The sequence below is a fragment of the Luteimonas sp. FCS-9 genome (genome assembly GCF_001014645.1).
Lineage (GTDB): Bacteria > Pseudomonadota > Gammaproteobacteria > Xanthomonadales > Xanthomonadaceae > Luteimonas.
In genome coordinates this window covers 1-43087 of record NZ_LASZ01000022.1, presented here as the reverse complement: position 1 = coordinate 43087, position 43087 = coordinate 1, and the positions used below count along the sequence as shown (strand labels likewise).

General features: G+C 71.6%; 38 protein-coding genes and 5 tRNA genes. 17 read left to right on the top strand and 26 right to left on the bottom strand.

Annotated features, from left to right (window positions below; all coding sequences use genetic code 11):
* The 3 genes from WQ56_RS15280 to rlmE all read right to left on the bottom strand — a co-directional run.
* A partial coding sequence (locus WQ56_RS15280; RefSeq protein ID WP_047137999.1) for a dihydropteroate synthase occupies positions 1-386 on the bottom strand: 386 nt, incomplete at its 3' end.
* Positions 387-517: 131 nt separating this feature from the next.
* Positions 518-2446, bottom strand: coding sequence for an ATP-dependent zinc metalloprotease FtsH (gene ftsH, locus WQ56_RS15275; protein WP_047137998.1), 1929 nt, complete (start codon positions 2444-2446; stop codon positions 518-520).
* Between the two features lie 54 nt (positions 2447-2500).
* Positions 2501-3133, bottom strand: coding sequence for a 23S rRNA (uridine(2552)-2'-O)-methyltransferase RlmE (gene rlmE, locus WQ56_RS15270; protein ID WP_047137997.1), 633 nt, complete (start codon positions 3131-3133; stop codon positions 2501-2503).
* An 84-nt stretch (positions 3134-3217) separates the two neighbouring features.
* Between rlmE and yhbY the strand changes: the two genes are divergently transcribed.
* Both yhbY and WQ56_RS15260 read left to right on the top strand, forming a co-directional pair.
* On the top strand, positions 3218-3523 hold the full coding sequence (yhbY, locus tag WQ56_RS15265; protein ID WP_047137996.1) for a ribosome assembly RNA-binding protein YhbY: 306 nt from the start codon (positions 3218-3220) through the stop codon (positions 3521-3523).
* A 13-nt stretch (positions 3524-3536) separates the two neighbouring features.
* The gene (locus WQ56_RS15260) at positions 3537-3944 is read left to right on the top strand and encodes an Mth938-like domain-containing protein (protein WP_047137995.1); all 408 of its coding nucleotides are present in this window, start codon (positions 3537-3539) and stop codon (positions 3942-3944) included.
* Between the two features lie 213 nt (positions 3945-4157).
* Here WQ56_RS15260 and WQ56_RS15255 read toward each other — a convergent pair whose 3' ends face one another.
* The 4 genes from WQ56_RS15255 to surE are packed head-to-tail and all read right to left on the bottom strand — an operon-like array spanning position 4158 to position 6944.
* The gene (locus tag WQ56_RS15255) at positions 4158-4889 is read right to left on the bottom strand and encodes a peptidoglycan DD-metalloendopeptidase family protein (protein ID WP_156170571.1); all 732 of its coding nucleotides are present in this window, start codon (positions 4887-4889) and stop codon (positions 4158-4160) included.
* Positions 4886-5470 carry a VTT domain-containing protein gene (locus WQ56_RS15250; protein WP_047137993.1) on the bottom strand — a complete coding sequence of 195 codons (585 nt, stop codon included), beginning with the start codon at positions 5468-5470 and terminating at the stop codon, positions 4886-4888. The genes WQ56_RS15255 and WQ56_RS15250 overlap by 4 nt, the downstream gene beginning before the upstream one ends.
* Positions 5470-6165: a protein-L-isoaspartate(D-aspartate) O-methyltransferase gene (locus WQ56_RS15245; RefSeq protein ID WP_047137992.1), complete on the bottom strand. Its 696-nt coding sequence runs from the start codon at positions 6163-6165 to the stop codon at positions 5470-5472. The genes WQ56_RS15250 and WQ56_RS15245 overlap by 1 nt, the downstream gene beginning before the upstream one ends.
* Positions 6162-6944, bottom strand: a complete 783-nt coding sequence (gene surE / locus WQ56_RS15240; RefSeq protein WP_047138004.1) for a 5'/3'-nucleotidase SurE — start codon at positions 6942-6944, stop codon at positions 6162-6164. Before surE ends, WQ56_RS15245 begins: the two co-directional genes overlap by 4 nt.
* A gap of 123 nt (positions 6945-7067) precedes the next feature.
* On the opposite strand from surE, the gene WQ56_RS15235 reads away from it, so the two are divergent.
* Complete coding sequence (locus WQ56_RS15235) at positions 7068-7616, top strand: Smr/MutS family protein (protein ID WP_047137991.1); 549 nt, start codon at positions 7068-7070, stop codon at positions 7614-7616.
* 166 nt (positions 7617-7782) lie between these two features.
* Here WQ56_RS15235 and lon read toward each other — a convergent pair whose 3' ends face one another.
* The 7 genes from lon to WQ56_RS15200 form a co-directional block, all read right to left on the bottom strand.
* Positions 7783-10236, bottom strand: coding sequence for an endopeptidase La (lon, locus tag WQ56_RS15230; RefSeq protein WP_047137990.1), 2454 nt, complete (start codon positions 10234-10236; stop codon positions 7783-7785).
* 231 nt (positions 10237-10467) lie between these two features.
* Positions 10468-11757 (bottom strand): ATP-dependent Clp protease ATP-binding subunit ClpX, encoded by a 1290-nt coding sequence (gene clpX, locus WQ56_RS15225; protein ID WP_047137989.1) that lies wholly within the window; start codon positions 11755-11757, stop codon positions 10468-10470.
* Between the two features lie 112 nt (positions 11758-11869).
* Entirely contained in the window at positions 11870-12496 is a 627-nt protein-coding gene (gene clpP, locus WQ56_RS15220) for an ATP-dependent Clp endopeptidase proteolytic subunit ClpP (RefSeq protein WP_047137988.1), read from the bottom strand.
* Between the two features lie 58 nt (positions 12497-12554).
* A complete protein-coding gene (tig, locus tag WQ56_RS15215) occupies positions 12555-13862 on the bottom strand; it encodes a trigger factor (RefSeq protein WP_047137987.1) in 1308 nt (435 codons plus the stop codon).
* A 558-nt stretch (positions 13863-14420) separates the two neighbouring features.
* Positions 14421-14505 (bottom strand) — tRNA-Leu (locus WQ56_RS15210).
* Between the two features lie 189 nt (positions 14506-14694).
* Positions 14695-14770 (bottom strand) — tRNA-Lys (locus WQ56_RS15205).
* A 76-nt stretch (positions 14771-14846) separates the two neighbouring features.
* Positions 14847-14923, bottom strand: a tRNA-His gene (locus WQ56_RS15200).
* Between the two features lie 327 nt (positions 14924-15250).
* On the opposite strand from WQ56_RS15200, the gene WQ56_RS15195 reads away from it, so the two are divergent.
* The 3 genes from WQ56_RS15195 (at position 15251) to WQ56_RS15185 (ending at position 17012) form a co-directional block, all read left to right on the top strand.
* The gene (locus WQ56_RS15195) at positions 15251-15793 is read left to right on the top strand and encodes an isochorismatase family cysteine hydrolase (RefSeq protein ID WP_047137986.1); all 543 of its coding nucleotides are present in this window, start codon (positions 15251-15253) and stop codon (positions 15791-15793) included.
* A gap of 161 nt (positions 15794-15954) precedes the next feature.
* On the top strand, positions 15955-16242 hold the full coding sequence (locus WQ56_RS15190) for a hypothetical protein (RefSeq protein WP_047137985.1): 288 nt from the start codon (positions 15955-15957) through the stop codon (positions 16240-16242).
* Positions 16243-16514: 272 nt separating this feature from the next.
* The gene (locus tag WQ56_RS15185) at positions 16515-17012 is read left to right on the top strand and encodes a ferritin-like domain-containing protein (RefSeq protein ID WP_047137984.1); all 498 of its coding nucleotides are present in this window, start codon (positions 16515-16517) and stop codon (positions 17010-17012) included.
* A gap of 114 nt (positions 17013-17126) precedes the next feature.
* Here WQ56_RS15185 and WQ56_RS15180 read toward each other — a convergent pair.
* Positions 17127-17203: transfer RNA gene (locus WQ56_RS15180), tRNA-Arg, on the bottom strand.
* Between the two features lie 32 nt (positions 17204-17235).
* A tRNA-Pro gene (locus WQ56_RS15175) sits at positions 17236-17312 on the bottom strand.
* A 124-nt stretch (positions 17313-17436) separates the two neighbouring features.
* Here WQ56_RS15175 and WQ56_RS15170 point away from each other — a divergent pair.
* Positions 17437-18222, top strand: coding sequence for a Bax inhibitor-1/YccA family protein (locus WQ56_RS15170; protein WP_304413496.1), 786 nt, complete (start codon positions 17437-17439; stop codon positions 18220-18222).
* Positions 18223-18309: 87 nt separating this feature from the next.
* Here the strand turns inward: WQ56_RS15170 and WQ56_RS15165 are convergent, their stop codons facing one another.
* The 3 genes from WQ56_RS15165 to grxC all read right to left on the bottom strand — a co-directional run bounded on the left by WQ56_RS15165 (position 18310) and on the right by grxC (position 20104).
* Positions 18310-19317 (bottom strand): isocitrate dehydrogenase, encoded by a 1008-nt coding sequence (locus WQ56_RS15165; RefSeq protein WP_047137983.1) that lies wholly within the window; start codon positions 19315-19317, stop codon positions 18310-18312.
* A 140-nt stretch (positions 19318-19457) separates the two neighbouring features.
* Complete coding sequence (locus tag WQ56_RS15160) at positions 19458-19859, bottom strand: carboxymuconolactone decarboxylase family protein (RefSeq protein ID WP_047137982.1); 402 nt, start codon at positions 19857-19859, stop codon at positions 19458-19460.
* Positions 19856-20104, bottom strand: a complete 249-nt coding sequence (gene grxC / locus WQ56_RS15155; RefSeq protein ID WP_231583433.1) for a glutaredoxin 3 — start codon at positions 20102-20104, stop codon at positions 19856-19858. The genes WQ56_RS15160 and grxC overlap by 4 nt, the downstream gene beginning before the upstream one ends.
* Positions 20105-20312: 208 nt before the next feature.
* Between grxC and WQ56_RS15150 the strand changes: the two genes are divergently transcribed.
* From WQ56_RS15150 to WQ56_RS15120, 7 genes are all read left to right on the top strand, one after another.
* Positions 20313-21986, top strand: coding sequence for a M48 family metalloprotease (locus tag WQ56_RS15150; RefSeq protein ID WP_047137980.1), 1674 nt, complete (start codon positions 20313-20315; stop codon positions 21984-21986).
* Between the two features lie 218 nt (positions 21987-22204).
* A complete protein-coding gene (gene phoB / locus WQ56_RS15145) occupies positions 22205-22894 on the top strand; it encodes a phosphate regulon transcriptional regulator PhoB (RefSeq protein WP_047138002.1) in 690 nt (229 codons plus the stop codon).
* A gap of 126 nt (positions 22895-23020) precedes the next feature.
* A complete protein-coding gene (gene phoR, locus WQ56_RS15140; protein ID WP_047137979.1) occupies positions 23021-24349 on the top strand; it encodes a phosphate regulon sensor histidine kinase PhoR in 1329 nt (442 codons plus the stop codon).
* Positions 24346-26493, top strand: a complete 2148-nt coding sequence (ppk1, locus tag WQ56_RS15135; RefSeq protein ID WP_082132456.1) for a polyphosphate kinase 1 — start codon at positions 24346-24348, stop codon at positions 26491-26493. Before phoR ends, ppk1 begins: the two co-directional genes overlap by 4 nt.
* A gap of 145 nt (positions 26494-26638) precedes the next feature.
* Positions 26639-28183, top strand: coding sequence for an exopolyphosphatase (gene ppx, locus WQ56_RS15130; RefSeq protein WP_047137978.1), 1545 nt, complete (start codon positions 26639-26641; stop codon positions 28181-28183).
* Between the two features lie 109 nt (positions 28184-28292).
* Positions 28293-29468: a glycosyltransferase family 1 protein gene (locus WQ56_RS15125; RefSeq protein ID WP_047137977.1), complete on the top strand. Its 1176-nt coding sequence runs from the start codon at positions 28293-28295 to the stop codon at positions 29466-29468.
* Positions 29449-29982 (top strand): phosphatase PAP2 family protein, encoded by a 534-nt coding sequence (locus WQ56_RS15120; protein ID WP_047137976.1) that lies wholly within the window; start codon positions 29449-29451, stop codon positions 29980-29982. The genes WQ56_RS15125 and WQ56_RS15120 overlap by 20 nt, the downstream gene beginning before the upstream one ends.
* Positions 29983-30043: 61 nt before the next feature.
* Here the strand turns inward: WQ56_RS15120 and WQ56_RS15115 are convergent, their stop codons facing one another.
* The 5 genes from WQ56_RS15115 to creB form a co-directional block, all read right to left on the bottom strand.
* A complete protein-coding gene (locus WQ56_RS15115) occupies positions 30044-30943 on the bottom strand; it encodes a carbon-nitrogen hydrolase family protein (protein WP_047137975.1) in 900 nt (299 codons plus the stop codon).
* The gene (locus WQ56_RS15110) at positions 30940-31557 is read right to left on the bottom strand and encodes a GNAT family N-acetyltransferase (RefSeq protein ID WP_047137974.1); all 618 of its coding nucleotides are present in this window, start codon (positions 31555-31557) and stop codon (positions 30940-30942) included. The genes WQ56_RS15115 and WQ56_RS15110 overlap by 4 nt, the downstream gene beginning before the upstream one ends.
* Before the next feature lie 76 nt (positions 31558-31633).
* Positions 31634-33025 (bottom strand): cell envelope integrity protein CreD, encoded by a 1392-nt coding sequence (gene creD, locus WQ56_RS15105; protein ID WP_052773042.1) that lies wholly within the window; start codon positions 33023-33025, stop codon positions 31634-31636.
* Between the two features lie 77 nt (positions 33026-33102).
* Positions 33103-34554 carry a two-component system sensor histidine kinase CreC gene (creC, locus tag WQ56_RS15100; RefSeq protein ID WP_047137972.1) on the bottom strand — a complete coding sequence of 484 codons (1452 nt, stop codon included), beginning with the start codon at positions 34552-34554 and terminating at the stop codon, positions 33103-33105.
* Between the two features lie 10 nt (positions 34555-34564).
* Positions 34565-35242, bottom strand: a complete 678-nt coding sequence (gene creB / locus WQ56_RS15095; protein WP_047137971.1) for a two-component system response regulator CreB — start codon at positions 35240-35242, stop codon at positions 34565-34567.
* 180 nt (positions 35243-35422) lie between these two features.
* On the opposite strand from creB, the gene rlmJ reads away from it, so the two are divergent.
* The 3 genes from rlmJ to mfd all read left to right on the top strand — a co-directional run bounded on the left by rlmJ (position 35423) and on the right by mfd (position 40704).
* The gene (gene rlmJ / locus WQ56_RS15090) at positions 35423-36280 is read left to right on the top strand and encodes a 23S rRNA (adenine(2030)-N(6))-methyltransferase RlmJ (protein ID WP_047137970.1); all 858 of its coding nucleotides are present in this window, start codon (positions 35423-35425) and stop codon (positions 36278-36280) included.
* A 109-nt stretch (positions 36281-36389) separates the two neighbouring features.
* Entirely contained in the window at positions 36390-36983 is a 594-nt protein-coding gene (locus WQ56_RS15085) for a GNAT family N-acetyltransferase (protein ID WP_082132455.1), read from the top strand.
* A gap of 202 nt (positions 36984-37185) precedes the next feature.
* Entirely contained in the window at positions 37186-40704 is a 3519-nt protein-coding gene (gene mfd / locus WQ56_RS15080; RefSeq protein WP_047137969.1) for a transcription-repair coupling factor, read from the top strand.
* Between the two features lie 594 nt (positions 40705-41298).
* Here mfd and WQ56_RS15075 read toward each other — a convergent pair.
* Both WQ56_RS15075 and dapE read right to left on the bottom strand, forming a co-directional pair.
* The gene (locus WQ56_RS15075; protein ID WP_047137968.1) at positions 41299-41787 is read right to left on the bottom strand and encodes an 8-oxo-dGTP diphosphatase; all 489 of its coding nucleotides are present in this window, start codon (positions 41785-41787) and stop codon (positions 41299-41301) included.
* A gap of 72 nt (positions 41788-41859) precedes the next feature.
* Positions 41860-43002, bottom strand: coding sequence for a succinyl-diaminopimelate desuccinylase (gene dapE, locus WQ56_RS15070; RefSeq protein WP_047137967.1), 1143 nt, complete (start codon positions 43000-43002; stop codon positions 41860-41862).
* Positions 43003-43087 lie beyond the last annotated feature (85 nt).

Below are 43087 nucleotides of genomic sequence, written 5' to 3'. Positions count from 1 at the left end.
CCTTCGCGGCGCAGGCCGTAGACGTCGTTGATCATGCCTGCGCCGGCCTCGACCGCAGCGCGCATGACCTCGGGCTTGGAGGTGTCGATGCTGACCGGCAGCCCGGTGCGCGCGACCAGCGCCTCGACGACCGGCAGCACCCGCCGCAGTTCCTCGTCGACCGGCACCGCGTCGGCGCCGGGCCGGGTCGACTCGCCGCCGACATCGAGCACGTCGGCGCCCTCCTCCGCCAGCCGCAGGCCATGCGCGACCGCCGCCTCGGTCGTCGCATGCGCCCCGCCATCGGAGAACGAATCGGGCGTGACGTTGACGATGCCCATGACCCGCGGGCGGTCGAGCCGCAGGACGCGGCCGTTGCAGTCGAGCTGGGGAGCGGTGTCGAACATGGGGATTCGGGAATCGGGATCGGGGATTCGATTATCGGACGTCCAGCATCGTGGCGATCACCCCAAACGCAGAACGGCACCCGGTCGCCCGGATGCCGCCCTGTCGATGCCCGATGCCCGATGCCCGGACCTCAGGCCTGCTCCGCTGCGCCACCGATCGGCTGCAGCGGGCGCTTGCCGCCCATGTCGCCGTCGTCGCCACCGCCGCCGGGCGGGTTGGCCTTGCCCCAGCCCATCGGTGGCGGCGGGTCGCGGCCTTCCATGATCGCGTCGATCTGCGGCACGTCGATGGTCTCGTACTCGAGCAGCAGCTTGGACATCGCGTGCAGCTTGTCGATGTTGCCGGTCAGGATCTCGCGGGTACGGGCGTAGGCCCGGTCCAGGATCTCGCGGACCACCTCGTCGATCTTGCGCGCGGTGTCGTCGGAGACGCTCTTGTGCTGGGTGACCGAGCGGCCCAGGAACACCTCGTCGTCCTCCTCGCCGTAGGCGATCGGCCCCATGACGTCCGACAGGCCCCACTTGGTGACCATGTTGCGGGCGATCTTGGTCGCGCGCTCGATGTCGTTCGACGCGCCGGTGGTGACCTTGTCCTCGCCGAAGATCAGCTCCTCGGCCACGCGCCCGCCGTACAGCGAGCACAGCTGGGACTCGATCGCCACGCGGTTCATCGAGTACTTGTCGCCCTCGGGCAGGTACATGGTCACGCCCAACGCGCGACCGCGCGGGATGATCGTGACCTTGTAGACCGGGTCGTGCTCGGGCACCAGGCGGCCGACGATCGCATGGCCGGCCTCGTGATAGGCGGTGAGCTTCTTCTCGTCCTCGCTCATCGCCATCGAGCGGCGCTCGGCGCCCATCAGGATCTTGTCGCGCGCGCGATCGAAGTGGTCCATGCGGACCTCCTTGGCGTTCTCGCGCGCGGCGAACAGCGCCGCCTCGTTGACCAGATTGGCCAGGTCCGCGCCGGAGAAGCCCGGCGTGCCGCGGGCCACGACCAGCGGCTGCACGTCCTCGTCGAGCGGGACCTTGCGCATGTGAACCTTGAGGATCTGCTCGCGGCCCTTGACGTCGGGCAGGCCCACGACGACTTGGCGGTCGAAGCGGCCCGGGCGCAGCAGCGCCGGATCGAGCACGTCCGGGCGGTTGGTCGCGGCGACCACGATCACGCCCTCGCCGCCCTCGAAGCCGTCCATCTCGACCAGCAGCTGGTTGAGGGTCTGCTCGCGCTCGTCGTGACCGCCGCCCAGGCCGGCGCCGCGATGGCGGCCGACGGCGTCGATCTCGTCGATGAAGATGATGCACGGCGCCTGCTTCTTGGCCTGCTCGAACATGTCGCGCACGCGCGAGGCGCCGACGCCGACGAACATCTCGACGAAGTCCGAGCCGGAGATCGAGAAGAACGGCACCTTGGCCTCGCCGGCGATCGCCTTGGCGAGCAGGGTCTTGCCGGTGCCGGGCGGGCCGACCATCAGCACGCCGCGCGGGATCTTGCCGCCGAGCTTCTGGAACTTCGACGGGTCGCGCAGGAACTCGACCAGTTCGGAGACCTCTTCCTTGGCCTCGTCGCAGCCGGCGACGTCGGCGAAGGTGACCTTGGTCTGTTCCTCGCTCAGCAGCTTGGCGCGCGACTTGCCGAAGGACATCGCGCCCTTGCCGCCGCCCTGCTGCATCTGCCGCATCATGAAGAACCAGAAGCCGATGATCAGCGCGACCGGCAGCAGCTGGATCAGGATGTAGCCCAGCGAGATGCCGCTCGACGGCGGCGCCTGGTCGATCGCGACGTTGTGGTTCATCAGGTCGTCGATCATGCGGTCGTCGCGACGCGGCGCGATCACCGTGCCGGTCTGGCCGCCCTTGGTCTGGAACGTGATCGTGCGCTCGTCCTCGGCGATCTTCACCGAGCCGATCTGGTCGCGGCGGACCTGCTCCATGAACTGCGAGTACTGGACGTCCTGCCCGCCGGCGGCGCCGGTGCGGGGGCTGAAACTCTGGAAGACCACCATCAGCACGATGGCGACCACCACCCAGAGCAACAGATTCTTGACCAGATCGTTCATGTTTCGGGGTTCTCGTGGAGAGTGCGGTGGAGCATTCGATGCCTCGGGCCCATGCTACTTCATCGTCGCTAGCTTGCCTTGGGCCAGGGCGTAGACCTCGGGCGAGCGCTGCCGGGAGGCCGCGGGCTTGCGGATCGACAGTTTCGCGTACCGCCGCCGCAGATCCTTCACGTAGGCGTCGAAATCGGTGCCCTGGAACAGCTTGATCAGGAATGTGCCGCCGGTCCGCAGGTGATCGTCGGCGAACGCCATCGCCAGTTCGGCCAGATGCATCGCCCGCGGCTGGTCGACGGCGTCGATACCGCTCTTGTTGGGGGCCATGTCGGACAACACAAGGTCCACCTGCTGGCCGTCGAGCGCGGCCTCGAGCGCGGCCAGCACCGCGTCCTCGCGGAAATCGCCGTGCAGGAACTCGACCCCGGCCAGCGAGGGCATCTCCAGGATGTCGAGCGCGATCACCCGCCCGCTGTCGCCCAGGGCCTGGCGGACCCACTGCGACCAGCCACCCGGCGCCGCGCCCAGGTCGACGACGACCATGCCCGGCTTGAGCAGCCGGTCGCGCTCGACCAGTTCCTCGAGCTTGTAGGCCGCGCGCGAGCGCAGCCCTTCGGCCTGCGCCTTCTTCACGTAGGGATCGGAGAAATGTTCCTTCAGCCAGCGCTGGCTGCTTTTGCTGCGGGAGGCCATTGCCGGCTCGGGTCGGGCTGAACGGGTGGATGCGGGGGCCATGATATCCTGCGGGCCGTTTTCATTTCCGCGACCGGTTCATCCATGAGTAACGTCCTGACCGCTGCCCAGACCCGTTTTCTGCGCGGCCAGGCCCACGGCATCAAGGCCATGCTGCAGGTCGGCGGCAAGGGCGTCACCGATGCGCTGGTCGCCGAGCTCGACGCGGCACTCGAGCACCACGAGCTGATCAAGGTGAAGGTCGGCGCCGCCGACCGCGAGAGCCGCGACGCGATGATCGCCGAACTGGTCGAACGCACCGCCAGCGCGCTGGTCCAGCGCATCGGCCACGTGGCCGTGCTGTACCGGCAGAGCCGCGACCGCCGCCAGATCGTGCTGCCACGAGCCTGACCCGTCCACGCCGATGCAGCTGAGCCTCGAGACGCCCGACTTCGACTACGTCCTGCGCGGCGCTGACGGCGGTGTCGCGCTGGTCAACGACCGCCGGCTGACCCGCAGCTTCATCGTCGCGCCCCGGGCCCTGGTCGAGGACTGGCCGGCGACCTCGGTCCGCACCCTCGACGCCGACGCCCTCGCCCCGGTACTGGCGCTCGAGCCGGAAGTGATCCTGCTGGGCACCGGCGCGTCCCAGGCCTTCCCGCCCGCCGCGACGATGGCCGCCTGCCTGTCGCGCGGCATCGGCCTGGAGGCCATGACCAACGCCGCCGCGGCCCGCACCTTCAACGTGCTGGCCGGCGAAGGCCGGCGGGTGGTGGCCGCCTTCGTGCTCGGTGACGGCGGGGATTCGGGATCCGGGATTCGGGATTCGTAAAAGCGCGGGACTTCCAGCTTTCCCAATCCCCAATCCCCAGTCCCGCCGCTTCGATCCGCCGACTCAACGCGCCGGCAGATACGACAAAGGATCGACCGGCTTGCCGTTGTAGTGGGCGAGCCGACGCGGATAGCCGCCCACCGGGCGGCGCGGCGGCGAGCGCCCGGCGCGCTGCGCGGGGCGGGGATCCGCCCGCTCAGGGGCGTAGACGCGTCAGCGCGCCGGCAGATACGACAGCGGATCGACTGGTTTTCCGTTGTAGCGGATCTCGAAGTGCAACATGTCGCGGGCGGCGCCGCTGCGGCCCAGCTCGGCGATCTGCTGGCCGGCGCGGACGCGCTCACCCTCGTTGACCCGGCGCGTGCGGTTGTGACCGTAGGCCGAAAGCCACTGCTCGTCGTGCTTGACGATGATCAGTTCGCCGTAGCCGACCAGGCCCGAGCCCGAATAGACCACCACGCCGTCGGCGGCCGCGCGGACCGGCTGGCCGCCGGTGCCGGCGATGTCGATGCCCTGCTTGGTCGGCTCGTTGGCGACATAGCGCGCGATCAGCTGGCCGTCGGTGGGCCACTGCCACTGGAACGGGCTGCGTGCCGGCGGCGGCGCAGGCGGCTGCGGGGCCGACTGCGTGGGCCGGACCGGCTGGCGCCCGCCACCCGTCGAGGGCGCGGTGGCGGTCGCGCCGCGGCCGCCGGGGTACAGGCGCAGCCGCTGGCCGGGATAGATGGTGTACGGGGCCGCGATGTTGTTCCAGGTCGCCAGGTCGAGCACGCTGATGCCGTTGCCGGACGCGATCCGGTACAGCGTGTCGCCACGCTGCACGACCACGCTCTGCCCCGGCTTCGGGGTCGAGGCACGCGGCGCGCTGCCGCCCTCCCGGACCACGCGGCTGCTGCCGCAGCCGGCAAGCAGCAGGGCCGTCAACACCAGTACCACGATCCTCATCGGCGAAACTCCATCCAGACCAGTCCGACCGCGACCAGGCCGACCATCAGCCAGCCCAGCCATTCGATGTAGCGCCGCAGGATCGGCTCCACGCGCGGCCCGCCCCAGGCCATGAGTCCGGCGACGAGGAAGAACCGCGCGCCGCGCCCCACCAGCGAGCCGGCGAGGAACGGTAACAGCCCGACCCCGAGCGAACCCGACGCGATCGTGAACACCTTGTACGGAATCGGCGTGAAGGCGGCGAGGAAGACGAACACGAAACCGTGGCGCACGAACAGCGCCTGGATCTGCTCGAACGCAGGCTGCCAGCCCATGCGCACGATCCACGGCCATGCGAGGTCGAGCGCGTAGTGGCCCACCAGATAGCCCAAAAGGCCGCCGAGGACCGAGCCGAGCGTGCACAGCAGCGCGTAGCGCCACCAGGCCTGCGGCCGGGCCAGCGCCATCGGCGCGAGCATGACGTCGGGCGGGATCGGGAAGGCGACCGATTCGGCCGCGCTCATCGCGGCGAGGTAGCGCGGCGCGTGGCGATGCCGGGCCCAGGTCAGCGTGCGCTCGTAGAGCGCTTCGAACAGTCGCATCAGTCCACGTATCCCGACAGCAGCGGCACGAACGCGACCGCGGCGAGGTCCTGCTGCACGACGCGGCCGTCGGCCTGCTTGTGCAGCACCAGCAGCCGCTGCGCGCCCGGCGCGCCGACCGGTGCGACCAGCGTGCCGCTGTCGGCGAGCTGCGCGGTCAGCGCGTCGACCAGCGCCGGCCCGGCGGCGGTGACCACGATGCCGTCGAACGGGCCGTTCTCCGGCCAGCCGATGCGGCCGTCGTCGTGCTTGCTGCGCACGTTCAGGCCGAGCGACCGGAAGCGCTTGCGCGCCACGCGCAGCAGTTCGCCGATGCGCTCGACGGTGTGCACCTCGATGCCGAGTGCGGCGAGGATCGTCGCCTGGTAGCCCGAGCCGGTGCCGACCTCGAGCACCTTGCGCGGCATGCCGTTGGCGAGCAGCGCCTCGGTCATGCGCGCGACCACCCAGGGCTGGGAGATCGTCTGGCCGTGGCCGATCGGCAGCGCGGTGTCCTCGTAGGCGCGGGTGGCCAGTGCCTCGTCGACGAACAGGTGCCGCGGCACGGTACGGATCGCGTTGAGCACGCGCTCGTCGCCGATGCCGCCGCCCGGATGCGCGCCGTCGCGCAGGCGTTCGATCAGCCGGTCGCGCACGCGCTGCGAGGTCATGCCCATGCCCAGCGCCTCGGGCTGCAGTCGCAGGCGCGCCGTCATGCCTGCGTCGCCCGGAGCCCGGCCTCCAGTCCGCCGACCCAGCTGGCGACGTGCTCGAGCGCCTGGTAGCGCGTGAGGTCGACGTGGATCGGGCTGATCGAGATGTGCCGTGTGCGCACGGCGTGGAAATCGGTGCCGGGGCCGGCGTCCTGTTCCGGACCGGCCGCGCCGATCCACCAGAACGTGCGCCCGCGCGGGTCGACGATCGGCGTGCAGGCCTCGGCGCGGTGGCGGTTGCCCAGCCGCGTGACCTCGAAGCCCTCGAGCGCGTCCCAGGCCACGTCGGGCACGTTGACGTTGAGGATCGTGTCGGCCGGCAGCGGGTCGGCCTTGAGCCGGGCGACGATCTCGACCGCCGCGCGCGCCGCGGTCTCGTAGTGGCGGCCGTCGTGATTGGCGGTGACCAGCGACATCGCGACCGCCGGCAGCCCGCAGAAGCGCCCTTCCATCGCCGCGGCGACCGTGCCCGAGTAGATCACGTCGTCGCCGAGGTTGGCGGTGTTGTTGATGCCCGAGACCACGATGTCGGGCTCGCGGTCGAGCAGCCCGGTGATCGCGACGTGCACGCAGTCGGTCGGCGTGCCGTGCACGCGCCAGGTGGTGTCGTCGAGCTGCACCACGCGCAGCGGCAGGTCGAGCGTGAGCGAGTTGCTCGCCCCGGAACGGTCGCGGTCCGGCGCGACGACCAGCACCTCGTGTCCCGCATCGCGCAGCCCCTGGGCGAGGATCCGGATGCCGGGCGCGTCGACGCCGTCGTCATTGCTGACCAGTACGCGCATGAATCGTTCCAAAAGCCCCGTGCGGTTGGCGAGGCCGACATGATAGCGGATGCGTCCGACACGCCCCAGCTTGCGCGACGCGCGCATCTGCGCACCGGGCCGCGGGCGCGCTACGCTGGGCGCATGAGCCGCCGCGATCAGGACCCGCCCGACGACGACGACGCCGCACTGTTCCGCGCCGCGATCGGCCCGGTGCGCGAACTGCCGAGCGCCCCGCCGCCGCCGCAGGCGCCCCGGCCGCGCCCGGTCACGCGGATGGCCGAGCGCGACGATGCGGAGGCGCGCAGCGAATTCCGCCAGTTGCTCGACGGCCCGCTGTTGCAGGCCGGCGACGCGATGCAGTACCGCCGCGACGACGTGCCCGCGCGCGTGCTGCGCCGGCTCGGCCGCGGCGAGTACGCGGCGCAGGAGGAGCTGGACCTGCACCACGCCGACGTCGCCCAGGCGACCGCGCTGCTGCGGCTGTTCCTGCGCGACGCGGTCGACGCGGGCGTGGGCTGCGTGCGCATCGTGCACGGCAAGGGCATGAACTCCTCGCCCGACGCGCCGGTGCTCAAGAACGTGGTCGACCGCCTGCTGCGCCAGCGCGGCGACGTGCTCGCGTTCCACAGCGCGCCCGGCGCCCAGGGCGGTACCGGCGCGGTGCTGGTGCTGCTGCGCCCGCGGCGCTGACGGCGCGCCCGCCGGCACCGCGCTCCGGCGATGCTTGCGCTGTTGCGTCCACTGCCCTCCTCCGCCATCGCACCCCGGCCCCCGTAGGAGCGCGCTCGCGCGCGATGGGCGCTACAGGGAAGGCCGCATCGCGCGCGAGCGCGCGCGCTCCTACAGGGCGCAGGCGTCAGTGCTTGACGCGCGTGCGTCGCCCTTCGCCACCGTTCTTGGGCACGACCTTCGAGCGCGCCTTCTTTGGCTCGGGCTTGGCCGACGGCGGCGGTGGCAGCGGCCGCTCCAGCGCCAGGTCGGGCACCTCGTCGATGTACTTCACCGGCACGATCTTCATGCCCTGGGTGACGTTCTTCGGGATGTCGGCCAGGTCCTTGCGGTTCTCCTCGGGGATGATCACCGTCTTGATGCCACCGCGCAGCGCGGCGAGCAGCTTCTCCTTCAGCCCGCCGATCGCGGTCACGCGGCCGCGCAGCGTGATCTCGCCGGTCATCGCCACGTCCGCGCGCACCGGAATGCGCGTGAGCAGCGAGACCAGCGTGGTCGCCATCGCGATGCCGGCGCTGGGACCGTCCTTGGGCGTCGCGCCATCAGGCACGTGCACGTGGATGTCGTGCTTCTGCAGCGTATCGAGCTCCAGGCCGAGCCGCTCGGCGCGTGCGCGCACGACCGACATCGCCGCCGACGCCGATTCCTTCATCACGTCGCCCAGCTGGCCGGTCAGCGTCAGCTGGCCCTTGCCCGGCACCTGGGTGGCCTCGATCTGCAGCAGGTCGCCGCCGACCTCGGTCCAGGCCAGGCCGGTGACCAGGCCGACCTCGTTGTCCTGCTCGGCGCGACCGAAGTCGAAGCGCTGCACGCCCAGGTACTTGTCGAGGTTCTTCTCGGTGACCTTGACCGCCTTGACCGCCTTCGCGCCCTTGCCCTGCACCGGGCCGGCCAGCGCGATCTCCTTGACCACCTTGCGGCAGACCTTGGCGATCTCGCGCTCGAGGTTGCGCACGCCCGACTCGCGCGTGTAGTAACGCACGATGTCGCGGATCGCGCCCTCGGACACCGTCAGCTCGGCCGCCTTCAGACCGCTGGCCTTGAGCTGCTTGGGCAGCAGGTAGCGGGTGGCGATGTTGAGCTTCTCGTCCTCGGTATAGCCCGGGATGCGGATGACCTCCATGCGGTCGAGCAAAGGGCCGGGGATGTTGAGCGAGTTCGACGTCGCGACGAACATCACCTCCGACAGGTCGAGGTCGACCTCCAGGTAGTGGTCGTTGAAGGTGTGGTTCTGCTCGGGATCGAGCACCTCCAGCAGCGCCGACGCCGGGTCGCCGCGGAAGTCCATCGACATCTTGTCGATCTCGTCGAGCAGGAACAGCGGGTTCTTCGTGCCGACCTTGTTGAGGCTCTGCACGATGCGGCCCGGCATCGAGCCGACATAGGTGCGCCGATGGCCGCGGATCTCGGCCTCGTCGCGCACGCCGCCCAGCGCCATCCGCGTGAACTTGCGGTTGGTCGCCTTGGCGATCGACTGGCCGAGCGAGGTCTTGCCCACGCCGGGCGGCCCGACGAGGCACAGGATCGCGCCCTTCATCTGCTTGACGCGCGTCTGCACGGCCAGGTACTCGAGGATGCGCTCCTTGACCTTCTCCAGCCCGTAGTGGTCGGCATCGAGCGTGTCCTGGGCGGCCTTGAGATCCTTGCGGACCTTGCTGCGCTTCTTCCACGGCACGCCCAGCAGCCAGTCGAGGTAGTTGCGCACGACCGAGGCCTCGGCCGACATCGGCGGCATCTGCTTGAGCTTGTTGAACTCGGCGCGGGCCTTGGTCTCGACCGGCTTGGGCATGCCGGCCGAGGCGATCTTGCGGGCGAGTTCCTCGATGTCGTTGGGCGCGTCGTCGATCTCGCCCAGCTCCTTCTGGATCGCCTTCATCTGCTCGTTGAGATAGTACTCGCGCTGCGACTTCTCCATCTGCGACTTCACGCGACCGCGGATGCGCTTCTCCATCTGCTGCACGTCGATCTCGCCGTCGACGAAGCCGACCAGCAGTTCCAGGCGGTCGGCGGTGTCGGCCGATTCGAGCAGGCGCTGCTTGTCGGCCAGACGCACGCCCAGGTGCGCGGCGATCGTGTCGGCCAGGCGGCCGGGCTCGTCGATGCCGGCCAGCGTCTGCAGCAGCTCGGGCGGCAGCTTGCGGTTGGTCTTGACGTACTGTTCGAACAGGCCCATCAGCGAGCGCGCGATCGCCTCGACCTCGCGCGGCTCGCGCGACTCGACCGCATCCATCGGCACGCCGGCGCCCAGCAGCGCGCCCCCGTGCTCGCGAACGTCGCGCAGCGACACGCGCTCGGTGCCCTCGACCAGCACCTTGATGGTGCCGTCGGGCAGCTTGAGCAGTTGCAGCACCTGGGCCAGCGTGCCGACCTGGTAGAGGTCGTCGGCGCCCGGGTCGTCGGTCTCGGCGGACTTCTGCGCGACCAGCAGGATGCGCTTGTCGGCCTCCATCGCCACGTCGAGGGCGCGGATCGACTTGTCGCGCCCGACGAACAGCGGGATCACCATGTGCGGGAACACGACCACGTCCCGCAGCGGCAGGACCGGCAGGTCGTAGGTGTCGGGGGTAGCGGGTGAGCTCATCGGGGTTCCTTGGGGACATCGCGGACGGCCGGCGGTGCCGGCCGGGCGGCCCACGCGACCGCCTGCGGCCTGTCGTTTATGGGGCGCGCGCGCGCCGGATGCAAGCGGCTCGGGCCGCTCCGCATACGAAAACGCCGCGACCCGGGAGGATCGCGGCGCTGCGGGGGCGGCCCGGGCCGGGCGCGGCGGCTGAACGGCGCGGCGGCGGAACATTTCGTTCCGCCACCCCGCTCACTCGCCCGAGGACGCGACCTTCTGCTCGGTGGCCGGCGTCTCGTAGATCAGGTACGGCTCGGACTTGTGCTCGATGACCGATTCGTCGACCACGACCTTGCTGACGTTCTCCAGCGACGGCAGTTCGTACATCGTGTCGAGCAGCACCGACTCGACGATCGTGCGCAGGCCGCGCGCACCGGTCTTGCGCTTGATCGCCTTCTTGGCGATCGCCGACAGCGCGTCGGGCCGGAACTCCAGCTCCACGCCCTCCATCTCGAACAGCTTGCGGAACTGCTTGCTGATCGCGTTCTTGGGCTCGGTGAGGATCTGGATCAACGCCGGCTCGTCGAGTTCCTCGAGCGTGGCGACCACCGGCAGGCGGCCGACGAACTCGGGGATCAGGCCGAACTTGATCAGGTCCTCGGGCTCGACGTCGGCCAGCACCTTGCCGGTGTCGGCCTTGCGTTCGGAACTCTTGAGCTTGGCCCCGAAGCCGATGCCGCCGGCCTCGGTCGAGCGCTGCTGGATCACCTTGTCCAGGCCGGCGAACGCGCCGCCGACGATGAACAGGATGTTCTTGGTGTCGACCTGCAGGAATTCCTGCTGCGGATGCTTGCGCCCGCCCTGCGGCGGCACGCTGGCGACGGTGCCCTCGATCAGCTTGAGCAGCGCCTGCTGCACGCCCTCGCCCGAGACGTCGCGGGTGATCGACGGGTTCTCGCTCTTGCGCGAGATCTTGTCGATCTCGTCGATGTAGACGATGCCCTGCTGCGCCTTCTCGGCGTCGTAGTCGCACTTCTGCAGCAGCTTCTGGATGATGTTCTCGACGTCCTCGCCGACGTAGCCGGCCTCGGTGAGCGTCGTCGCATCGGCGATCGTGAACGGCACGTTGAGCAGGCGCGCGAGCGTCTCGGCCAGCAGCGTCTTGCCCGAGCCGGTCGGGCCGATCAGCAGGATGTTCGACTTGGCCAGTTCGACCTCGTCGTTCTTGCTGCGGCTCTCGATGCGCTTGTAGTGGTTGTAGACCGCCACGGCGAGCGTCTTCTTCGCGCGCTTCTGGCCGATCACGTACTGGTCGAGTACCTCGAGGATCTCGCGCGGCTTAGGCAGCGAACTGCGCGCCGACTGCGCCTTCTCCTCGAGCTCCTCGCGGATGATGTCGTTGCAGAGCTCGACGCACTCATCGCAGATGAACACGCTGGGGCCCGCAATCAGCTTGCGCACCTCGTGCTGGCTCTTTCCGCAGAAGGAGCAGTAGAGGATCTTGTTGCTGTCGCCGGAACGACCCTGACGGTCTTCGCTCATGCCTTCGCCAAATCAGTATTGCGGTTACGTTTCGAGAATAGCACAGCGTCCGGCACCGCCCTCAGGGACGGTGCCGGCGCTTGCATGCCTGATGAATCAATGACTTGGAGCGTCAGGCGGGGGTGATCGTCTCGTCGGGACGACGCTCGAGCACCTGGTCCACCAGACCGTACTCGCGCGCGGCCTGCGCGCTCTTGAAGTTGTCGCGCTCGGTGTCGCGCGCGATCGTCTCGAACGGCTGGCCGGTGTGCTGGGCCATGATCTCGTTCAGGCGCTGCTTCATCGACAGGATCTCCTTGGCATGGATGTCGATGTCCGTCGCCTGGCCCTGGAAGCCGCCGAGCGGCTGGTGGATCATCACCCGCGAATTCGGCAGCGCGTAGCGCTTGCCCGCCGCGCCCGAGGCCAGCAGCAGCGCGCCCATGCTGGCCGCCTGGCCGACGCAGATCGTGCTCACGTCCGGCTTGATGAACTGCATGGTGTCGTAGATCGCCATGCCCGCGGTGACCACGCCGCCTGGCGAGTTGATGTACAGGTTGATGTCCTTCTCGGGGTTCTCGGCCTCGAGGAACAGCAGCTGGGCCACGATCACGTTGGCCATGTGGTCGTCGATGCCGCCGACCAGGAAGATCACGCGCTCCTTCAACAGGCGCGAGTAGATGTCGTACGCGCGCTCGCCGCGGCTGGTCTGCTCGACCACCATCGGCACCAGGTTGAGGGCTTTGGTTTCGATGCTCATCAATCGTTCCCTGTCGGATGGAACGCCCGGCCCTGCGGGCCGGGCGGACGGACGTCGCTCACCCCTGCGGGGCGATGGCGTCCTGGAAGGACAGCGGCTGCTCGGTGTGCTGGGCGCGCTCGGCGATCCAGTCGATCACCTGCTCCTCCATCACGCGGTTCTGCAGCCCCGACATCAGCTGGGGGTCGTTGCGGTACATCTCAATGACCTGCTGCGGCTCCTCGTAGGTCGAGGCGATCAGACGCATGGTTTCGTTCACGCGCTTGGGATCGAGCTTGAGCTGGTGGCGCCGGGCGACCTCGCCGACCAGCAGGCCGACCAGCACGCGCTTGCGCGCCGGCGCCATGAAGCCCTCGTGGGCATCGGCGCCGACGTCCGGGTTGCCGCCCTGGCGGCGGGCCTGCTCGACGGTCTGGCGCAGCAGCGACTTCGCCTCGGCCTCGACGAGCCGCGGCGGCAGCTCGACGTTCGAGAACGCGGCGACCAGCTGCTCGCCGACCTCGCGGCGCAGGCGGTTCATCAGCGCGCCCTTGAGCTCGCGCTCGAGGTTGCTGCGGATCTCGCTGCGGAACTGGTCCATCTCGCCGCTCTTGACGCCGAAGCTGCGGATGAACGCCGCATCGACCTCCGGCAGCTGCTGCTCGGAGACCTGCTCGACCTTGACGTGCACGGTGGCCTGCTTGCCGGCCAGCTGCGGCACGCGCCAGTCGCCGGGGAAGCTCACCTCGAGCGACTTCTCCTCGCCCTTCGACAGGCCGACCAGCGCCTCCTCGATCTGCGGGAACATCGCGCCCGAGCCGAGCACCGTGACGCCGCGCTCGGCGCCTTCGGCCGGCAGGCGCTCGTCGCCGATCTGCGACCAGGTCTCGACGTCAACCGCGTCGCCGGTCTGCGCGCCGCGCGTGACCGCGCTCCAGCTGCGGCGCTGCAGGCGCAGGTTCTCGATCATGCGGTCGATGTCGTCCTCGGCCACCTCGGCGGTGTGCCGCACGACCTCGAGCTTCTCGAGCTCGATGTCGCCGAAGTCGGGCACGATCTCGAACGTGGCGGTGAACGCCAGCTCGCCCTCGCCCGCGCCTTCGGACGGCGCGATCTGCGGCTGGCCGGCCAGCCGCAGCGCGTTGTCGCGCACGGCCTGGTCGAAGCCCTCGCGCAGCAGGCCGTCCAGGACCTCGGCACGGACCTGCTCGCCGAACCGCTGCTCGACGACCTTCGCCGGCACCTTGCCGGGACGGAAGCCCTTGAGCCGCGTGGTCCGCGCGATCTCGCGCAGACGGCCACCGACCTGGGTCTCCAGGCGTTCGGATGGCACGCGGAACGTCATCCGGCGTTCCAGGGTGCCCAGCGATTCGACCGAAACTTGCATATCCACTCCTGCGCTGCGGACGACGCCGCACGACATCTGACTTGTTGGGAATTGGTTCCGACGGCGACCGGCCGCCCGCGACCCGCGCGGCTGGCGACGGAACGGCGTAGTTTGGCCGATTCGGGGGCCGGCCGCCACCTGGCGCCGCCAATGGCCCCGTAGGCGCGCGCTCGCGCGCGATGAGGCTTTCCGGGAGAGCCCCGTCGCGCGCAGGGGCGGACACATCGCGAACCGCCCGCGGCGGCGCGCCCTGCTCCCACCCTCTTTGAAAAGCCCGCAGCATCATGATCCCCACGCGCGAGCGCGCGTTCATCACCGGGAAGCCTCGAACAGCCCGCGGCCTGGGGAAGCCTCGAACAGCCCGCGGCGTCACGATCCGGGCGCGCGACGGCGCGCCAGATGCTGCCAACAGTCCGCTCTTTGAAAAGCCCGCAGCATCATGATCCCCACGCGCGAGCGCGCGTTCATCACCGGGAAGCCTCGAACAGCCCGCGGCATCACGACCCGGGCGCGCGACGGCGCGCCAGCCAGGACCGGCGCTTTGAATCCCACTTGGCGTGGTGCGAAAGGCGGGACTCGAACCCGCACGCCTTGCGGCACTGGTACCTAAAACCAGGGCGTCTACCAATTCCGCCACTTTCGCATCGTGCCCGCCCCGCGGACGGCGGCATCGTAGACGATCGCGACGCCTGCGCCCATCCCGCCGCAGCGCGCGCGAACGCCATGCGCGCTGCGCATGGCCGGACCTGCGCAGCAGGCGAACCGCAGGTTCGAATCCCGCGACCAAATGCCAAACGAAGAACGCCCGGCGATGCCGGGCGTTCTTCGTAACTGGTGGGCCGTCAAGGATTCGAACCTTGGACCTATTGATTAAGAGTCAACTGCTCTACCAACTGAGCTAACGGCCCGATGAAGCGGGCGCGCATTGTAATACCGCCTTGCGCGCCGATGCAAGACCCGGGGGGGCATCGCATCCTGAAACGGTGGGGTGGCTGAGGGGATTCGAACCCCCGACCACTGGAATCACAATCCAGTACTCTAACCAACTGAGCTACAGCCACCACAGATCCGCATCGCCGTCGCGACCCGGGTGGGTCGATCCGGCGGCCGCGCATTCTATCCCGAAACGCATCGCGAACGACATGCTTTCGAAACGGCCCGCGCGGCGGGCGCGCATTGTAGCGCGGCGCCGGGCGAAATGGCAGCGCGTCCGCATCGACGCCGCCCGCCCTGCCGTGCCGCGGATGCGCGTTGGCACCACCGTGACGGTCGCCCCTCACGCCCTCCCGACGCGAGCGCGGCAATAACTCCTGCCGGGCCAGGCGTTGGCCGCGACCCTGCCGGGGACGCGAGCCGCCGCCCGGCGCATCCGGGAGACACGCCAGACGATGACCGCAACGCCCGCCCTGCTCATCCTCGACATGATCAGCACCTTCGACTTCCCTCGCGGCGAACCGCTGCGCCGCGCCGCGATCGACATCGCGCCCCGGCTCGCCCGGCTGAAACGACGCGTGCGCGAACGGGGTGGCGCGTGCATCTACGCCAACGACAACACCGGGGCCTGGCGGTCCGAATTCTCGTCGCTGGTGACGCTGGCCCGCGCCTCCAGGGCCGCGCCGATCCTCGACCACCTCGAGCCCCAGCCCGACGACTGCCTGGTACTCAAGCCACGCCATTCCGCCTTCCACCAGACCGCGCTGCATTTCATCCTGGAAAGCCGGAACATCCGGCGCCTGCTGCTGGCCGGCGTCTCGGCCGAGGCCTGCGTGCTGGCGACCGCGCTCGATGCGCGGATGCTCGAGATCGACGTGGTGGTCGTCTCGGACTGCGTGGCCTCGAGCAGCGCCCGTCGGCGCAGCGACGGGCTCGCGGTGCTGCGGCACTGCGACTTCGCCGTCGCGCGCGCGAGCACGGCGCTGGACGCGTTCTGACACCGGAACCGTCGCGTGCCGACGATGCTGCGTGCAATATCGTCACACCTATTCATCGGTGCGAAGGCGACGCTCACGCCATCGTGGCAAACCCGCCGGCCATCGTGCGGATCGCCTTCCGGTCACCGGCCCCCTCCATGCCACGACGCAGACTTCAAACGTTGTTCGACGCCTGGGAGGAGGAACTCGCACTGCTGTTCGAGGCCAGGCCGGCGATCGAGGAGTTCTGGCACTACTGGCGCGAGCGCGAGGAGGCGATCGAAGGCCTCGTCACCCCCGACCAGGCGGCGTTCGTCGATGCCGCCTTCGACCGGCTGATGGCGCTGGCCGAGGCGCACGGCTACTGCAGGCTGCCCGCTGCCGCGACGCAGCGCGCGGCACGGCCCGCGGCCGATGTCACGATGCCCGCATACGACGCGCCGCCGGGCGAACGCGACGTCGACGCCTGACGCACGCGAGGGCATCGTCCACGCCGAAGCGGGCGCCCTGGCGCTGATCGTGCGTCCATACGCGACACGCGAGCGAGGGCGATGGCGATGGCGAGGCATCCCGCTGCCAGGACACGTCCGGATCGTCGCCGCACGTCGGCATGCGGTACCGGCGATGCGGCGCGCCGCCCACACGCTTGCAGGCATGGCGCCCGATCGTCGTCGCGATCTCACGCACCCGAGACGAGCCGGCGCCTAAACAGGTCCATCCCATTCCACGAGGAGACACCCCGATGGCGGTCAAGACGCTCGAAGAGCTGTTCGTCCACGAACTCTCGGATACCCATTCGGCCGAGCGCCAGATGGCCAAGGCACTGCCACGCCTGGCGCGTGCGGCCGACAACCCGCAACTGGCGGCGGCGTTCGAGGCGCACCTGGAAGAGACCACCGTCCAGATCGAACGGCTCGACCGCGTGGTCGAGTTGCTGGACACGCGCCTGAAGCGCATCAAGTGCGCGGCGATGGAAGGCCTGGTCGAGGAGAGCAAGGAAGTGATCGACGCGATCGACAAGGGCCCGCTGCGCGACGCGGCGCTGATTGGCGGCGCACAGAAGGTGGAACACTACGAGATCGCGGCGTACGGCACGCTGTGCGCGATCGCCAAGCAGCTCGGCTACACCGACGCGGTCAAGCTGCTGCAGGAGACGCTGGCCGAGGAAAAGGCCACCGACGAGAAGCTGACGCTGCTGGCCGAACAGGGCGGCAACCAGGCCGCCGCCGGGACCGGCTGATCAGCCATCCCCAGGCAAGGGCCGGGCATGCACTCGGCCCTTCCGAAAGAAGGCGGAATTGTGAGGAGAATTGTCTGGAGGCGGCGTCATCGACTGCCCAACCCCTTGATTGCATGGCGCGCCCGACAGGAATCGAACCTGTAACCCCCGACTTAGAAGGTCGGTGCTCTATCCGGTTGAGCTACGGGCGCCCGCGGGACACGCTGCGACCGGTCACCTTCGATGGTCGGGGTAGAGGGATTCGAACCCCCGACATCCTGCTCCCAAAGCAGGCGCGCTACCAGACTGCGCTATACCCCGCCGGAACCGAGCGGTCGAATCCATCCGGCCGGGGGCCGTCGGACGCGGGCATTGTCGGAACCGGCAGGCACGCTGTCAACGCGCCCGGCCCGGACCGCCGTGTATGCTGGCCGGCGATCCGGACATGAACGAACAGGGGCTCCAGGCCATGCGCAGCGGCAATCCCACTTTGCAGGAATCCACCTTCCTCGACCTCGCGAGCGGCAGCGTCGTCACCCGCGATGGCGAGGCGATGACGCTCAACGGCACGGTCAACAAGACCGGGCTGCTGCTCCTGCTGGCGGTACTGACCGCCGCGTTCGCCTGGTCGCAGGCCATCGGACCGGACGGCCTGCCTACGTCGAGCTTCGGCCTCTACGCCTGGGGCGGCGCGATCGGCGGCCTGATCCTGGCGATCGTGACCGTGGTCAAGAAGGCATGGGCGCCGGTGACCGCGCCGGCGTACGCACTGGTCGAAGGCTGCTTCCTGGGCGCGATCTCGGCCATGTTCGAGGCGCGTTTCCCCGGCATCGTGATGCAGGCGGTGATGCTGACCTTCGGCACGCTGTTCGCGCTGCTGGCGGTGTACCGCAGCGGCCTGATCAAGGCCACCGAGAACTTCAAGCTCGGCGTGGTCGCCGCGACCGGCGGGATCGCGCTGGTCTACCTGGCGACGATCGTGCTGGGCCTGTTCAACATCCAGGTGCCGCTGATCCACGAATCGGGCCTGTTCGGGATCGGCTTCAGCCTGTTCGTGGTCGTGATCGCCGCGCTGAACCTGGTGCTGGATTTCGACTTCATCGAGACCGGCGTCGAGCACGGCGCGCCGAAGTACATGGAGTGGTACGGCGCGTTCGGCCTGATGGTCACGCTGGTGTGGCTGTACGTCGAGTTCCTGCGGCTGCTCGCGAAGCTGCAGTCGCGCGACTGACCGCCGACGAGCGGGACATCGCGTCCCCGACGCCGGAAACGACAAGGGCGCCGAACGGCGCCCTTGTCGCATGGACCCGCGAGCGGGTCAGAGCCGCGAGGCGATTGCCTGCGCGAAGCCCATCGTGGTGCCGGTGCCGCCCAGGTCCGGCGTGACGCCGTCCTTCGCGTCGAGCGTGGCGACGATCGCGCCGCGCAGCCGCTGGGCCTGATCGGGCAGCGCCAGGTGGTCGAGCATCTGCGCGGCGGCCAGCAGCAGCGCGCAGGGATTGGCGACGCCCTTGCCGGCGATGTCGGGGGCCGAGCCGTGCACGGCCTCGAAGATCGCCGCGTCCTTGCCGATGTTCGCGCCCGGCGCCAGGCCCAGGCCGCCGACGAGGCCGGCGCACAGGTCCGAAATGATGTCGCCGAACAGGTTCGTGGTCACGATGATGTCGAACTGCTCGGGGCGCATCACCAGCTGCATGCAGGTGTTGTCGACGATCATCTCGTTGGCCTCAATGTCCGGGTACTCGGCCGCGACCTCGCGGGCGACCTTCAGGAACAGGCCCGAGGTGCTCTTGAGGATGTTGGCCTTGTGGACGATCGTGACCTTCTTGCGGCCGGTCTTGCGGGCCAGATCGAACGCGTAGCGGACGATGCGGTCCGAGCCCTTGCGGGTGATGCGGGTGATCGAGACCGCGCTCTCGCCGTCGGCCGACACTTCCTGGCCTTCGCTGATGTACGAGCCTTCGGTGTTCTCGCGGATCGTGATCAGGTCGACGCCGCTGGAGAAGCGCGAGCGCGTGTTCGGGAACGAGGTCGCCGGACGCACGTTGGCGTAGAGGTCGAACTGGCGACGCAGTTCGACGTTGATCGAGCTGAAGCCGCCGCCCACCGGGGTGGTCAGCGGGCTCTTGAGCGCGACCGCATTGCGGCGGATCGACTCGAGCGTTGCGGCCGGCAGCAGTTCGCCGTGCTTGTCGAGCGCCATCAGGCCGGCGTCGGCGTCCTCGTACTTCAGACCCAGCTGCATCGCATCGAGCACGTGCAGCGTGGCGTCCATGATCTCCGGGCCGATACCGTCGCCGCGGATAACCGTAATCGTGTGCGTCATGTCGGGGGAAGGTCCCTGCGCAGGGACGCCGCGTTGCGCGCGGCGCCGGGTGAAATGAAGGAAGAAAACCGCCGCATTATGCCCGATGCGCCCGCCCGGCCCCAAACCACGGGACAGGACGCGTGCAACGCGCGGCGCGATCAGCCGTGGTCGTGGCCGGCGGGCGCGACAGCCTCGCCCTGCTCCAGGCGATCGAGGAAATCGACGGCGCGGCGCAGGTGCGGGATGACGATGCTGCCGCCCACGACCAGGCCCACCGAGAACGTCTCGAACAGTTCCGCGCGGCTCGCGCCGGCCTCCTTGCACTGGGCGACGTGGTAGCTGATGCAGTCGTCGCAGCGCAGCACCAGCGAGGCCACCAGTCCCAGCAGTTCCTTGGTCTTCACGTCGAGCGCGCCGGCCTGGTAAGTCTGCGTGTCGAGCGCGAAGAAACGCCGCACCACCTGGTTGGGCTCGGCGAGGATGCGCTCGTTCATGCGTTTGCGGAACGCGGTGAACTCGGCGAGCCGGTCGCCCTCGCCGTCGGTCGCAGCGCCGCTCACCGGGCCGCGCCCTCGACCAGCGGCAGGAAGCCGCCCTGGCGGTGCAGCGCCATCATGTCGTCGTAGCCGCCGACGTGGGTCTGGCCGACGAAGATCTGCGGCACGCTGGTACGGCGCGCGCGCTCGACCATGCGCTGGCGCTCGCCGGCGTCGAGGTCCACGCGCACCTCGCGCCACGCCAGTCCCTGGCTCTTGAGGAAGGTCTTGGCGGCGGCGCAGTAGCCGCAGATCGCGCTCGTGTACATGACGATCTCGGGCGTCGCCGAATCGGGGGATTGGGTAGTCAAGTCGGTCTCCGGGGAAACTTGTGCGGCCATTGTCGGTCAAAGCCGGGTCACGGGGCGATGATGCCGCCGCCGCGCCACGCGTCCGGCTTAACATGGGGTTCACGCCCGCGCTGGAGCGTGCCGGCATGCTGGTCGCGCCGGCCCCGCCTTCCCGATTCCCGAGCCGATGCCCTTGATCCGAACCGCCCGCCGCCCCGCCCGTTCCCGGCTGCTGCCCACCGCCGTTGCGCTGGCGCTGGCCGGCGCCACGGTCGGCGCGCCGGCCCAGGACACGCGGCTGCCGGACATCGGTTCGTCGGCAGGCACCGTGCTCAGCCCGGCCAAGCAGTCCGAGTACGGGCAGATGCTGCTGGCGCAACTGCGGCACTACAACTACGTGCTCGAGGACCCGCTGGTCGAGAACTGGCTGCGCGCCACCGGCACGCGGCTGGCGGCGTCGAGCGACCGCCCGCAGCAGCCCTTCACGTTCTTCATGATGCGCGACCGCAGCATCAACGCCTTCGCCACGCTCGGCGGCTACATCGGCATGAACGCCGGCCTGGTGCTGGCGGCCGAGAGCGAGGACGAGGTCGCCGCGGTGCTGGCGCACGAGATTGCGCACGTGACCCAGTCGCACGTGCTGCGCGGCGTCGAGCGTGCCCAGCGCGACCAGATGCCGATGCTGCTTGCGATGCTCGGCGCGATCGCGCTGGCCTCGCAGAGCGGCAGCAACTCGTCCGACGATGCCGCGATGGCGGTGCTCGCCGGTGCACAGGGCCTCGCCCTGCAGCGGCAGATCGACTACACCCGCTCCAACGAGTCCGAGGCCGACCGGCTGGGCATCCGCACGCTGGCGCGCAGCGGCTACGACCCCGACGCGATGGCCTCGATGTTCGAGCGCATGCAGGCGGTGTCGCGCACCAACCAGGGCGGCGAGCGCGAGCGGCTGCCGGACTATCTCAAGACCCACCCGGTCACCACGACCCGCATCAGCGAGGCGCGCGACCGCGCCGGGCGCATGGCCCGCGACACGGTGCAGGTCACCACGACGACCCCGCAGGGGTCGCGCGTGGAGCGCGTGCCGGTGGACGGAGCGCCCGAGGCGCCGCTGCGCGCGCTCGACAACCCGCTGCTGCCGGCGGCGCTGCGGCTGCCGCCCGGCGCCACCGGTGGCACCGACCCGGTGCAGTTCGGCTGGGCGCGCGAGCGCCTGCGCGTGCTCAGCGCCAACACCTGGTCGGCGGCCATCCGCGAGTACGAGGCGATGCGCCGGACCGGGCCGCTGACCGATGCCCAGCGCTACGGGCTGGCGTTCGCGCGGCTGCGCGCGAACGAGGCCGATGCCGCCGCGCGCGAGCTGTCGACGCTGCTGGCCGCCTACCCGGGCGACGTCTGGCTGTCGCTGGGCGTGGCCGAGGCCGACGCCCGCGCAGGCCGGGCCGATGCCGCCGACCGGCGCTTCGAGGCGCTGGTCGAGCGCATGCCGCGCAACCCGGCCGTGGTGCTGAGCTACGCGTCGGTGCTGATCGAGCGCGACACCGCCGACGCGGGCCGACGGGCGCAGGCGCTGCTGCGGCCGCTGCTCAACGCCTCCAGCGGCGACCCGGCGTTCCAGCGCGCGTTCGCGCGCGCCAGCGAGATGGCCGGCGATCCGGTCCGGGCCGGCGAGGCCTGGGCCGAGGCGGCATTCCTGGGCGGCCGGGCGGAACAGGCGCTGATCCAGCTCAACACGCTCAAGAAGCGCGAGGACCTGGACTATTACGCCCGCGCGCGCATCGACGCACGCATCGCCTCGATCACGCCGATGGTGCTGGAACTGCACCGGCAGGGCGTGCGCGACGAGGACCTGCGCCGGCGCTGAGGCAGCGTAGCCTCCCGGCAGGCGCGACCCGACACGATCCGGTCGTCCCGCCGTCACGTCACGCACCGCACCCGGCGAAAGAAGGCCCGGCGCGCCAGCGATCCGCCGTCCGGACTCCCCCCTTTCCGGGCGCCCGAGACACGAAGGCCGGCGATGTCACCAGAGCGTCATAAAACTGTCGTGTAATGGCGCCCTCCCCCGGTCCGATGGAAGGCCCCATGCAGAAGCGCATCCTCATCGTCGACGACGAACCGGCGATCCGCGACATGGTCGCGTTCGCGCTGCGCAAAGGCGAGTTCGAACCGATGCACGCCGGCGACGCCCGCGAGGCCCAGTCGGCAATCGTCGACCGCGTCCCCGACCTGATCCTGCTCGACTGGATGCTGCCCGGCACCAGCGGCCTGGAACTGGCCCGGCGCTGGCGCAAGGACGCGCTGACCCGCGACATCCCGATCATCATGCTCACCGCCCGTGGCGAGGAGAACGACCGGGTCGGCGGACTGGAGGCCGGCGTCGACGATTACGTCGTCAAGCCGTTCTCGGCGCGCGAGCTGCTGGCGCGGATCCGTGCGGTGATGCGCCGGGCCCGCGACGACGACGAGGACGGCAGCGTCACCGTCGGCGCGCTGCGCATCGATGGCGCGGCCCACCGGGTGTTCGCCGGCAGCGAACCGGTCCAGATCGGCCCGACCGAGTACCGGCTGCTGCACTTTTTCATGACCCACCCCGAGCGCGTGTACAGCCGCTCGCAGCTGCTCGACCACGTCTGGGGCGGCAGCGTCTACGTCGAGGAGCGCACGGTCGACGTGCACATCCGCCGGCTGCGCAAGACCCTCGAGCCGAGCGGCCTGGACGGCATGGTGCAGACGGTCCGCGGTTCGGGATACCGCTTCTCGGCGGCGGTGTGAGGCCGCCCGCGCCGCTTCCCCGAGCGTCGTCCCGCGGCGATGCCGCGTCGCCGCGCGCGACCCGTGCACACCGCGCGGCCGTCGCCTGCGCAGACCTGTCATCCCACTTTGCCTAGACTTGCCCACATGCCTCCCCGTATCCACGCCGCCTGGACCCGCACGCTGCTGCAGCCCGGGGCCGTGCTGGCGGCCGCGACGATCGTCGGTGCGCTGGCCGGGCACGTCTGGACGGCGCTGGCGATCGCCGCGCTCGGCGTCGTCGCCTGGCACTACTGGAAGCTCTACGACCTGCTGCGCCGGCTGACCTCGCGCAGCCGGGTGCCGCCGCCGCAGGGCGACGGCGTCTGGCAGGAGACCGACCGGTTGCTGCATCGCGGCCAGCAGGACATGCGCACGCGCAAGCGGCGGCTGATCGCGATGCTGCGCGCCTACCGCGCGGTCGCCGCGGCCTTGCCCGACGCGGTCGTCGTGGTCGAGCGCAACAGCCAGCGCGTGCAGTGGTTCAACCGTGCGGCGACGACGCTGCTCGGGCTGCAGATGCCGCGCGACGTCGGCCGCCCGGTCGGCAGTGCCCTGCAGCCGCTGCCGCTGGCGCACTGGCTGGCGCAGGGCCGCAAGGCCGAGCCGCTGCTGGACGTGCCCTCGCCGTTCTCGTCGGGCACCCGGCTGGAACTGCGGCTGATCCCCTACTCCGACGACCTGTGGCTGCTGCTGGTGCGCGACGTCACCCGGCTGGTGCGCCTGGAGCAGATGCGCCGCGACTTCGTCGCCAACGTCTCGCACGAACTGCGCACGCCGCTGACGGTGGTCCACGGCTACCTCGACATGCTCGATCCGGAGGAGCAGCCCGAATGGGCGCCGATGCTGCAGGAGATGCAGCGCCAGTCGCAGCGCATGACCCAGTTGGTCGAGGACCTGCTCACGCTCTCCCGGCTGGAGGCCCAGGAGAGCGTCGGCGACGAGATCGTATCGATGGCCTCGATGCTGGCCTCGCTGCGGCGCGAGCTGGAGATGCTCAGCCAGGGGCGGCACACGATCGAGGTCGAGGACGCGTCGGACACCGACCTGGTGGGCTCGACGCGCGAACTGCACAGCGCGTTCTCCAACCTGGTCAGCAACGCCGTGCGCTACACGCCGCCGGGCGGGCGCATCGCGATCCGCTACGCGCCCACGCGCGAGGGCGGCGTGTCGCTGGCCGTGGACGATTCGGGCTACGGCATCCCGGCCGCGCACCTGCCGCGGATCACCGAACGCTTCTATCGGGTCTCGACCAGCCGCTCGCGCGAGTCGGGCGGCACCGGCCTGGGCCTGGCGATCGTCAAGCACGTGCTGCACCTGCACCAGGCGCGGCTCGAGATCGACAGCGAGGTCGGCCGCGGCAGCCGCTTCGCCTGCCACTTCACCGCCGAGCGCGTCCGCGCGCGTGACACGCATGCCATCGGAGCTTTCGGATGACCCGCCCCCCCGCCCCCGGCAAGCGGCCGCGCGCCCGCCGGCAGACGACGGCCACCGGCCGCGACGACGCGCCCGCGGCGCAGCTCCCGGGCGATCCGCTGCTCGATCCGTCGCTGTACCTCAACCGCGAGCTGTCGCAGCTCGACTTCAACTTCCGCGTGCTGGCGCAGGCGCTGGACGAGTCGGTGCCGCTGCTCGAGCGCGTGAAGTACCTGTGCATCTCGTGCACCAACCTCGACGAGTTCTTCGAGATCCGCGCCGCGACGGTGCGCCATGCGCAGGACTTCGGCATGCCGCTGCCGCCCGACGGCCTGGCGCCGGCGACGGTGCTCAAGCGCATCCACGAGCGCGCGGCCAGGCTCGTCGAGGCGCAATACGCGTGCTGGAACCAGGTGCTGCGGCCCGCGCTGGGCGAGTCGGGCGTGCGCATCCTCGGACGCGACACCTGGACGGCGCGGCAGAAGCGCTGGCTGCGCGCGTACTTCCGCGAGGAGGTGATGCCGGTGCTCTCGCCGCTGGGCCTGGACCCGGCGCATCCGTTCCCGAAGATCCTCAACAAGTCGCTCAACATCGTCGTCGTGCTCAAGGGCAAGGATGCGTTCGGCCGCATCGGCCACCTGGCGATCGTGCGCGCGCCGCGCTCGCTGCCGCGGATCATCCAGTTGCCCGAGCGGGTGTCGGGCGGCGAGTACGACTTCGTGTTCCTGTCGGCGGTGCTGTCGGAGTTCGTCCACGAACTGTTCCCGGGCATGGACGTGCGCGGCGCCTACCAGTTCCGGGTCACCCGCAACTCGGAGCTGATCGTCGACGAGGAGGAGGTCGAGAACCTGGCGCTGGCGCTGCGCGACGAGCTCGCCGGCCGCGGCTACCTGCGTGCGGTCCGGCTGGAGATCGCGGCCAACTGTCCCAAGCCGATCGTGCGCACGCTGCTGCAGAACTTCGACCTGCCCGAGAACGCGGTCTACCGCATCGACGGGCCGGTCAACCTCAACCGCGTCAGCCAGATCTTCGACCTGGTGCAGCGTCCGGACCTGAAGTTCCCGGCGTTCCAGCAGCGCCAGCTGCCGGGCAACGACGCGATGTTCGAGACCGTCGCCGATGGCGACGTGCTGCTGCACCACCCCTTCGACTCCTTCGCGCCGGTGCTCGAGCTGATCAAGCAGGCGGCCGAGGACCCGAACGTGCTGGCGATCAAGCAGACGCTCTACCGCACCGGCAAGGACTCGGCGATCGTCGAACACCTGGTGACCGCGGCGCGCAACGGCAAGGACGTCACGGTCGTCGTCGAGCTGCGCGCGCGCTTCGACGAGGAGGCCAACCTCGGCCTGGCCGACCGGCTGCAGGAGGCCGGCGTGCAGGTGGTCTACGGCGTCGTCGGCTACAAGACGCACGCCAAGATGCTGCTGATCGTGCGCCGCGAGGGCCGCAAGCTGCGCCGCTACGTGCACCTGGGCACCGGCAACTACCACGCCGGCACCGCGCGCGCCTACACCGACTTCGGCCTGATCACCGCCGATCCGCGGATCGGCAACGACGTGCACCTGATCTTCCAGCAGCTCTCGGGGCTGGCGCCGGCGATCGAGCTCGACCGCCTGCTGCAGTCGCCGTTCACGCTGCACGCCGGGATCGTCGCGCGGATCGAGCGCGAGACCCGGCACGCGGCGCAGGGGCGTCCGGCGCGCATCGTCGCCAAGATGAACGCCCTCAACGAGCCGCAGGTCATGCGCGCGCTGTACGCGGCGTCGCAGGCCGGCGTGAGGATCGAGCTGATCGTGCGCGGCGCCTGCGCGCTGCGGCCGGGCGTGCCCGGCGTGTCGGAGAACATCCGCGTGCGTTCGATCGTCGGCCGGTTCCTCGAGCACCACCGCGTGTACTGGTTCGCCAACGACGGCGACCCGGAACTGTTCTGCGCCAGCGCCGACTGGCTCGAGCGCAACCTGCTGCGGCGCGTGGAGACGTGCTTCCCGATCCTCGATCCGCACGTCGCCACACGCGTGCGCGTCGAATCGCTGGACAACTATCTCGCCGACAACGTCAACGCCTGGGAGCTGCGCGAGGACGGCAGCTACGTGCGGCTGGCGCCGGAGGGCGATGCGATGCCGCACTCGGCGCAGACCTGGCTGCTCGCGCGCCTGTGCGGCTGACCCGGCGGCGGCCCGGGCGACCGGGCCGAGCGACCCGGCGCGGCATCGCGCACGCCGTCACGGTTCCGGGCGCCGCGCCATGCTTTACCATGCGCACTCCCCACCGCCACGTGGCGCCGCGCGCGTCGCGCCACGCAGGACCGTGATGACCGGACAGGACACGCTCGCACTCGCCGATGCGCTGACGCCGCCGATCGAGGACGGCGACATGCTCGCCGCGATCGACCTGGGATCCAACAGCTTCCACATGATCGTCTCCCGCTACACGCTGGGCCAGCTGCGCGTGGTCGACCGCCTGCGCGAGACCGTGCGCCTGGCCGAGGGCCTGGACGCGCGCGGCGGGCTGGATGCGGCCGTGCGCCAGCGCGCGCTGCAATGCCTGTCGCGCTTCGGCGAGCGCATCCGCGACATCCCGCCGCAGCACGTGCGCGCACTGGCCACCCACACCGTGCGCCGGCTCGCCGCGCCGCAGGCATTCCTGGTGCCGGCCGAGACCGCGCTGGGCCATGCGATCGAGGTCATCGCCGGCCGCGAGGAAGCGCGCCTGATCTATCTGGGCGTCGCGCATGCGCAGCCGCCCAAGCCCGGCCACCGCCGGCTGGTCATCGACATCGGCGGCGGCTCCACCGAATGCATCATCGGCAGCGGCTTCGACGCGCTCGAGCGCGAGAGCCTGCAGGTGGGCTGCATCGCGAGCACGCGGCGCTTCTTCTCCGGCGGCAAGCTGACCCGGCGCCGATGGCGCGAGGCGCTGACCGAGGTGTCGGCCGAGTTCCAGCAGTTCGCGAGCACCTACCGCGCGCTCGGCTGGCAGGAGGTCGTCGGCGCCTCGGGCACCAACAAGGCGATCGGCGAGATCTGCGCGGCGATGAAGCTGACCAAGGGCGCGGTGACCGCCGAGGCGCTGCCGGTCGTGCGCGACCGGCTGCTGGAGGCCGGTCACGTCGACGCGATCGACCTGCCCGGGCTGTCGGAGGACCGCAAGCCGATCATCGCCGGCGGCGTGCTCGTGCTCGAGGCCGCGTTCGAGGTGCTGGGCATCGAGCGCATGCACGTCAGCAAGGCGGCGATGCGAGAGGGCGTGCTGCACGACATGCTCGGCCGCCGCGGCGAGGCCGACCCGCGCGAGACCTCGATCGAGGCGCTGGTGCGGCGCTACGGCATCGACGGCGCGCACGCGGCGCGGGTCGAGGCGACCGCGCTGCGGCTGTTCGACCAGGTCGCGCGCCCGTGGCAGCTCGACGGCGACGATCTGCGCATGCTGGCCTGGGCCGCGCGCGTGCACGAGATCGGGCTGGTCATCGCGCACAGCCAGTACCACGTGCACGGCGCCTACGTGCTGGCGCATTCGGACATCGCCGGTTTCTCCCGGCAGGAGCAGCAGTTCCTCGCCGCGCTCGTGCGCTGCCACCGCCGCAAGGTGCCCAAGTCGGCGTTCGACGCCCTGCCCGACCGGCTGCTGCGCCAGGCCCGCTACACCGCGACGTTGCTGCGGCTGGCGGTGCTGCTGCACCGCAGCCACGAGCCCGACGAGATCCCGCAGCTGCAGGCCAGCGTCTACGGCGACGCGCTGCGGCTGCAGGTGTCCAGGCACTGGCTCGACGCGCGGCCGCTGCTGCGCGTGGACCTGGAATGCGAGCCCGAGGACATCGGCGCGCCCGGCGTGAAGCTGGTGCTCGCCGCCGAGTGAGGGCCGGGGCGGCGCGCGCCGCCGCCTGTCACCGTTCCGTCGCCGCGCGGTCATGCGGCCGGCATCTCGGACGTCGATCATCGCTGCAGCCACGGCAGCGGACCGAACGATGCGCTACGCGATCGTCACCGACACCTACACGCCCGACATCAACGGCGTGGCCCTGACGCTGCAGTCCTACGCCGCCGGCCTGCGCGCCCGCGGACACACGGTCGAGGTGGTCCGGCCGGTGCTGCCCGGCGAGGCGGCAGCCGGCGACGACGGGCTGCGGGTCCGCGGCCTGCGCCTGCCACGCTACCCGTCGCTGCGCGTCGGCCTGCCGGCCCAGGCGCGCCTGCACGCGGCCTGGCGGGCCGAGCGCCCGGACGCGGTCTACGTGGCGACCGAGACCCCGCTGGGCGGCTCGGCGATCCGCGCTGCGCGCGCGCTCGGCATCCCGGTCGTGACCGCGCTGCACACCCGCTTCGACCTGTACATGGCCGACTACGGCCTGCGCGCGCTCGGGCCGCTGGCGCTGGCATGGATGCGCCGCTTCCACGGCGGCGCCGACGCGACGGTCGTGGCGACGCGCGCGCTGGCCGCCTGGCTGCAGGCGCAGCGCATCGGCCACGCGGTGGTGCTGCCGCGCGCGGTCGACTGCGTCCAGTTCGATCCCGCGCGGCGCGATGCCGCCCTGCGCACGGCCTGGGACGTCCCCGCGGACGGCCTGGCGGTGATCCACGTGGGCCGGCTCGCGGCCGAGAAGAACCTGCCGCTGGCGCTCCGCGCGTTCCGCGCGCTGCAGCGGCGGCGGCCGGATGCGCGGCTGGTGTTCGTCGGCGACGGCCCGTTGCGCCCGGCGCTGCAGCGCGCGCATCCGGACATCGTGTTCGCCGGGGCGCGGCGGGGCGACGATCTCGGCCGGCACTTCGCCAGCGCCGACCTGTTCCTGTTCCCCAGCCGCAGCGAGACCTTCGGCAACGTCGTGCTCGAGGCCATGGCCAGCGGCGTGCCGCAGGTCGCCTTCGACCTGGGCGCGGCGTCCGAGCACCTACTCGACGGCCACCACGGCGCGCGCATCGCGGACGACGCCGACGGCGGGGCGGCGTTCGTCGCCGCCGCGGTGCGGCTGGCCTGCGACGACGCCGGCCGCAGCGCGATGGCGCAGGCCGGCCGCGAGGCGATGCTGCGGCTGACGCCGGACCAAGTCGCCGCCGAACTCGATGCGCTGCTCGCGGCGCCGGCTGCGCGTTCCGCTTCCCTCGCCGTCCCGCAGGAGTCCCGCCATGCACGCAACGCCGCGTAGCCGCCTGCATCTCCACGACATGGGCTGGTGCCTGCGCGCCAACCGCGCCTGCACCCGCACCTGGATCCGCCGCGGGTTCGCGACCGTCAGCCGGCTCGGCGACGGCGCGTTCTGGTACGCGCTGATGGCGGCGCTGGTGGTGCTCGACGGGTTCGACGGCGCGCTCGCGGCCGCGCACATGGCTGCCACCGGCGGCGTGGCGCTGCTGCTGTACCGGCACCTGAAGCGCTGGACCCGCCGGCCCCGCCCGTTCGCGGCCGATGGGCGCATCCGCGCCTGGGTCGCGCCGCTCGACGAGTTCAGCTTCCCGTCCGGCCACACGCTGCATGCGGTCGCGTTCTCGGTCGTGGCGATCGCCCACTACCCGGCGCTGGCCTGGTTGCTGGCACCCTTCGCCGCGGCGGTCGCCGCGTCGCGGGTGGTGCTCGGCCTGCACTACCCCAGCGACGTGCTCGCCGCGACCGCGATCGGCGGCGTGCTGGGCACGCTCTCGCTGTGGGCGGCCGGGCTGTAGATCGGCCGGACCATTCAGGTCGGCGAATGCCGCCGGGGCATCCCCGGCACGGCCGGAACGGTCAGCCGCTCGCGCCGCCTTCGAACGGCGCCAGCACCGCGCGCGCCAGCGCCGGGCGCAGCTGGCCGGGCCAGTCGCGGTCGTTGTCGACCTGCGCACCGGCGCGCGAGGCCTCGAGCGCGTCGACGTCGACGTCCGCGATCGCCCAGACCGCGTCCTCGCCGGTCTGCGCCAGCAGGCCGTCGGCCGGGAAGCCGGCATCCATCGGCGCGACGATCGCCGCCTGCCCGGTGTTGACGTCGAGGATCGGGGTCCACGGCGCCTCGCCCGCGGTCACCGACTGGGCGACGAAGCAGCGGTTCTCCAGCGCGCGCGCCTGGCAACCGATGCGCACGCGATGGGCGCCGGCTTCGGTGTCGGTGCAACTGGGCACCAGCAGCAGCCGCGCGCCGGCGGCCCACTGCGCGCGGACCGGCAACGGGAACTCGATGTCGTAGCAGATCGCGATGCCCGCGCGCACGCCGCCCAGGTCGAACACCTGCAACGCGTCGCCCGGCGCGATGACGCCGGTCTTCTTCTCGAAGCCGGTCAGCTGCAGCTTGTCCTGGAACGCGTGACCGCCGCCGGGCGCGAATAGGTCGCTGCGGTTGCGGTAGCGGCCGCCGCCCACGTCGAGCAGGAAGCTGCCGGCGACGACGTACAGTCCGGTCTCGCGGGCCAGCATCGAGAACAGCGCCAGCCAGTCGGCGCGATAGCGCTGGATCGCCGCGAGCGAGGCCCGCACGTCCCCGCGCACCGCGGTGTCGAAGGTCGCCGCCAGTTCCAGCGCCAGGTACTCGGGCAGCACCGCGACCTGGGCGCCGGCCGCGGCGGCCTCGCCGAGCAGGCGGCGCTGGTGATCGGCGAACGCGGCGAAGTCCGGCGGCATGCCGATCCGGTAGCGGGCGGCGGCGATCCTCATGCGGCGGCGTCCAGCGGGCGGGTCCAGAAGGTCAACGGATGGACGACGTCGCCGACGCCACGCTCGTTCCAGCGCAGCAGCATCGTCATGCCCGGCTGGCGCACGTAGCCGCGTCGGCGCCAGAACCCGGCGTTGTCGCGATGCCCGGCCGGGCGCCGCGGATCGTCGTCGGCGCGGTCGACGGCCGCGAACGCGGTCAGGTCGAAGCCGCCGAGCGCGCGCGCATGCGCCTCTCGGCTGTCGAAGAACGCGTGGCCCACGCCCAGCCCGCGGTAGCGCGGCAGCAGGACCGACTCACCGAAGTAGAACACCCGCTCGACCGCGAGGTCCTGGTCGGCGAACGGCGCCCGGAACGCCGCATCGTCGTCGGCCAGCGGCAGGCCGGTCGCCGCACCGACGACCGCGTCGCCGTCGAACGCGAGCACGAACACGCTGCGCGGCGAGCGCGCATAGGCGGCCAGGTAGTCGCGCTCGTAGGCCGCGTCGCCGGCGTAGAGGTAGGGCCAGTCGGCGAAGACCGCCATGCGCAGGCGGGCGACGTCGTCGAGATACGGCGGCATCGCATCGCCCGACAGCACGCGGATCATGGGAGCGGAAGGCGTCATGGCGCGCATTCTGGCATGCGGCCGTGGCCCGGACGCGACGCAACCGCGGGGCCTGCCCGCGGTTGCGTCTTCCCGCCTGCGCAGGTCAGGGCTGTCGCGGCAGCGGCGGCGGCGCGACCGGGCCGGGCGCGGTCGCCGCGGCGGCCAGCGCGTACCAGTCCACGCGCCGGGTGGCGAGCATGATCGCGGCCAGGATCGCGAACAGCAGGCCGGCGCCGAGCACCAGCGCGTTGTCCTCGGAGACCAGCAGGCCGTAGAGCGCGGCATAGAGGACGGCGAGCAGGGCCGCGAACCCGGCGCCCCAGGCGCGGCTGCGCAGCACCGCGGCCAGGTAGATCCCGATCAGGCCGATGCAGCCGATGCTGGCGACCAGGTACGACCAGCCGAACGCGATGCGCTCCGACAGGCCCACCAGCAGCAGGAAGAAGATCGCCAGCGCCAGCCCCACCAGCGCGTACTGGATCGGATGGATGCGCAGCTGGCGCAGCATCTCGAACATGAAGAAGCCGGCGAAGGTCAGCAGCACGAACAGCAGGCCGTACTTGCTGGCGCGGTCGGCGCGCACGTACGCGTCCACCGGGTCGACCAGCGCGATGCCCAGCGCGTCGATGCCCGCATCGCCCTGCCCGAGCAGCGTGGCGGCGGTGAACCGGTCGGGACGCGCGCCGTCGCGGAACTGCAGCTGCGCGTCGCTGGCCAGCGACGAGACCGCCCATTCGGCGCGGAAGCCGGCATCGCCGACCTCGCGGGCGGTCGGCAGGAAGCGGCCGTTGAACTGCGGATGCCGCCACGTCGAATCGATCGCGACGCGGGTCTCGCCGGCCAGCGGCACGACCGCCAGCGCCTCGCTGCCCGACAGCGCGACATCGAGCGTGGTGCGCAGGCGCAGCCGGCCACCGGCCTCGACCGGCGGCAGCGGCGCGTGCAGGCCCGAGCCCAGGTCGCCGCCGGCGCCCTGCTGCAGCGGCACCGTCGCCTCGTCGAGCCGCAGGCGCGGGGTGCCGCGCAGGCCGCGCACGTCGGCGATGCCGTAGCTGAGGAACGGCCGGCCGATCCGGCGCGGCGCGATGGCGTCGCCGTCGTCGGGGACACGCACGTCGAAGCCGGCCCGCAGCTGGCCCTCGAGCACGTACATGCGCACCTCGTGCAGGCCGAGCCGGCGCGTGTAGGGCGCCATCGCACCGGTCAGGTCGGCGGTGGCGGGGAAGAACAGCCAGCGGCCCTCGCGCTCGCGCTGGACGGTGCCGATCCGCCGGCCCTGCGCATCCTTCTCCTCGACCTCGACGGTCTCCACGAACGGCACCACGACCACCGGCACCGTCAGCGTCTGCCCCCCGGCCTCGCTGCGCGCGATCCGCTCGACGGCCTCGGCGCGGTAGCGCTGGCGGTCGTGGATCACGCCGCGGATCATCAGCAGCGGCAACAGGATTGCCAGGCTCAACCCGGCCACGATCAGGATCTTCAACGCCAGTCGCATCGCACCACTCCGGTTCGGGAACATGGCGGCAGCGTGCCGCCGCGCGATGGGGCGACGATGGGGCCTGCGTGAAGCGGCTATGAAGTCCGCGGCGCACCGGCCTCGACCGGCAGTTCGACCACGGCGAGCGCGCCACCGCCGTCGCGGTTGGCGAGCGTCGCCCGCCCGCCATGCAGCGCGGCGACCTCGGCGACGAAGGCCAGGCCGATGCCGCTGCTGCGGCTGCCGCCGCCCGGCCGCGGCAGCGAGTAGAAGCGCTCGAACACCCGCGCCTGCGCGTAGTCGGGGATGCCGGGGCCGCGGTCGGCGACGGTCACCTGCACCCGGCCCTCCCCCGCCGGGCGCGCGGCGACCTCGACCTCGCCGTCGGGCGGCGAGAAGTCGCAGGCGTTGTCGACGAGGTTGGCGACCAGTTGCCGCAGCAGGTAGGCATCGCCCGGCACGACCGCATCGCGGCAGGCCGGATCGATCGCCAGACGCACCGGCACCCGGCCAGGATCGGCCGCGAACGGCGCCAGCGCCGCGTCGAGCATGCCGGCGAGCGCGACGCGTTCGGGGCGGTCGATGCGCTGGCGATGCTCCACCGCGGCCAGCGCCAGCAGCTTGTCGATCGTCTGGGTCATGCGCTCGCCCTGCCCGCGCACGCTGGCCGCGAAGCGCGCGCGGTCGGCCTCGGGCAGCGGGCCTTCGAGCAGTTCGGCCGCGCCGCGGATCGCCGACAGCGGCGCCTTCAGCTCGTGGGTCAGGCTGTGCACGTAGCGCTCGACGTACTGCCGGCCCTCGAGCCGCTCGCGCATCGTCTCCAGCGCCCGCCCCAGGTCGGCGAACTCGCCGGCCAGCGGCGGCAGCGACGCGCGCCCGCCGGCGGTGACCGCGTCGGCATAGCGGCGCAGCGCACCGAGCTGGCGGGACAGCCACCAGGCCGCGAGCAGGCCGATCGCCAGCGACGCGCCCAGCAGCACGCCGCCCCAGCGCAGGATCTTGGTCTCGCTGCGCGCGATGAACGGCGCGATCGTGCGGTTGGGCTTGGCCACCGTCAGCACGCCGACGATGCGGTTGCCGTCGCGGATCGGCGCGGCCACGTGCATCACCGAGCTCGCGTCGTCGTCGGGATCCAGGCGGCTGGAACGCGCGCCGTAGCGGCCGCGCAGCGTCAGGTAGACGTCGTTCCAGCGCGAGAAGTCGCGTCCGACGTCGCGGCCGCTCGAATCGAACACGACGATGCCCTCGGCGTCGGTCACGTAGACCCGGTAGGCGACCGCGGACTTGCGGAAGCCCCAGATCTCGGCGTCGAGCCGGCGCGCGGCCAGCGCGCGGATGCGCGCCGCGAAACGCCCGTCGTCGATCCGACCGGCCAGGAAGTCGTCGGTCGCCAGTTCGGCGAGCACGCCGGCGGTGTCGGCCAGCGTGTCCTCCATCGCCTGGCGCACGCCCGGCTTGACCTCCTGCGAGAACACGCGCATCAGCAGCAGCGCGGCGATCGCGACGATCGCGAAATAGCCCAGCAGGATCCGCAGGCCGATCCGCATGGCGCGCGCCTCAGTCCACGTCCAGCGAATAGCCCAGACCCCGGTGCGTGCGCAGCGGATCGGCGTCGGGCGCGACCGCGCGCAGCTTGGCGCGCAGCGTCTTGACGTGGGTGTCGACGGTGCGGTCGCCGCTGTCGGGCGCGTCCTCCCAGACCCGGTCCATCAGCTGGGCGCGCGAGAGCACCGCGCCGGGCCGCGCGAGCAGTGCGGCGAGCAGGCCGTACTCGTAGCGCGTGAGCTCGAGCGGCTGGCCGCGGTAGCGGATGCGCAGGCCCGCGCGGTCGTGCTCGAAGCCGCCCGCTGCGGCGATGCCGCCGCCGGACGTCGGCGGCGGGCGGCGCAGCGCGACGCGGACCCGCGCCAGCAGCTCGCGCAGCGAGAAGGGCTTGGCGACGTAGTCCTCGGCGCCGAGCTCGAAGCCCAGCACACGCTCGGCCTCGGCCGCCTGCGCGGTGAGGAAGATCACCGGCAGCGGCGCGCGCCGGCGCAGCTCCGCGCACAGCGCGAAGCCGCTGACGTCCGGCAGCCCGACGTCGAGGATCGCCAGGTCGAAGGTCTCGTCCGCGACCGCCGCCAGCGCGGTGCGGCCATCGAGGCAATGCCGGGCCTCGTGGCCCTCGGCGCGCAGCGCGTAGGCCACGGTGTCGGCGATGGCGGTCTCGTCCTCGACGAGCAGGATGCGGGACATGGCGCGGCGCGGTGGGCGGTGGCCGACAGGATACTGCCCCGGCCGCCGTGCCCGCCCGCCGGCGCCGGCCTCGTCGAGATGGTGACGGGGAGGCGGAGAATCGGGCGCTGGCCGATCCGCCCCTTCCCAGCGACGCCCGATTGGCCGACGATCCCGGGCCGTGTCCGCCTGCGCCGATCGATGAACTACCGCCACGCCTTCCACGCCGGCAACCATGCCGACGTCCTCAAGCACGTCGTGCTGCTCGCGGTGTGCGACGCGCTGGCCGCCAAGCCGGCGCCGTGCTTCGCGCTCGACACGCATGCCGGCGCCGGGCTCTACAGCCTCGTCGACGATCCGGCGCGGCGCACCGGCGAGGCCGAGGCCGGCATCGGCCGGCTGCTGGCCGCGCCGCCGGCGGTCCCGGCGATCGCGCGCTACCTCGACGCGGTCGCGGCCTGCCGCGCGGCGCATGGCGCGCACGCCTATCCCGGCTCGCCGTGGCTGCTGGCGCACGCGCTGCGCGCGCAGGACCGGATCGCGTGCTGCGAAGTCGAGCCCGGCGCGCTGGCCGCGCTGCGCGCGACGGTCGGCCGCGACCCGCGCGTGGCGGTGCACGGCCGCGACGGCTACGCGGCCTGCCGTGCGCTGCTGCCGCCGCGGCACGGCGCGCAGAAGTTCGCCCGCGGCCTGGTGCTGATCGACCCGCCGTACGAGGCGCAGCGCGCCGAGTTCGACACCGCACTGTCGGCGATGCGCGAGGCCCTGGTGCGCTGGCCGCAGGCGGTGCAGGCGCTGTGGTACCCGATCAAGCAGCGTCGCACGCTGCACGGCTTCCTGCGCAGCGCGGGGCTGTTGCAGACCCGTTCGACGCTGGTGGTCGAACTGATGGTGCGCCCCGACGACTCGCCGTTGCGGATGAACGGCAGCGGCCTGCTGCTGCTCGATCCGCCGTGGCAGCTGGCGACCGCGCTGGCGCCGGCGCTCGATGCGCTGCGCGGGGCGCTCGGCGAGACCGGCGCCCGGACCCGGCTGCACTGGCTGCGCGAGCCGGCCTGAGCACCGCGCAGGATCTGAATGCGGCGACCGTCGATCCGCCCGTTGCCTTCACGGTTCCTGAATCGCGGAGTTGGGTAAGGTCGGCCCCACCGTCCCAGCCCGACATTCGATGACCGCACGCAACCGCCTCCCTCCCTGGCACGAGGAAATCCGTCTCGCGAACGGCCGCCAGGTGCTGATCCGGCCGATCCGGCCCGCCGATGCCGATCCGCTGCGCGCCGCCTTCGCGCTGCTCGAACCCGACGAGGTCCGGCAGCGCTTTCTCTATGCGAAGAAGGAACTGTCGCCCGAAACCGCCTTGCGCCTGACCCAGCCCAACCCGAAGTCGGAGTTCGTGCTCGTCGCGGCCGAACCGATGACGCCGGGCGAGGCGCTCGTCGGCGCGGTCGCCCGGGCGGCAATCCTGCCCGGGACCCGGCACGCGGAGTTCCACATCCTGGTTAGCCACTACGTCGCCGGCATGGGGCTGGGGCGTCACCTGATGCGGCGCCTCGTGCGCTGGGCCAAGGGCAAGCGCCTGGATCGCCTGTACGGCGACGTGCTCGAAGAGAACGAGCCGATGCGGGCGCTGGCCAAGTCGCTCGGCTTCCATCAGGCCGCCGGCGAGGCCCCCGGAATGATCCGGGTGTCGCTCGACCTCAAGCGGCAGGTGCCCGAGGGCGAAGGCGCCGGCAGCGAGGCGCCGCGCGTCCCGTTGGGATGATCGCGGTCGCCTGATCCCTGCCCGCCCGTCGCCGGCCCCCGGCGACGCGGCGGCTGTCGCATCGTCCGCGCGCCTCCCGTCTCGGGGCGTGAGACACGTTCGTTTAGACTGGCATGTTCACCGCGCCGGGCCCGCCAGGGCATCCGGCGCTGCCGTCGTTTCGCCCCGTCCCACCCGTCGTCCGTCCGCTGCCCGATCCCCGATGCCCAAGTCCCCCGCTTCCCCCACCGCCCCGCCGCTTCCCGGCGGCGGCCACGCCCGCGCCTGGTGGCGCGCGCCCGCCAGCCGCAGCGCGCTGGCCTGGGCGGTGCTGCAGGCTGCGCGCGCGCATGCCGGGCCGCTGCTGCTGGTCGCGCGCGACAACCAGGGTGCCCACCAGCTCGAGCACGACCTGCGCACGCTCGGCGGCGACGACGCCGATCTGCCGGTGGTGCCGTTTCCGGACTGGGAGACGCTGCCCTTCGACCGTTTCAGCCCGCATCCGGACATCGTGTCCCAGCGGCTGGCGGCACTGCACCGGCTGCCGGGGCTGACGCGGGGCATCGTCGTGGTCCCGGTACAGACGCTGATGCAGCGCCTGGCACCGGTGAAGCACGTGGCCGGCAGCAGCTTCGACCTCGCGGTCGGCCAGAGGCTCGACCTCGACGCCGAGAAGCGGCGCCTGGAGAGTGCCGGCTATGCGCACGTGCCGCAGGTCCACGACCCGGGCGATTTCGCCGTGCGCGGCGGCCTGCTCGACGTGTTCCCGATGGGCGCCGGCCAGCCGTACCGCATCGAGCTGTTCGACGACGCGATCGAGACGATCCGCGCGTTCGACCCCGAGTCGCAGCGCTCACTGGAGAAGATCGAGGCGCTGCGCATGCTGCCCGGCCGCGAGGTGCCGCTGGACGAGGCGGCGCTGACGCGCGCGATGGACGCGCTGCGCGAGCGGTTCGACATCGACACCCGGCGCAGCGGGCTCTACCAGGACCTCAAGGCCGGCGCCGCGCCGGCCGGCATCGAGTACTACCTGCCGCTGTTCTTCGAGGCTCCGCGCCGCGCGCTGGCCGAGCGCGGCGCGCCGGCCCCGGGCACCGCGACGCTGTTCGACTATCTGCCGCCGGACACGCTGCCGGTGCTCGACGTCGGCGTGGCTGCGGCCAGCGACCAGTTCCAGGCGCAGATCGACCACCGCTACGACCAGCTGCGCCACGACATCGAGCGTCCGCTGCTGCCGCCGACCGAGCTGTGGCTGGCGCCCGACGCGCTGCGCGAGCGCCTCAACCAGGGAGCGCGCGTCGAGCTGTGCGACGCGGCGCACCCACGCCATGACCAGGCCGCCGCGCTGGGCGAGCAGCCGGCGCCCGAACTGCCGCTGGCCGCGCGCGACCAGGCCCCGGCGCAGGCGCTCAGGTCCTTCCTCGGCAGCTACCCCGGCCGCGTGCTGGTCGCCGCCGACTCGGCCGGCCGCCGCGAGGCGCTGCTCGAGGTGCTGCAGGCCGCCGACCTGCGGCCCGGCGTGCTGGCCGACTTCGGCGCGTTCGTCGCCGGCGACGCGCGCTTCGCGATCGCGGTGGCGCCGCTCGACGACGGCTTCGCGCTCGACGCGCCGCAGCTGACCGTGCTCACCGAGCGGCAGCTGTTCCCCGAGCGCGCCGCGCAGCCGCGCAGCCGCCGCCGCGCCGGGCGCGATCCCGAGACCATCATCCGCGACCTGGGCGAGCTCAGCGAGGGCGCGCCGATCGTGCACGAGGACCACGGCGTCGGGCGCTACCGCGGGCTCGTCGTGCTCGAGGCCGGCGGCCAGCCGGGCGAGTACCTCGACATCGAGTACGCCAAGGGCGACCGGCTGTACGTGCCGGTGTCGCAGCTGCACCTGGTCAACCGCTACTCGGGCGCCTCGCCCGAGACCGCGCCGCTGCACTCGCTCGGCGGCGAGGCCTGGACGAAGGCCAAGAAGAAGGCCGCCGACAAGGTCCGCGACGTTGCCGCCGAGCTGCTGGAGATCCAGGCCAAGCGGCAGGCGCGCGCCGGACTCGCGCTGGAAGTCGACCGGGCGATGTACGAGCCGTTCGCCGCGGCGTTCCCGTTCGAGGAGACCCCCGACCAGCACGCCGCGATCGAGGCGATGATCCGCGACCTGGGCAGCAGCCAGCCGATGGACCGTGTGGTCTGCGGCGACGTCGGCTTCGGCAAGACCGAGGTCGCGGTGCGCGCGGCGTTCGTCGCCGCGGCCGCCGGCAAGCAGGTCGCGGTGCTGGTGCCCACCACGCTGCTGGCCGAGCAGCACTACCGCACGATGGCCGACCGCTTCGCCGACTGGCCCTTGCGCGTGGAGGTGCTCTCGCGCTTCAAGAGCACCAAGGAGATCAAGGCCGAGCTCGAGAAGCTCGCGCGCGGCGAGATCGACGTCATCGTCGGCACCCATCGCCTGCTGCAGCCCGACGTGCGGTTCAAGGACCTGGGCCTGGTGATCGTCGACGAGGAGCAGCGCTTCGGCGTGCGCCAGAAGGAGGCGCTCAAGGCGCTGCGCGCCAACGTGCACCTGCTGACCCTCACCGCGACCCCGATCCCGCGCACGCTCAACATGGCGATGGCCGGCCTGCGCGACCTGTCGATCATCGCCACCCCGCCCGCGCACCGGCTCGCCGTGCAGACCTTCGTCGTGCCCTGGGACGACGCCCAGCTGCGCGAGGCGTTCCAGCGCGAGCTCGCCCGCGGCGGCCAGGTCTACTTCCTGCACAACGACGTCGAGAGCATCGGCCGCATGCAGCGCCAGCTGCAGGAACTGGTGCCCGACGCGCGCATCGGCATCGCCCACGGCCAGATGCCCGAGCGCGAGCTCGAGCGGGTCATGCTCGACTTCCACAAGCAGCGCTTCAACGTGCTGCTGTGCTCGACGATCATCGAGTCGGGCATCGACATCCCCAACGCCAACACGATCATCATCAACCGCGCCGACAAGTTCGGCCTGGCGCAGCTGCACCAGTTGCGCGGCCGCGTCGGCCGCTCGCACCACCGCGCCTATGCCTACCTGGTCACGCCCGACCAGCGCAGCATCACCGGCGACGCGCGCAAGCGGCTGGAGGCGATCGCGTCGATGGACGAGCTCGGCGCCGGCTTCACGCTGTCCACCCACGATCTGGAGATCCGCGGCGCCGGCGAGCTGCTCGGCGAGGGCCAGAGCGGGCAGATGGCCGAGGTCGGCTTCAGCCTGTACACCGAGCTGCTCGAGCGCGCGGTGCGCAGCATCAAGCAGGGCAAGCTGCCCGATGCCGACGAGACCGAGGCGCGCGGCGCCGACGTCGAGCTGCACGTGCCGGCGCTGATCCCCGAGGACTACCTGCCCGACGTGCACACCCGCCTGATGCTCTACAAGCGCATCAGCGGCGCGCGCGACGCCGACCGGCTGCGCGAGCTGCAGGTCGAGATGATCGACCGCTTCGGCCTGCTGCCCGATGCCGCCAAGCACCTGTTCCAGGTCGCCGACCTGAAGCTGCAGGCCACGGCGCTGGGCATCCGCAAGCTCGACCTGGGCGAGGCCGGCGGCCGCGTGCAGTTCGTCGAGAAGCCGAAGGTCGACCCGATGGCGGTGATCCGGCTGGTCCAGGGCCAGCCGGCGCACTACCGCATGGACGGGCCGGACAAGCTGCGGGTCACGCTCGACCTGCCCGACGCCGAATCGCGGATCAAGACCGCACGCGGGCTGCTGATCGCGCTGGCGCCATCGGCCGCGCGATGATGCCCCTGTGCGCGCGGCGCCGCCGGCGCCGCGGCCGCGCGACGACGCCCTTGTGCGCTGGCGCCAACGGCCCCGCGACGACGCCCCTGTAGGAGCGCGCTCGCGCGCGATGGGGATGTCCCGGGAATGCCCTCGCGCGCGAGCGCGCTCCTACGGGAGGGGCGCTAGACCCGCAAGTACCACCAGGCCTGCGCACGGCGGGCTTGGTACGGCATGACACCCCTGTGTGCGCCGACACAGGCGTAGACGCCGCACGACGACACTCCTGCGCGCTGGCGCCGATGGCCGCGCGACGACGCCCCTGTAGGAGCGCGCTCGCGCGCGATGGGGATGTTCCCGGAATGCCCTCGCGCGCGAGCGCGCTCCTACGAAGGGGCGATGCTAGACCCGCGAGTACCACCAGCCCTGCATGCGGCCGGCCTGGTACGGCATGACACCCCTGTGTGCGCCGGCACAGGCGCAGACGCCGCACGACGACACCCCTGCGCGCTGGCGCCGATGGCCGCGCGACGACGCCCTGTAGGAGCGCGCTCGCGCGCGATGGGGATGTCCCGGTAACGCCCTCGCGCGCGAGCGCGCTCCTACGGGAGGACGCTAGACCCGCGAGTACGACCAGCCCTGCATGCGGCCGGCCTGGTACGGCATCACGCCATGGAACGCGCGCGGGTCGTCGTCGAACACCAGCGGCAGGAACTGCCGGTCGCCCTCCCACAGCGGAAGCTCGAGCACGCGGTCGGCCTCGACCCATTCGAGCGTGCCCTCGGGATTGGACGTCAGCGGCGTGCCGTGCCAGGCGTCGACGACGAATACGAAGCCGAGCCAGTCCTCGCCGTCGCGGCCGAAGCCCGGCCAGCTGATCGTGCCGCGCAGGCGCAGGCTGTCGCATTCGATCCCCGCTTCCTCGCGGATCTCGCGGCGCATGCCCGCGACCACGTCCTCGTCGCGCTCGATCTTGCCGCCAAGGCCGTTGTACTTGCCCAGATGCTGGTCGCCGGGCCGCGCGTTGCGATGGATCATCAGCACCCGCCGGCGATCGGGGGACAGCACGTAGCCGAGCGTGGCGACGATCGGGGTGTAGGGCATCGGAAACGGGCCTGCGGCGGGAAGCCGGGCATTGTAGCGACGCCCGCCGCGCCGCTCGCGCCGTGCCGCGTCTCAGCCGGGCGCGGCAGGCAGCAGCAGCCGCGCCACCAGCGCCTCGTACAGCGCCGGCAGCGCCTCGAGGTCGGCGACGCGGACGTGCTCGTCGACCTGGTGGATGCTGGCGTTGACCGGCCCGATCTCGATGCACTGCGCGCCCAGCGGCGCGATGAAGCGCGCGTCCGAGGTGCCGCCGCCGGTGCTCTCCTCGGGCACGTCGCCGGCGAAGTCCGTCAGCACCGCGCGCGCGGCCGCGCGCAGCGGCCCCTCCGGCGTGTGGAACGGCTCGCCGCTGCGGTGCCAGTCGATCACGTGGTCCAGGCCGTGCCGGTCCAGCAGCGCGGCGACTGCCGCCTCCAGTCGCGGCGCGTCCCAGTGCGGGTTGTAGCGCAGGTTGAACTGCACCGTCGCGCTGCCGGGGATCACGTTCGTCGCGCCGGTGCCGGCGGCGATGTTGCTGACCTGCAGGCTGGTCGGCGGAAACGACTCGAAGCCGTCGTCCCAGTGGCGGCCGACGAGCTCGGCCAGCGCCGGCGCGAGCAGATGGATCGGGTTGCGCGCCTTGTCGGGATAGGCCACATGACCCTGCACGCCGCGCACGGTCAGCGTGGCCGACAGGCTGCCGCGCCGGCCCACGCGCAGCAGGTCGCCCAGGCGCCGGGTCGACGACGGCTCGCCGGTGATGCACCAGTCGATGCGCGTGCCGCGCTCGGCGAACGTGCGCGCGACCCGGCGCACGCCGTCGATCGCCGCGCCCTCCTCGTCGGAGGTCAGCAGCAGCGCCAGCGTGCCGGGATGGTCGGGGTGTGCGGCGACGAAGCGCTCGGCGGCGACGACGAAAGCCGCGACGCTGCCCTTCATGTCGGCCGCCCCGCGCCCGTACAGCACGCCGTCGCGGATCTGCGGCACGAACGGATCGGACCGCCATGCCTCGACCGGCCCGCTCGGCACCACGTCGGTGTGGCCCAGCAGCGCGAGCACCGGCCCGCCGTTCCCGTGCGTGGCCCAGAGATTGTCGACCGCGCCGAAGCGCATCGACTCGATCGAAAAGCCCGCGGCTTGCAGCCGCGCGGCGATCAGCGCCTGGCAGCCGGCATCGTCGGGGGTCACCGAGGGCCGCGCGATCAGGTCACGGGTGAGGTCGAGGACGTCGGACATGGAACCCTCTGGAAACCGTGGGAGCGCGCTCGCGCGCGATGGCGCGTTCCCGGTGGCGCCACATCGCGCGCGAGCGCGCGCCTAC

What these genes read in the sequence shown, in the direction of transcription:
- WQ56_RS15250 (WP_047137993.1), bottom strand. Translation starts at nt 5,470, where the DNA reads ATGCGACTGTTCGAAGCGCTCTACGAGCGCACGCTGACCTGGGCCCGG.
- WQ56_RS15120 (WP_047137976.1), top strand. Translation starts at nt 29,449, where the DNA reads ATGCACGCAACGCCGCGTAGCCGCCTGCATCTCCACGACATGGGCTGG.
- clpX (WP_047137989.1), bottom strand. Translation starts at nt 11,757, where the DNA reads ATGAGCGAAGACCGTCAGGGTCGTTCCGGCGACAGCAACAAGATCCTC.
- WQ56_RS15235 (WP_047137991.1), top strand. Translation starts at nt 7,068, where the DNA reads ATGAGCCGCCGCGATCAGGACCCGCCCGACGACGACGACGCCGCACTG.
- WQ56_RS15165 (WP_047137983.1), bottom strand. Translation starts at nt 19,317, where the DNA reads ATGACGCACACGATTACGGTTATCCGCGGCGACGGTATCGGCCCGGAG.
- WQ56_RS15115 (WP_047137975.1), bottom strand. Translation starts at nt 30,943, where the DNA reads ATGAGGATCGCCGCCGCCCGCTACCGGATCGGCATGCCGCCGGACTTC.
- ftsH (WP_047137998.1), bottom strand. Translation starts at nt 2,446, where the DNA reads ATGAACGATCTGGTCAAGAATCTGTTGCTCTGGGTGGTGGTCGCCATC.
- ppx (WP_047137978.1), top strand. Translation starts at nt 26,639, where the DNA reads ATGACCGGACAGGACACGCTCGCACTCGCCGATGCGCTGACGCCGCCG.
- WQ56_RS15245 (WP_047137992.1), bottom strand. Translation starts at nt 6,165, where the DNA reads ATGACGGCGCGCCTGCGACTGCAGCCCGAGGCGCTGGGCATGGGCATG.
- creD (WP_052773042.1), bottom strand. Translation starts at nt 33,025, where the DNA reads ATGCGACTGGCGTTGAAGATCCTGATCGTGGCCGGGTTGAGCCTGGCA.
- grxC (WP_231583433.1), bottom strand. Translation starts at nt 20,104, where the DNA reads ATGTACACGAGCGCGATCTGCGGCTACTGCGCCGCCGCCAAGACCTTC.
- dapE (WP_047137967.1), bottom strand. Translation starts at nt 43,002, where the DNA reads ATGTCCGACGTCCTCGACCTCACCCGTGACCTGATCGCGCGGCCCTCG.
- phoB (WP_047138002.1), top strand. Translation starts at nt 22,205, where the DNA reads ATGCAGAAGCGCATCCTCATCGTCGACGACGAACCGGCGATCCGCGAC.
- lon (WP_047137990.1), bottom strand. Translation starts at nt 10,236, where the DNA reads ATGAGCTCACCCGCTACCCCCGACACCTACGACCTGCCGGTCCTGCCG.
- WQ56_RS15150 (WP_047137980.1), top strand. Translation starts at nt 20,313, where the DNA reads ATGCCCTTGATCCGAACCGCCCGCCGCCCCGCCCGTTCCCGGCTGCTG.
- WQ56_RS15255 (WP_156170571.1), bottom strand. Translation starts at nt 4,889, where the DNA reads ATGAGGATCGTGGTACTGGTGTTGACGGCCCTGCTGCTTGCCGGCTGC.
- WQ56_RS15085 (WP_082132455.1), top strand. Translation starts at nt 36,390, where the DNA reads ATGACCGCACGCAACCGCCTCCCTCCCTGGCACGAGGAAATCCGTCTC.
- ppk1 (WP_082132456.1), top strand. Translation starts at nt 24,346, where the DNA reads ATGACCCGCCCCCCCGCCCCCGGCAAGCGGCCGCGCGCCCGCCGGCAG.
- WQ56_RS15170 (WP_304413496.1), top strand. Translation starts at nt 17,437, where the DNA reads ATGAACGAACAGGGGCTCCAGGCCATGCGCAGCGGCAATCCCACTTTG.
- tig (WP_047137987.1), bottom strand. Translation starts at nt 13,862, where the DNA reads ATGCAAGTTTCGGTCGAATCGCTGGGCACCCTGGAACGCCGGATGACG.
- rlmE (WP_047137997.1), bottom strand. Translation starts at nt 3,133, where the DNA reads ATGGCCTCCCGCAGCAAAAGCAGCCAGCGCTGGCTGAAGGAACATTTC.
- WQ56_RS15125 (WP_047137977.1), top strand. Translation starts at nt 28,293, where the DNA reads ATGCGCTACGCGATCGTCACCGACACCTACACGCCCGACATCAACGGC.
- WQ56_RS15185 (WP_047137984.1), top strand. Translation starts at nt 16,515, where the DNA reads ATGGCGGTCAAGACGCTCGAAGAGCTGTTCGTCCACGAACTCTCGGAT.
- clpP (WP_047137988.1), bottom strand. Translation starts at nt 12,496, where the DNA reads ATGAGCATCGAAACCAAAGCCCTCAACCTGGTGCCGATGGTGGTCGAG.
- phoR (WP_047137979.1), top strand. Translation starts at nt 23,021, where the DNA reads ATGCCTCCCCGTATCCACGCCGCCTGGACCCGCACGCTGCTGCAGCCC.
- WQ56_RS15195 (WP_047137986.1), top strand. Translation starts at nt 15,251, where the DNA reads ATGACCGCAACGCCCGCCCTGCTCATCCTCGACATGATCAGCACCTTC.
- WQ56_RS15075 (WP_047137968.1), bottom strand. Translation starts at nt 41,787, where the DNA reads ATGCCCTACACCCCGATCGTCGCCACGCTCGGCTACGTGCTGTCCCCC.
- creB (WP_047137971.1), bottom strand. Translation starts at nt 35,242, where the DNA reads ATGTCCCGCATCCTGCTCGTCGAGGACGAGACCGCCATCGCCGACACC.
- creC (WP_047137972.1), bottom strand. Translation starts at nt 34,554, where the DNA reads ATGCGGATCGGCCTGCGGATCCTGCTGGGCTATTTCGCGATCGTCGCG.
- WQ56_RS15260 (WP_047137995.1), top strand. Translation starts at nt 3,537, where the DNA reads ATGCAGCTGAGCCTCGAGACGCCCGACTTCGACTACGTCCTGCGCGGC.
- rlmJ (WP_047137970.1), top strand. Translation starts at nt 35,423, where the DNA reads ATGAACTACCGCCACGCCTTCCACGCCGGCAACCATGCCGACGTCCTC.
- yhbY (WP_047137996.1), top strand. Translation starts at nt 3,218, where the DNA reads ATGAGTAACGTCCTGACCGCTGCCCAGACCCGTTTTCTGCGCGGCCAG.
- WQ56_RS15110 (WP_047137974.1), bottom strand. Translation starts at nt 31,557, where the DNA reads ATGCGCGCCATGACGCCTTCCGCTCCCATGATCCGCGTGCTGTCGGGC.
- surE (WP_047138004.1), bottom strand. Translation starts at nt 6,944, where the DNA reads ATGCGCGTACTGGTCAGCAATGACGACGGCGTCGACGCGCCCGGCATC.
- mfd (WP_047137969.1), top strand. Translation starts at nt 37,186, where the DNA reads ATGCCCAAGTCCCCCGCTTCCCCCACCGCCCCGCCGCTTCCCGGCGGC.